The organism is Terriglobales bacterium, from assembly GCA_035561515.1.
Classification (GTDB): Bacteria; Acidobacteriota; Terriglobia; order Terriglobales; family Acidobacteriaceae; genus DATMXP01.
In genome coordinates this window covers 1-57671 of sequence record DATMXP010000019.1, presented here as the reverse complement: position 1 = coordinate 57671, position 57671 = coordinate 1, and the positions used below count along the sequence as shown (strand labels likewise).

Below are 57671 nucleotides of genomic sequence, written 5' to 3'. Positions count from 1 at the left end.
TCAACATGCCGCAGATGTCGGGATTCGAATTTCTCTCGGTGATTCGCCGCAGATTTCCGGAGATATTGGTCGTCGCCATGAGTGGCGCTTACGACAACGGCGAAGCTATCCCCGGGGGGGTGATTGCCGACGCTTTCTATGCTAAAGGGGGAGGAACGGATCCCGGGACGCTCTTACAAGTCGTCGCCGACGTCCTCCAGACGTCTTCATCGCGCCGAATAGCGCATCGGGCGAAGGCAGCTCCGGTTTGGATTCCGCGAAATGGGAAGGATTCAACGGGGAAGCCTTACGTTGTACTGACCTGTGCGCAGTGCTTGCGGTCATTTCCGTTGCATGTGTCGGAAGCCATCAATCCCGAGGTCGCGGAGACGCCTTGTATTTTCTGTCTCAGCACAGTCCGATACATCATCGACTTTTCGCTCTCCGTAGCGTCGCCAGCGCAACGGGGCTGACCTCCTATAAGCTTTACATTAACCTTGTGCTCGGTCAGCAGCATGTGCTGTGAGGTAAGCACGCATCGATGTGTCCTGATCGGACATAGACACCAGCAGCAGAGTTGAGCGATATAGCTCAGACACGAAAATCTACATGTGTCATTGTTTACTCCTGAGTGTGTGGAACAGAGCGGCGACCGCCGACTCATAGATCTCTTTACTTAGGTCGGGGCCGCCGTCAACACGAACGACCAACATCCAGCCAATTGGAATTCTTTATCCGTGTGGATGCCGCGGGACCTCGTGGCGAATCACGATTCGAGCCTTATCTCGAACAGGAAGCCAGCAAAACTTCCAGGCGAGCAGAGGATTGTCCCGGAAGAAATAAAGAAGGTAAAGATCATGCCTTTGATTCTAGTTCTCGAAGTACTAGTTGTAGTAGGAGTCCTGCTGTGGCTGGTAAATCGCTTCATCCCCATGCAGGGATCCATCAAGTCAATCCTGAATGGCGTAGTGGTTATCGCCGTGATCCTGTGGATTCTCAACATTTTTGGACTCTTCCATTCGCTTTCCAGAATTCACGTTGGGAGTTGATGGACCACGGCGAAAGGCCCTGCCATGCGACCACGAAGAGCATTAGAACAACGTAGAACGGCAGACATCTGCCTCAAGGAGATACTTTGAAAAGCAAGTTCTTGTTAGCAGCCGGAATCATCCTGAGTTTGAGCGCATTCGCTCAAACCAATTCTCCAACAACCATGGCCGTCGAGCCCATGAATCCAACGCCCATATTCCGAGTGAATGTCGTTAGCCGCACCGTGCAGGCGGTTAACTATCAACATCGCAGCGGAGCGACGAAAATGGATTTTGCGGGTACGGATTTAATGCCTGCGGCCAACGGTGAAGCCAAAGTAGAAAGTAAGAAGGGTTACATCGAAATCGAAGTGGAATTCGGCAATCTGGAAAAGCCTAATACTTTTGGCAATGAGTATCTCACCTACATCTTGTGGGCAATCTCGCCGGAAGGCCGTGCCGTAAACCTCGGCGAAATATTGGTCGGCGACAACCGTCGCAGCAAGGTAGATGTCACCACCGATTTGCAGGCATTCGCACTGATCGTCACGGCGGAGCCTTACTTCGCAGTGCGGGAACCCAGCAACGTAGTGGTCCTCGAAAATGTGGTCCGTGCCGACACCAAGGGAACAGTCGAGGCGCTCAATACCAAGCACGACTTTTTGGAACGCGGCGGATACATTCCCACCGGTTACAACTTCGACCCGGTGGTCCTGAACAGCAAGTTGCCGTTGGAGTTCTTCGAAGCGCGTAACGCAGTTCGCATTGCGCAATCCGAGGGAGCCGAGCAGTACGCCAGCGATAGCTATCAGCGTGCAATGCAATTAATGGCAAAGGCCGACGGCTATGCGATTGACAAGAACGTACCCAGGAAACAGCTGATCGCAGTCTCTCGCGAAGCCGTGCAGACCGCAGAAGATGCCCGCGCCATTGCAGTAAAGAAAATGGACGAAGTGCGCTTGGCAAGCGAACGCCGGACTTCAGCAGAGGCACAAGCGGAATCCCAAGGTAGGGCGGATGAAGCTACTTGGCAGAAGCAACTTGCTCAGGCTGATACCGCAAGAGCGCAGTCTGATACCGCCAAGGCGCAGGCTGATCTAGCCGCCAACCAGGCAACATCCGCCGCGGCAGTGGCGGCGGCTCAGGCCGATGCCAAGCAATCTCGCTTAGCCGCGCAACAATCGGACAACGACAAAGCAGCCATGCGCGCCAGGCTGTCCACGCAGTTGAATCTGGTACTCCAGACTCGGGACACTGCGCGCGGGCTCATCGTCAGCATGTCCGATGTTTTATTCGACATCGGAAAATACTCATTGAAATCTGGCACGCGCGAAAAACTGGCGAAGGTCGCCGGCATTTTGTTGGCGTATCCAGGACTCAACATTGTGGTCGGTGGCTATACGGATAACGTCGGCAGTGATGCAATGAATCAGGCGCTTTCCGAGAACCGCGCCGCTTCCGTGCGTGACTACCTTGTGCAACAGGGAGTTCCCACGAACTCGATCACATCTAAGGGCTTCGGCGAAACACTGCCAGTAGCCTCCAACGATAACTCCACCGGCCGGCAGCAGAACCGAAGAGTTGAACTGCTGGTATCCGGTGAAGCGATCGGAAGTCCGGCTAATACGACAACGGGAAGCTTGCGCTGAGCGCACGTGGACCCCAGTCGGCAATGAGAAAGGTACTATCCATGAAAGCAATAGGAACCACCAGCACAGCCATTCTGGCTCTGCTCCTCGGAGTCGCCGCTCCTGCCTATGCCAGGCAGGGGCAGCAAGGCGAACATCAGCAACCTCGGCCTGCACAACAGCATGCTCAACCGCAACAATCGCGAACTCAAAAACCCAAACCAGCACAGCAAGCGCAGCGCCCAGCTCAAAATCAGAAACAAGTGCACACTCAGCCTCGGCCAGACCAGAATCAAAAACAAGCGCGTGCTCAACAACGTCCGACGCCAAATCAGCAGCATCAAGCGAAAGAACAACCGCAGTACAGCCAGCGGCAACATGCCCACCAAGCAGCGTGGCAGCAGCATCGCGCGCGAAGCTGGCAATCGGACCACCGTACATGGCAACAGCGCGGTGGCTACAACGGCTATCGCATCCCCGATGACCGGTTCCACGGATACTTCGGGCCCAGCCATGGATTCCGCATCCACGGCCTTCCTTTCCAGGTTGTCGGCGGATATCCACGTTTCCAGTACAACGGCTATTGGTTCAGTCTTGTTGATCCATGGCCCGAGAGTTGGGCGTATGACTGGTATGACACCGACGACGTTTACGTCAACTACGTTGACAACGGCTATTACCTGTACAACCGCAGATATCCCTCGACAGGAATCGCCATCAATATCTCGTTTTAGCGGAGTTGTGTTGAATGTCCAACAGGGACAGAAAGTTAGGAGTGAATCATGCTTGGAACTATATTGGTCGTGATTTTAATCTTGGCCCTCTTGGGAGCATTACCCAGATGGTCGCATAGTAGAAACTGGGGATATTATCCGACTGGAGGAGTGGGACTGGTCCTCGTGATCGTGATCATTCTCCTTGTTCTGGGACGGATCTGATTCGTGAACTTTCGAGATATATTGCACGGCGACATAGCTAGAAGTTGGCGCCTCCACACTCTCCGCGTGGTGGCGCTTCTTCTTGTTCTCCTCATGTGCAGTGGAGGATCTATCGCGTACTCGGTTCTGACACACGAGGAAATCGTTGACTTGGTTTGGAGCAGTGAAATCCAGCCTCTCTTGCTCAAACGATTTCCGGGATTGTCGGAAGATCAGTTAAGAGAGGCGCATTCCTACGCGTACGGCGGCGCTGTCATCCAGGATCTCGGCTATTACCCGTTCGGCAGCAAAGAATTCAGCGACTTGGTGCATTACGTTCGCAGCGGAGATTTTGTTTGCGAGTTGCTGCTTGAGAGCCAGGACGCCGATGAGTACGCCTTCGCGCTGGGCGCTCTGTCGCACTATGCGTCGGATATTGCCGGTCACCCGGCCGTTAACCAGGCGGTTGCGATCGAGTACCCGAAGCTGCAAGCAAAGTTTGGCAAATCCGTTCGATACGCTCAGGACAAGACAGCACACTTGAAAACAGAGTTTGGGTTCGACACGGTGCAGGTCGCGCGGAACCGTTACGCGTCGCAGCAGTATCATGATTTCATCGGGTTCCAAGTGTCGAAATCTCTGTTGGAACGCGTCTTTCCCGTGATATACGGAGTAGAACTCAAAGACGTGCTTACCCATGAGGATATGGCAGTAGGATCGTATCGTTTCGCGGTGAGCCGATTGATTCCGCAAATGACGCAGGTTGCGCTGCAAACCCACAAGAAGGAACTGATACGTGAAACACCAAACTTCGCAAAGAAGAAGTTCCTTTATCGGCTCTCCCGCTCTGACTACGAAAAGCAGTGGGATAAAGACTACGTGAAACCTGGTTGGGGTACGCGTATCTTATCGACTCTTCTGCGGTTCATGCCGAAAATCGGACCACTAAAAGGATTGGCCTTCAACAATCCGACTCCGCAAACGGAAGATCTATATATCAAGAGCATCAACGCGACCGTTGATCAATACCGGGCCTTTCTCGAACAGGTACGCATTGATTCGCTCGTTCTCCCCAATTGTGATTTCGATACTGGCCAGGTGACCAAAGCAGCGGAATATTCGTTGGCCGACGAAAGCTATGCTAAGTTGCTCGGCCGATTGTCAGAACGTAAGTTCGACCGAACGTCGGTAGAGTTGCGCGACAATATCCTGAACTTCTATTCCGACCTCTCGGTTCCGATCGAGACGAAGAAAGCCCCGGTTCTCTGGCAGGACGTTCTAATATCGCTGGATCAGTTGAAGTCGGTGGGGCTGGATACGGCTGCCGAAGGCACTCCGGCACAGTGACAAGAGACGCCACGTTTCTTCGTCGAATCACGTTAGGATCGCAATCTTCCCAACTCCATCGGATCGATGGTCGAAAAAGTTGTACGCGTTCACGATCTAGTCGAGCAGAAATTTGTGTGTTAACAGATTTTTAAGATCGGTTCGGCCCGGTCCGAGCAATAGAGCACAGAGTTTCATCGAGTGATCTGTCATCCTGAATCTGTTAGGCCGGTGAAAACAATCAGGAAGGCATATGCCAGGTACATTTATCAAAACTAATGTTCGCCAGTTCAAAAATCAGCTACGTAAATGCCTTACCTTCCTAACCAACTCACTAAAGAGACCACTAGCGATCTTCGAATCAAATAATAAAGATTTCAGATCGCAACGGATGTGCCCGTTTTGCGGCCTGATCACCTCACGAAAAAAGACGTGCTGCCTGGAATGCGGCAGGTCTCTTCAATCAGTTTAGAAGAAGACTCGCGGGTGGCTACTTGCTCGTTAGCGCGAGGGCGCGAGTTTCTTCTGGTGCGAGTCGAGAAAGATCGCAGTAACCGTAACCGCTTCGGCAGGCTTTCCAATTGCGGGGTGTTCCTTTCCTTCTTGATTCGAGCACAGCGCGAATCTTTTCCTAAAATCGTCTGCTAGAGCCGACCAATACCTTCAACAACTTGCAACTTTGGTTTCCTGCTGGGGCACCCAAAGGGGCACCCATTGGTCGCTGAAGGATTTAGGCTGATCCGGTTTGGCTTCTGCTTTCTCTGCGTTCTCGGTGGCGACGGACACCGCTTCTACCGCTCGCGTGACCGCTTCCACTCGCTCTTCCCACCAGCTCTTGCCGTAAACGTTCTGGGTCACATCGATGTTGGCGTGGCCCATGTTGTCCCGGACGACCTCCGGCCTTGCACCCTCCCTCAGCATGAGGCTGGAATGCATGGTGCGGAAGCTCCGAAAATCAACGGCAGCGGAGAGGCCCAGCTTGGTAGCGGCCGCCTTGATGTGGCGCAACAGATTACGCCTGCCCAAAGGACCGCCTTTACCCTTGCCTTTACGCGTGCAGAACACTAAATCGTTCGGCTGCTGGTGCTTGCTCGCGTTCCATCGTCCAATCAGGGCGCTCTTCATCAACCCGCGCTGGTCGAACGGTACCTGTCGCTCGCCGGCGTCGGTTTTTACGTCGTCGAATTCGCCTTCGTAGACGCGTTCTTCCACAGTAATTCGGTCTGCTTGGATGTGACGCCAGCGCAGGGCCAGCACTTCACCGATGCGAAGAGACCCGAACACGATCAGCACGACGACGCTCTTGGTGGGCTCGGGAAGAAGCTCGATCAGCTTGCCGATTGTCGCCAACGGCAACAGGATCGTAGGCTTGCGCTGCTTCCTCCGAGGCAGCTTCACCCCAATTGCCGCGTTCTTCTCAACCATTCCCCAGACCTTCGCTTGATTCAGGTGAACACGTAAGCAGGCGTGCATCAGCCGGATCGACTTTGGCGAAAGGCGTGGGTAAAAAGCGTTGAAGAAATCCTGAAGTTCGATGATGTTCATTTTGCGGAGCTTCATCGTTCCCCAGGCTGGCAACAGGTATTTGTCGGTCAAGAACTCGTAATGCTGCCGCGTTGAGTTCTTGAGATGGGGCCACGTTTTCTCGCGACACTTCACGATCAGCGAGGCCAGGGTTTCATCATCAGACGGGTAGAGACCCGGTTCGTTGTTCCGCGCGTTCACTCTCTCCATGAACTGGTCGGCCAAGCGCTGCGCGTCCCGCTTGCTCGGCGCAGTGCTCTTTGCCCAGACCTTGGAGCGCTTGCGGCGCGGCCTCGAACTGTAGTCCCAGTACACCATCTTCCACTTCGTACCGAGGTCCTTCACCTCGGGTTTCTGGTATTTCTCACGCACCACGATTCTCCTTCCGTGGTGCTTCAACCGTGATCTACGAGTAGCACGAAGCGGACTCACTGGCAAGCTCCTGAGCGCTCTTCCAGGAAGCGCTCAATCTCGCGGCGGCGAAAGCGCACGTAACGACCGAGCCTAATAGCAGGAAGCTCATGCAGGTGGCTGTAAACCCAACTCTTGGGAACACGCAGAATTTGCGCTACTTCCTCAGCATTCAGAAGCACGTCTCCGGTCGGTGGAAAGCCGAGATTTGGAATTGTCGCTGTATTGTCCATCGCGAACTCCGATTGCGAAATTCAAATGGAATGGGCAAGGGTGGAAAATCCCGAACGGGAATGGATAAGGAGCAAATGGGTTAAGGGAAAGGAGTCCGCCCTGCGGATTAGCGCCGTGCCGGGCCTGCGGCCCGGCACCTTGTCGCATGTTGCTTTTCGGCGCTCCGCAGTTCGTGGTGAATCTCATTCACGCTGTTGCAGGAATTGTCGAAATAATGGGTGGTACAGCTTGTATCGTCCGCGCCCGGTTCGAATAAGCAAGCCTTTATCAGTGAGTCTGCTGAAGTACACGCGCTCATATCGTTGATCGAATTGCTTGAGGTTGACTCCTTCCTCGTCGCTTCGCGCTACTGCGCGTAAAAGCTGCACTTCGCGGTCTGTGACGTTGGCGAGATCGGCACGGAATTTCTCCTTTTCGAGGTGCTCAAAGATTTCGGGCCAGTGGCGTGTGGCTTCTAGCGTTGGAGCACTCTGTGCAAGGCCCGCCAACTGGCGACAGATAAACGCTATGAAGTAGGGATGGCCACCCGTTTTTGAGTGTACCCATTGGGCAAGCTCGGTATGATTTGCTGCCGTGCGGAAGACCGCTTTGACGTATTCACCTGTCTCTACCAAGGAAAATGTGTCGAGATACACCTTGTCGTAGAAGCGAACGGCAGGCTCGGCTAGGCTCCTGATATTTGAGAAGTAGTTCATGGGCGCGGAGAAGCAAACGCTGCAATTGATGTTTTCGATGGCGAAGGACTGAAATTGATCGCGCAGTGCCAGTGCGATTCCATCCTGACTCGGCGTATTGAGGTTGTGGAGATCGTCCAGAAGAAAGACGACGCCATTCAGTTGAGTGGGACGAATAAAACGACGCCAAGCATCCTGAATCGCGTGTTTGAGAATTGCCGTTCCAGAGGAAAGAAAGAATTGTTGTGTGTTCCTATCTAATGCGAACGCGCCAACGTTCACGCGCTTGAGCTTCCAATTTTGCAGTTCCCGTCGGATACGAGCTTCGACGGACGGGGAACGCGCAACACAGTCACTGAAGGTGTCCAACAAGGTTTCCGCAAATTGGCGATAGTCGCCTAGCTCTTTTGAGACTGAAAACGGGACGGCCAGCATCTTGAATTCTGGCTCGTCGCACACGGCTGAACATTTCAAGAGAAGACTGCTTTTCCCGATGCCCCATTCCCCTAAGACGGCGAATGACGGGGTTCTACCGGTTGCAACTCCCTGCCTCAAGGCGTTGCGGAATGCCTCAATCTGAAGCTTTCGGCCCACGAATTCATTAGGCTTTGCGGGAAAGTTCGGTTCCGGGATCACAGCCTTCTCCGAATGGAACAAAAGTTACAAATGGAAATTTCCGTTTGTTTCATTTGTTCCAAAGAAAATCCAGTGGCCAAGAGACACGATGGGGCTTGCCTCATGCACGGCCCATCGGGCTGTGTGGAAAGAGTCGGAGAGTGGGTTGTACTCGCTTTTGGAAGTGCGCCCGATGATTGTTAAGCGTTAACTGGCTGGCAATCCCCGCTGTGGTTACGGGGCAGCCAGCAATTCGGTGTTCTCAGGCAGTTTTGGCCGATGCTCTTGTTCTGCTCATGCCACCAATAACGATTGGCTCTTTCTGCGGCAACATTTGCGCCCGTACCCGCTCTGTATTCGCGCTCGAAGTCAAAACGCCAAGCGCTTTGCCACTGATCCATTGGCATGTTGATCGATGCGAGCGCTGTACGAACGTCGCCGAGCCAAGTTGTGTAATCAGCAATCATTTGATGTTCTCCATTGTAACCTCTAAGGCTTTCGCTATTTCCCGTTTTTGGGTGGAAGGCACGATGGCCGACGTTGATACACGTCGCCCATCGTGCGGAGTGGAAGGAGTTGTGGCTGGATTTACTGCGTGGGTGTGTGGTTTGGGGATTCAGTTCAGGATTTTGGGAACGAGGGCGCGATTCTCGACGAAGGCGTAGTCGTTGAACGGCTTTGGCCCGCCAGTCCCGAGTTTCACGAATGCAAGCGAGATGCACTCGTTGCACTTCTCGATAATGCGGGCTTCGCCGAGGATCGTGTCGTTCAGGACGACATAATGCGTGTAGCTGTTGCCGTCACTGGACATAAGCACCTCCAAGGTTTTGTGGATTTGGTGATTTGTGGGAGAAGGAATCAGGGGTGTTTCCGTTTTGTGGTTTTGAGGTGGCGACTAGCGGCGGAATTCCCGTCTGCTGCGTTCAAGAGCAGGCGGTGGATTAACGCACTGCTTAACATCGGCGCGGCAGGCTTCGCACTCCTCGGCATCGTCCTGCACATGCCGTGAGCGCTGATCAATCGTGAAAGCGGGAAGACCGTCGCGACGTAGCTCAGTGACTTCCGCGGATGCATCTTCGGGCGAGAGATTGTGACTGCAGATGCAGTAAACGTGCTTCCGCCAGTCAAAGAGCATCACCAGTTTCAGGTTGACGGACGTGTTCTCATTCGTCTGGCGCATCGCGCACCTCCGGTCAGTTTTGTGGATTTTGGGGAGTTGGATCAGAAGGCTCAGGTCAGAACTTGCGTTCAGATCTGATTCAGAGGGTGGGTTCTTTTTCGGTGGGTTGATCGTCGCAGCCTTTGAATTGTGGCATGTCTTCAAGGAGAACCAGCCCAGGTGGATTGGATCGGGCTGCTGCCTCAATGAGCGCCTCAGGGATTCCGGATTGGCGGAGTGCATCAGGCCGGAACACTAGCCGAGGCTTCGGGCTGCGGTCGTTTGGATCAAGTATTCGCAAGTCAACCAGCGTTCCGTTTTCTTGTTGGTACGCCGGCCAATGCGTGTTGTTGATGGTGACAACGAAGTCGTGCAATTGCTTCACCTCCATTCTTTGTAGGTCTAGCCGTATCCGCCGAAGATTCCGCAAAACTCGTTCGGCTGGACTGCGGAATACCGGCGATTCAAATTGTGGTTGTGCTTCATAGCTAAGAAGGTGCGAATCACTTTCCAATTCCTTCTCGGCCCATTCACGGTCTGACTCGGCGACAAGGCGGATCGTCGAACCGTAGCAGTTTGTAATGAGGTATTTCCAAAACTTCGGCGTCATGGTTTTGCCTCCGTCCACGCGCCGAATGGGTTGTGTTGTGATTGGTGAGTTGCCGCGATCAGTTCCCGAACACGGCCGCGTCTGGCATCTATGCACTCTATGAGTTGGGCGACTTGTTGTGCTTCAACCCATTCCGGCGGAACGTCAGCCGCGATTTCCCAGAGCTTGATCAGATCGAAGGATTCGATTCGGCTAAGCCAGGGCTCGAACGACTGCCATCCGCGGACCTGCTGATAGACGGCCTTGCGCGCATAAACGCCGCGTAATGGAGCGTCCGTGAAATTCCACTCTCCGGCATTGAAGCAGTAGCCGAAGTCAATGAAATGAGCGCGGAAGCATCGGTTCGGTCTTCTGCGGCAGAATACAGCCTGCCGACCGTCACAGTTGCACAGCCATTTATCCAATGCGAAAACGCCAGCGAACTCCTGCAAGTTCTCGATGTTCGGAAGGATCGACTCATGCAGGTAGTCGAAGAGTTCATCCCCTGAAATGAAACGCGAAGCAAATGCCAGGCCGTGTGAACATTTCAGTGTTGAATTGGAAAGCTGTATCACCAGTGACGGCGAACTCTCGACTAGTCTGATCGGCACGTACAAAATCGCCGGTTCTGGAATCGTGAGTCCGACCGCGCGTCCAATCGAGCAGGCGAGCCACTCGTTGGCAAGCACACGCAGAGATTGTGGATTGTTGGCGAACTTGACCACATAGGCATGACCATCACTGGCAGTGAGCATATGCGACTGCGCTCCTCCTCTCATGGCACGTATGTGGCCGGTTGCGATCAACAGTGGTGGTGAAAGCGTTTGTGGGTTCATGGGGTACTCCGAGCGGCAAATCGCCTCGCTCTTCGCGCGAAGCGAAGTGCCTTTTTGTGGTTTGTGGGTGGAATTACGAACGCAAAGGAGTGGGTCTAAATCACAGAAGCCGTTTGCCTCTGCAACTCAGGTTGGTGTGCTTATTGGGGGCTGGTTAGAGGGTTTGTGGATTTACGCTTTAACGCAGGGACACGTCATATCCGAAGTACCGCAGTCCCGCGTTCGAATTCAAGTTTCGTATTGGATATTTGTCAGGATCGAACCATCCCAACAGCTCCTGAACACTCGATTTTCCAAAACCCTTCAGGACTCGGATGCACTGATGCATCGCGGCTTCGAGGGAACCGTTGGGATATAGAACCCTCTGCCATTGATCTTTGATTGTTTGCAGGTCATTGTTCGCTGACTTGAGAAAATTCGTCTTATGGTGCGGTCGGCTGCCCAAGCAGTGGAAGACATCCACGACCTGTTTAGCCTCAGATCGGCTGAGACGGGCGATTCTTGAGCGATTCAGGAGGGTGCGCACCGTTTGCGAACGCTTCACCCGGTCCGCCATGTAACCGGGCTTTGTTTTCGCGAACGTCGCAAATGCAGCAGCTTGGCTTTTCATGTCCTTGAGGCGCTGTGCGGGTGTAAGTTTGCGGGGCGGGCGTTTCGATTGCTGGTATTTGTTGGAGGGCCTGCCCGGGGCCTCATGGAACAAGTAATTTAGGAACGCATCAACCTCTAAGTAGAGCGGCACTTTAGGCCAGATTCGGCCGACTTTCCGATATATACCCGCCAATTCCTGATATCGTTTTCGGAAGACTTCGTAGTCGCCAACGGTGCCGTGTGCGGGTTGCTGCGGAAGCGGCGGCAGCGTATTGAGGTTCCGAGGCGCGCTGCTATTTGGCTCGTCCTGTTTGTTCTTTTTCTGTGTCTTGCCCTTCGGAACGAGCTTGGCGATCCAACCACGCGGTGGATCGTTTGCGACTTTCCACCATTCCTCGAAAAAGTTGACGACCTTGGTGGATTCTTGTGCATCGAGGAAAACACCGGCTTCATAGCGCTGTGTGAATGCTTTACGGGTGAGATTGGCGGAAGTTATCAATGCGCGGTCATCAACAATGAAAACTTTAGCGTGCAGCCCGCGAAGATCTTTGATCGCTCCGTGATTTGCGAACTGCTGAATCGTGACCGGATCAAGCCAACCTATGTTGCTGGTATCCGTGAGCAAGCGAACATCTATGTTGGAATTCTGCTGCCAAACCACATTGACGATGCATCTGGTAGCACGCCATCCCCCTACAAACGGGGAGCTGATCCAAAGTCGATGACGCACTTTGCAGGCCATGGCATTCAGGCCGTCGATTAACGGCTGTCCGGTTGCGACTTTCATATCTGAGTACCAGGAATTTCGGATTAAGAGCATACCGCACGCATCACGAAATTCAATGTCTTGGTTTCGGACTGCGGGAAGGATGGAAGAATCCGAGTCAGAGAGCGCCTTTCGTCTCTCTGACCCGGAAAAGGTGGGTATGGCCTCAGTCAAGCGGCAGCTTCGGGCAAGAACTCTTCGATGATCTTGTATCCGCTGTTGCCCTGGCCGAGTTTTACCAGGCAAGGAAGATGGAGTTCCATTCCGGCTTCGATTTCGCTTGCCGGAATGTCGTAACCGCTCGCTTCCAGACGTTCCGCCAGTTCTTCCGGGCGGCCGAACACGCGCACCGTCTCGCCACCAACATCGACCTTGAGAAAGAGAGATTCGCCCTGACGGGTCTTCATGCGATCAATCTTGGTGACGACCGCAGGAACAGGACTCCCTTTTGTGGTGGAGATGGTGCGAGACCTCATCGGCGGTTTCTTCGCCGCGCTCGGGGAAATTGCCTCCCGAACGAAGTTGCTTTCTGAGGGTGCGGTGTTCTTGGCCGCAAGTGAAGCCAGACGGTCCAACAAATCGTATGCGTAAGACGCGGTTTCCCGGTCCTGAGCCTCATCATTTGTTACACGCGCTTGAACCTCAACTTGCACGCCGTTCTTGCCGTCCGTCTGGACGTTGCGCCGGATGCGAAAGACGAGCGGGGACGCCTCCGTAGTCGGTACTCCATTCGCTTTCATAACGGACCCGTTCCCGTTTCCTGGCGATGGAGGCTGGACCTGCGGAGCCAAGGCGATGATCGCCGCCGCAGCAATGTGCTTGCAAATCCGCCCTTCCTGCGCAATGCGCACTTGGAAATCGGGACAGGTGCAAGAGCCACTGCCGTGCGGATCGAGTCTCACCTCGTATCCAGTTCCGCTCTTGTTAGTCACGACGAACTCCGGGAAGTCGCCTTCAACGCGCAGGCGCTTCGTTTTCATTTCTTCCACTGCCCGGCCCCAGCGATTGCCCGCCTTCGACTGAAGGATGGACAGTGCCAGGGATGCGGATTGTGGAGTTGGTGCTTGGATCGCTAAAGACATTGTGGAATTCTCCTTTTGTGGATTGGTGACCGGAATCGCTGGTCCCGCAAGCGGGTTCAGCCCTCTCACGATTCAGGCCGATTGGGTCGGCATGAGAGAAACGCCGGACATGCATGGATTCTGAGGAGTGGGTAAAGCGGTTTGTGGGTTACGCTTGAGAAGCCAGCATCAATCGCGCAGCGGCATCAGCAGGTGCTGATAGCGGAAGCTGTCAAACACAATCACTTCGGAGATCGCTTGTGGGAAGAGCCTCATTGAGACCGTATCGGTCTCCAGACTCTTCACGTATTGAACCAGGTAGTGGTGATTCAGACCGATGTCCCTGGCTCTTCCTGAGACACGAGCGTGCTCCAGAGCGACACGATTTGCTGTGCCGTCGTTTTCGGCCTTGATGCAGGCTGGCGATTTCGACAATTCGAGTTTCACCGCTGCGTTCTGCGATTTGCGTGCGGTGGCTGACAGTTTCGTCAGTCCGTCCAGCAGTTCGTCGCGCTGAAACACGACTTTGGCTTCGAGCGGCGCTTTGGGAATGACGTTCTCGTAACTCGGGAACTGTCCTTGTCCCCGGCGAGCGATCAGGCCGGATCCGTCCGGCAGCACGAACAAATTGAACTCTTGTTCTGAGCCGCAGGTTGAAAACTGTGCCCAACCAGATTCGCCATCCGCCTGAAGCTTGCTGAGGATGGAGGCTGTCGAGCGGAGCAGAAGAGTCGAGAAGGCAGCGGAATTACTTCCGGTCTTCGCGGCTCCTTCCACCACTGACAGTCGATGTCCGTCTGTGCCCACGACACGAAAAGTCGAATCTCGCATTTCAAGTTTGACAACATCGGTACTGTAACGCGTCGATTCCGTGGAAAGACAAAACAGCGCCTTGGTCAGAGCTGTTTCGAGTGCCGAAGCGAGAATCCGACCTTTTAGACTCAACTCCCCATCAGGAATCTGTGGGAAGTTCTTCGGCTCGCTTGCGGGCAGCACCAGGGTACGGTTGTTGGCGCGCACTTCAAACTTGCCATCGTGAATTCGGATTTCCAGGGTCAGGGCAGATTCTGTTTTCACGGCTTGGTATAACTCCTTCGCTGGAACCAGCACATCAACCGAGTTGGCGATCACGGACGCAGCGAAGGGCATTGAAATATGGATGCTGTTGTCCAAGTCGGTAGCAGTCAACTCTAGATGACCTTTGACAACGCGCCATCGAAAGTTTTCCAGCACCGGCAAGGTTCCTTTCTTCGGCACCACCAGACAGAGTCGCTCCAGTGCGGCCTTCAGTTTTTTGGTTTCTAGGTTCATGGGTTGAGACTCCTTTTGTGGATTGGGGCATCTCCGCGCGTTTGTTCCGCACGGGTATGGGTTGTGGTCTTTGCAGGGTTTGTGGGATCTGGACAGGGTTTGTGGAAGAAAAAACTTGAGGAATGACTTAGCGAACCCGAGGACTACTGACGGCCAAACTCAGTCGCTTTTCTGTGTTCTCGAATTTTGTCGTAGCTGATTGCGAGCCGCGACCCAAGCTCAAGCTTGTCGCCGTAATCCATCACCGGGGCGTTATCGAGGGTTCCAAACAATAGTCGTCGTGCGTCGTCACAGCTCTCTACGCGAACCCACATCCACTCTCCAATGGGATCGGACTCGTCCTTGAACTCGACTTTGACGTAATCCCCCGGCTCGTAAATGGACATGGACTGAATTTTATGGCACCGTGTCTGGTTCATTGGCGGATTCTCCTTTTTTGTGATTTCGAAGGTTTGTGGATTGAGAAAGTTGGAAATGCAATCTAGGCAATTTGGGCAGCAGTTGCCGACGGCGGCGGAACCTGACTTCGAAGGCTCACATCTGACGGCTCGAACGCACGATGAAGCGCGTAGTGAGCAAGGATTTCGAGTTCATAGAGTTGCAGTGTCGAAAGCGGAACTCGCTCGACTGACTCCTGGTGCTGGAACTCGGCCAAGACCTGCCCATCGGAGCGTTTCCTCAGGCTGAATTGATTTGCCTCATCCCCGAACCGAATCGGCACGACTTTTTCGTGATGGATGGCGCGCTGTGTGAACACTGCAAGTGTGGCGAGTTCGTTGCCTTTGGTGACACCGAATTCAGACCGCCAGAGAGGCGTCTGCACTTCGAGTCGCAATCCGTTGCCGGAGACCTGGAGAGCAACCGTCAGCGAAAGGTCGTCGCGAAGGAGTAAATCAATCTGCTCGCAACCGAATAATGCACGTCTCACCAGAGCGCAAAGTGCCTGCACTTCTCCGGGATGCAGGTCGAATCGAGCCACACGCTTCGCCTCATCTCGAACAGCAAAGAAGACCCGTAGTCGGCCCTGATCGACTTGCTCGTAAATCAAGAAGTTGGCAAAGCGGCCGTAAATCTTGTTCTTCGAGGCGCCATTTGCGTTAAACAGGTCACCCTCAGTACAGACCGCTCCCTCGAAAGGACTCTCGGGCTCCCGCGTTTGCGGCTCTGCGACGCCTGAGTCCCGCAACTGAAACTGCTCGATCCGGCGTTCCACAGCTCTCAAGATGGCGAGGAGATAGAGTTGTTGTTCAACCGAGTCAAGACTGGTTTGGAGTTCGACCGAGTCGCGTCGCGGCGTCTGCGCAGCCACAGCCAAAACCGGTCCGCTGCCGCCCACCTCTCCCTGAACTCGACCGTATTGATTGGCAATCAAAGTATTCATGGCAGTTCTCCGTCAGACTTACGCCCCGTCCACGGCTACAATCTCGGCCTCGGGCGCAGTCTCAATTTCGAATTGGATTACAGGTAGGGTGGGCAGAATCTGCTTGGGTATGACCTTCTCTGTGGGAAAAATCAGGGCGCTTAGTGACACAGTGCCGTGCTTGCCGGGGACCTTGATTTGGCGAACACAGTGCCCGATCTTGTCGGCTTCCACGAGGTTTGCGTTCCGCAGGGTGTTATAGAAATGAATGTTCGGAGGAAGAACAACTTTTCGTTCCATGAGACGATCACGGGCCAGATCCAGAGAAAGAGGCACGACTACAGCCGTTCTTTCTCCAGACACCCAGACCTGTGCACCCGGAGCGTTTACGTTCAGTTGTCCTCCCACGATCAACTCTTCCAATGCTTCCAGGAACTGGCCGACCTTACTGTCAGGCCGCGCTGAGAGCGCAACATGGGCGCGTTCTACACTCTTCTGATCCGCCTTCTTTACGCTTTGACCAATCTGGCTCCCCTTGGTTCGGCTATGACTTCCCACCAACGTTTCGGCAATGTGGACGAGGCGCGGAAGCCCAAGGTAGTCCGTATCTTCGGATGACAGAAGGTGATGAACCAGCAAGCAGGAAAGCAGCGCATGAGCGCCATGCTGTCGCTCCGCATTCCATGTGACTGTCAGAGGCTTTCGATCAACTCGGACGAAATCTGCATATGTCTGCTTCAGCGGGTACCAGCGCCGTCCATCCGCTTTCAACGTAAGATCGAACAACTTTCCCAGGTCATGGCACAGGGCGGCGATGAAGGTGGCGTATTGCCAGCGCGGACGATTACGGGAGCTTTGGAAACTGTCTACGCTGCCGTCGGGCTTGCGCTCCATAATAATGTTGCCCTCAAAGGCTTCAAGCGTGCCGAGCGCTACTTCCACGGAGTGGGAGTAAAGCCCACCTGGTTCCGAGTGGTGGTGGTCGGCGCTGGCTGGCAAGTTGCCGACTAAACAGCGGAATCGTCCGAGCAACTTCTCAGCCAGCGAGCGCGCCTTCGGGTCTAGCGAGAGGCGATACAGAATCCGCTCCGTCATGTCTTGAACTTCTGCCAATTCTTTTCCTCTTCGCGGGGGTGCCTCACCTACCCCCAACAGGCACCCCCGGCGGGTACCCCCGGGGGTGGCCGGTAAGGGAATGGTTAAAGGCGTCGCGGCGCGACGCCTTTAACCGTGAATCGCGCCGAAGATTCACCGGGTTCAGGCTACGGCTCCGGTAACCACCTACGCCGCAGCCGGGACCTCTGCCTCAGGCCGAGGACCGATGACGGCGCGGAATGCCGGAACGCCAGTGTTCTTGTTGACGACCCCGACGACCGTCAAAGAAACGTCGGACATCAGCCGCAGATCATGGGGATTGTCGCCCCAAACCTCGACCGCATAATTGGTTCCCGTGCTGTTGTCAGGGTCCAAAATCAGCAGGTTGGTGACGTAAGTTTCTTTGCCTCCGGAGCTGACTTTCCGAGCCAAGCACCTCAGGATTGTGCCGGTCAGTTTCATGGCCTTTCGTGGCCTCCTCGAATTAAGTTGTCGGTGTGGGTGTCGGACTCGTGGGTCGTTGCGTGAATAGATTGAACCGGCAGGATCACGCGGTAGATGCTCAGTGGTTCGGAGAAACCTTGCGTGTACTCTCGCACCTTCGCGTGGCTCACTGCTTTGGAATAGAGCCGACGGCGAGCATCGGAGTTAACTGCTACCACCAGAGAAAGTCGCTCGCCCATCGACCGCCGACACGCGGCAAATCGCCTCACAAAGCCCAATGCTTGTAGTAAGGCGCTGCAGTCCGGACGATCAACAACAGAGATGCACAGACCGCCATCATGCAGGTCCAGGATGAAGGCTTGCCACAGATAGGGCTGACCCCTGCGCTGCGGGAGAGCGTCTGCGGGGCATCCGATCCGCTGCAGGGCGGAGACCCTCCCGTCATGATCCAAGATGAACTCGGCCGGCCAAGTCCTTGCCTCCAGGTAGAAGTTCACTGCCAGCAACCTCCAGCGCACGGTCTCCACCGGATGAACCCGTCTCGCCATCAAATCGGTCCCCAACATCCGAGTCACCGACTTTGTGACTTGGTACACAAGCGGATATGTGACGACCCGACGTAGGAATCTATGGTCCTCCAACCTCTTCAGCCGTTCGAGTACCCGCGTAGGCGAGTTAGCGAGATCGAGCCTCCGCGCTTGATCGACCGTGCAATATCCGCCCATGTATCCCAGAGTTCTCAGGAACTCGCCTGTTTTTTCGTCAAGCGACGCCAGGCGCTCAGAAAACCGAATACTCATCAGCATCCACACTCCCATAGTGAATTCGCCGTGGATTGCTACGAGGGTGATATTTTGTGAACGGTCAGACATGTGATGTGAACCTTCAATCGCGATCAAATTGTGTTAGACGACTTCGTGGATTCCTCCCGGCTAGAACTGCGTTGGTGAGTGGACAACTAGGTTGCGAACACTGAAGACTGCCAACGTGGACACAAACAAACCCAGGATGATTACCGGCACCATGAGGGGCACAGTCGCCCACAGTAAAATCACCGCAGGACACAAGCCCACCCCGGTCAAGGCAAGGCTGAACCGCATCGGTGAGTGAATCTTCACTAAGCTCTTCTGATTCGATCGTGCCCAAGAGCCTTCGAGAAAACCAATCCCAGCAGCGATAATGAATGTTGGCGCAAGATACAAAGCCAGTAGCAGCCGCAGCGTTATCAGTTCGACGGCAGTCCACGTCTTGGTGGCAACCTTCTCACGAAGCCTCGGCGGGAACACTTCGAAAACGCGCGCTGTGTAGGCTGGAATCACGACTTCCAATTCGTTGATCTCCCGTTCGGGCAACACATCCGCAGCACGCCGCCAAGTATGCTGGAGAAGACCTGTGGCCTGTCCGCCAGAGACGAGCGAAGCGGCACATGCCACAAACAGAACAAATGCACCAATCGAAAGCAGTTTCATGACTTCTCCAAGGGAAAGTGGTGCTTCGGGTCGGGCAGTAGTGGAAAACGTGTTTTATACGTGTAGCCGCTCGCGTACAGGAAAGCCTGCCCACGCGGAAGTTTCATGACCCAGTCTTCGCGAACAAGGTTGTCGATCATCTCTGTGGACTGTTGGGAAAAGGTGGCATCGAACGCCAGGCCACGTGGTGCGTGCTTACCGTCCAAGACAGGGCGATAGCTCGCGGACTCGCGCTTCGTGAGAACAGGACCCTGGCCGGCGACATCAGCAAAAGCCTTGGCCGTCGCGTAGTCCGTGGCTCTGAACCATAGTTTTGTGTTCGTGTTATCGAGAATTTGCTGTGCCCCTGCTGGCCCTAGGACGCTCAACAAATCTGCAACGCTTTGGAATGCCAGCACGGCCATGACGCCTTGCCCCCCGGCCTGCGCCAACAAATCGACAAAGCCCGGAAAGACCAGCCTGCCAACCTCATCTACCACGAGCCTCACAGGAGTTTTCGCTTGTTCATAGGCATATGCTCGCCCGATAAAGTTCAGCAGGTCCTGTAAGGCCAGCATTCCAATTGCGTACGCTGTTTCTTTGACGATCATCGAACCCATGAACATGTACACGATGCGCTTGTTTCGGATGGCGCAATCCCAGTCCAGTTCAGGGTTCGGGACCGACATCAGGCTGCGAAAGTCCGGCGTGTCGAGCTTCGAAAGCAGCGGTTTCAACGAGGAAACCATCTTGTCGTAGTGGTCGGGTGGATGCTTGATGAGTCCCAGCAAATACTCATATTCGGGAGTCTGCTCGGGGATCTTGGGTAACAGTTCTTCCAGCGTACCGTTGACCTTCGCGTAACGCGCGATCTTTGAGAGCAGTGGGCGCTCTCCCGCCAGCAGCATCGCCTGCGCGATCACATTGATTACTTCCCACGCGAATGCCTTGAAGGGTTCTGACTGGCCGCCACCTGGAAGTAAGCCAGCGAGCCGGTCGGGAATCTCCATGCCGAGCACAAAATTGTGGAGCGGGTTATAGGTGCAGGAGATATGAGGAAACGCGAGCGAGAAGAATAGAAAATCTTTTTCGCGACCCATCCGCACGGCCGCATCATAGGCTCGATGCAGGACTTTCAAATCGCCCTTCGGGTCAATGAAGATGACGGCTTCATCACCCCGTTCAATGGCTTGCACAACGTCGAGTTGGAGATAGTGGGTCTTGCCAGTGCGAGTCGCTCCGGCCACGAGCATGTGTCCTTCCAGATCACTGAGGGGAAGGAAAGTCGGCTGTTCTCGCTTTCGACCGACCGCGTGAAGCACCGTCACACCGCCAAGATCCCCCGGGCCGCGAGTACGCGAGATGGTTTCGCTCATCCGTTCAACTGCAAGCACTTGATTGGCGCGTTCGGAATTCCACAGGAAGCCGTGTCCCACGTATTGCATCTGGTCTTTGCGGGGCAATTGCGAGAGAGTGAGAGAATCAAGCTCGACTGGCAGACTCTGACTAACCTGTCGCGATCCACGCAGGAGCGCGACCCCTAACAAGGCGATTCCGAACCAACGGCCCTGGGCTCTGCTCAAGAACATTCGATCAGGCATTGAGAAAGACACGACAGCTATCAACGCCCACCCGAATATCAGGTACGGTAATCGTCGAATCTGCGCGACAGCGAAGGACAAATCAGGCTCCTTGCAGTTCATTGTGGATGGGCGATGCGGTGCCGATTGTGGATGATCGTGTTGAACTAAGCGCAAGCGCGTTGAAGAAGCAACGCAACATTTCCTGCGGCCCGGTCGATATCCTCTCGGGTTTTTAGTAGCACGGGGAGGGTGGCAGAAACCACGTCAGCAGTGAGTTCCGTTGCTCCCAAAAGAGTCAGCGCGTCAATCCAATCGAGAGATTCCCGGATCGCGGGCGGCTTCGCCATTCCCAGGTGACGGACAGCGGCGGTGAACCGGGCTGCCTGCGTTGCAAGCTGAGATTCAAACGCGGGCGAATGCGTCGTGATGATTTCGGCCTCTTGATCTGGTGCGGGATAATTCATCCACAACAGGAAGCAACGTCCACGCAGAGCATCCGTCAATTTCCTCTGGGCATTCGACGTTAGCACCACAATTGGCCGATGCGTCGCGACAACCGTACCGAGTTGAGGAATCGAAACTTGGAAGTCCGAAAGAATCTCCAAGAGAAACGCCTCGAACGACGGGCCAGTCTTATCGACTTCGTCGATCAACAACACCGCCTTGCTATCGGACTGCAAAGCTCGCAGGATCGGGCCAGGAATTAGAAAGTCCGGGCTATAAAGCAGTCGCTTCAGATCGGTCCACGTGGTTTGCGATCCGCCTTGACTCTGGCGCATGTATTCGAGTGCAATGCGCTGCAGAGACTCGTTCCACTGGTAAAGCGCCTTCGCCTCGTCAATTCCCTCATAGCATTGCAACCGAATCAAAGGCATATCGAGCGCCTCCGACAAAACCTTCGCTACCTGAGTTTTTCCCGCGCCCGGAGGTCCCTCCAGCAGCAACGGCTTTTGTAAACGAAGAGCGAGATACATCACGTTCGTGGTCTCCGGCTTCGCAATGTAACCGTGCTCCGCCAAGATCATCCCCAGATCGCTGGCTGAAACCAAAGTGCGGCAGTCCTTAATGCTGTCCATTGGTCTGCTTTCCGTTGAGGGCAGCGCGCATGTCTGCCAACTGTGCTTCTAGCGCCTGAATATAGGCTGTCTGTGCCGCGACCAACGATTGTTCCGAGGGTGCGTTCTGATCTTGCATCGCGCTGGCGAAGGCGGAGGAGGCCGCTGACTGCGAGCCTTGATTGCGTCCACCACCGAGATCAATTGCGTTCAGCAAAAATATGCGCAATGGCTGGTTAGTGCTCACGTTCACGATCGGGACGCTCATCGGTTGTTGAAGACGGTTCGACAAGCGATTCCCCTGCACCGCCACTTCTGCAGCCATCTGATTTCTAAGATAGTCGGCCTGGGAAAAAGCCTGATTGAGAGATCCCTGCCCGACAAACTCAGTCGCCACAACCGCTGCACCAGTTCCGATACGAGCGGCTGTGGATAGGACGGGATGACCGCTGCCCTGAGCCTTGCCAACCAAACCGGCGCTTCCGTCTTTCATGAGCGCCAGACCGGAGATCGTCATCTCCCGGTTATTGGGCAACAGTATGGACGTAAATCGCACATTGATCCGGTCCTTCACGGCTCCTGATGTGTAGCCGACCACGCGCGCACCTTGCGGGATAACGACTGAATCGTTCAGTTCGACATTTCTGTCAACAACAGCGATGACCGGCGATTCCAATCCACTACTTATCGCATTGGTCGTATGCGCTACGATCTCTGTACCCGCTGGAAGCTGTGACTGCCGCCCTGGCTGTGGAGATGCATTTGGAGAGGTTGCAGCGGGTGCAGCGGAAATTCTTGCGACGAACACTGTGGCCGGGGTCTGCAATTCATTCGTCATCGTTTGCGGTGAAACGATATTCTGAGTGCCCGCACTTCCTTGATCGCCAGCAACGCCAAGATGCCGCATTGCAGCCATATCTCGACTGCCATTCCCGTTCTGCAAACCGGCCTTCTTCTGCTCCGTACTTGCAGACTTATCGCTGGAGATAAGTTGATTCTCGGTTACGGGAGCCTGGGCATCAGCAGCACCAGCGGCACGCTTTTGAGTGTCTGCCTCGCTGAGTCCCGTGGGCTGACGAAAATGGCTTGGGACGGTACTCTCAGGTTTCGAAAAGAGATATAGCAAGCCCGTTGCAATGAGTAACAGCACCCCGGCGGACATCATGATTGGAGCTACGCGTAAGTGACCTGTCGAGTTCGACGCCTGCGCCTGCTGGCCTTGGAAGATGCTCTGCATCTTGTTCGCGAAGCGTCCAAAGCCGCTGAGCCTTTCAGCTCCACGAATCTCATCGAGGGCTTGCGTAGCAAGTTCTTGGTCGCGTTCGATCTCCGAGGCTAATGCGGCCTCGTCTCGCTCAATGACTGCTGTCTTCGAGGGCTTGTCCATATCAGTTGCTCCGAGGCTATTCAATACGGAACGTGACCGGGTGATCTGCCACTGCACGATTCGACACCGAGAGCACGACCTGCTGGTCGCTGTCATGAACCGGAGGCTTAAACGCAACCAAACAGATGGCGCGTCCGCCAGGAGGTAGCTGCCTGACTGAAACTATGGAATCGGCAAGCTGAACAGGCTCGACCTTCGCAGGAACGCCTTTCTTGCGATCTTTTCCTTTATCTGCTGTTGTCACTAAATTGATCTGAGGATCTTCGAGGTCAACAACCGCTGCAGATGTGTTCTCGATGTCGAATGAGACAAGAGCAAGTTCGTCCAGTCGCTCGGTTCTGTAGGGATGCAGGGTCAGGCCACCTGCTACGATGCTGGCCCGCTTCCGAGAGCCCTTTCGCACGTCATCGAGCATCTTCTCGGTGAGTTCTTTTCTGGCGTGGTCGCGCTTCGCCCTTTCAGTAACTTCGGGGTCCAATTGTGCTGGCGCAGGATTGTGACGCACCGGAGGCTCTGCAACCGGGTAATTGATCGAGTACGCTGTCTCCGCCAGCTTTCCGGACTTCAGCATGATGTTGACCACGCGCCCGGACGCCATATAGACGAGCATGTTGGTCTCGATTGGCGACTTTGCCTTTTCTGCCGACGCCCGTATTTGTTTCACAATGGCATAGTGCGGATCGTCCTTATCGGCCTCTGCAAGGAAATAGTTGCTGTCTCCTAGCGCAATGCGGCGAATTGAGTCAGCCTTCGGAAACTGCACTAACACAGCGAAATGTGGAGCGGTTGAAATGGCGTATGGCCGGACCAGTGGCACAACGCCAGTATCGTTTCCATCAGGATTCGTCTTTGGTTGCTGCACAGCACCACCAGCTTGGGACTGAGCCAGACAGCCAACGGCAATGGATAGCAACAGCGTGAGTTGGACAATCGATTTCATTGCTGTAGCACCTCTTCCTTGTAATCGGCCACTTCCAACCCGCTCCAGCCGTTGCCACCGGCGCGAGGCACAGGTGCGAGCCGTATCATGTATTTCACGAGCAGCTCCTTCTTGTTTTCCTGGCCGTTGACCAATGTCGTGATGCGCTTCTGTCCAAATACAACTGCTGTGTATGGGTCTCCTGAGACCAGTTCTGCTGACTTGACCGCAAGCGTCGCGGTGACGTTGTTGTCACGCACGGTATCGACAAAATGCTGTTCGTTGAGCTGCGCAAGGATGTGTTGCCGCAACGTGTTCGTCATCTGGTTTAACGCCATTGTCGTATTACGCTTCACTGTGACAGGGTCGATGTTCACGAACCGATCCAAGAAACTCCCGACGAACGACAGTTTTTCGGCTTCGTCCGGTTGTTGTTGCGCCGCAGTCTCTGCCACCCCTACGCCCGAACCGTTCAAGGAGGAAACTTTGCCATCCTGCACACGGAGCAAAATCGGCGGTTTTAATTGCGCCAGGATTGCCGAGATCATCGCGACCATCGCGACACTACACGCAAGCAAAGCGACCCTCGATGCACGGCGTGCCTGGACAGCCAAGTGGGTGTAGAAGTCGCAATAATCACCAAGCTCCAGCTTCTTCTGTTGCATGTCATCACTTGAAACCGATGTGACAGTGCTCATACAGTTCTCCACGTCTACGCAGTCTTTGGCGGTGGTAACGGTGCGAATTTCGTCGGCGGAGGCACGACAACGGCCTCGCTGCTCCGGCTTCGGGCGACATAACCGATTGCCTGGGGAACCGTGACTGCCGCACCTCCGGTTGCATACGCAAGTACAGCGGATGCGCCAGTCTCGGCAACTTTGTAGGTGGCATAGGCTAGGCCAGCCGTTACAAGTGTCGAAATTGTCGCGCCTACTGCATTCAGTGCCCCGCTGGTCAGATATCCAGTGAGGCGGGGGATCTGCGTCAACAGGATTGCCAAAAGGACCAGGAATATCGCAGGAACCAGATCAACGAACGGCCCGGCGGTTAATACTCCCAACAACGCTCCGGTCAACAATGCCAAAACAAGGCTCCACATCGCCGGCCAGAGCAGTACCTGCAATAGGGCTTTCAAATACGTATAAGCAACCGTGCTGAGTTGACGGCTGGGCAGTAGTGCGAGCAGTAACGGACCAAAGATGTACAGCAGAATGACGGCCAAAGCTTGCGCGGCGACAAGCCCGATGTAGGCTAGGACGAGGATTACACCTGAAATCAAAATTAGAAGCGTAACGATGCTCGTCGATAGTCGCGCGGTGAAGACAATCGCCCCGCTGACACTATCGAATTGCGATTGGACCTGCTGAAAAAAGCTCTGAAAGCTGTTCGGATCTCCGAAATGGTGAGCCAAGTCGGAGCTCAAGACATTGAATTTCATAAAGAGGCTGCGATAGTCAGCAAGGACCGCCAGCGTAATGCCAAAACGGCACATGATGCGGAAGTAGTCTTCCTCCGCGCCGTCCTGGAAGAACGCCTGCAACATGCTGAACGTGAACACCAACCCTGCGAGAGGCAATGCGATGCCCAAGATCAGGGGCAGGTACTGCTCGGCACGGTCCCAAAGTCCGCCCAAAGCCGCGAGAAATCTGCTGATTGTTCCTAAGTCCGGCATTAGTGTCCCACCCTATCTCCAATGCCATACGACAGTTGCATACTGCCGACCATGGTCGAGACTGTGGTCAGTTGTGCTTGACGAACTTGTTCGAGTTCTTTTTCCTGTGAGTTGTCGCGGGCGATCGAGAGGGCTTGCAATCTCATCAGCCGAGCCAATAGGCGATGGTCGTAGGCTTGCGAGCGCAGCAAGGCCCCATTCGCGGCGGCGGCTAACTTGGCCGCACCCCCTGGACTCGCGTTTGCCGCGCGTGCCTCAATATCATCAGCATCGGTTTCTTCCTGTACTGACACGAGTTCCATCCGCGAAGCATCGAATAGCCCGAGCGTTGCCGTGGCATCCGTCGCATCAATTCTTCTTTTGCGAATCAACGGGAAGTCAGCAGACGGTATGACCCCGTAGGTCAGTTCGAGGTCTCCGCGGACCGTGGCGGGGTCAACGAGGACGTTGCGAAAGTCGCGCTGCAGTTGTTGAAATTCTGGGAATTGGCTCCCGACAGCCTCATTCAGAAGTCCCTGAAGCTGTCTTCCGCGAACAAGCGCGACCCCTTCCTGGACCCCCGCATTGATGCGGTTATATTGCTGCACGTAGAGACCAAGCGTGTTCAATGTCTCCTGCGAAAGTCCGATTTGTTGGCCGATGCGTGCGACGGCAGTCCAGTCGATCACCGGCATAGTTCCGAAGAACGCGTGAGCCGCAAGTGGCACAAGAAGAACAGACGTAATCGTCAGGCCAATGAGTGATTTCCTACGAAGCAGCCGCATAGGTCTCCTTTTGATTCTTTGCTTGCGGTGACGCAAGGCCCTGTGGGTGGGCCAAGCCGAGCCTGTAAATGGCTTCGAGCGCGGACAGTTCCTGGTGCTCTTTTGCGAATTTTTCCCTGAATTCCATTTCCACCGGATTGCTGGTGGTTGCCCAATAGTCAAACGGAGTCGCCGTTAGCTGTATTACCGTGCTTGATTCCGGCTGATTAGCGACGAGGAGATAACTTTCGGCGAAATGTCCCGGCACATTGCGCAGTTCCTTCACTGCCTCTAATGCCGGTTCTGAGAGGTGCAGAACTTCGCGAAGACGGGACAGTTCTCCCAGTTGCGCGCAAACAAATTTCGCCTCCGTGTTTTGCAGGATCGCCAAACCTACGGTGTGCGGAGATTCGGCCGTGCCCACGAAATCTTCAATGCCCTGACTGGCCGCGATGATCGAACCATACCGTTTGCGTGCCGTCCGAAATGCATTGAGAACCTGCGTCCCTAATACTGGATCGGCCAGCATTGCCCAGACTTCGTCGAACACAGCGACTGTTGGCCGAAGGCTTCCGCTCGTGTCTTTCCGGCCAATCTGTTGGTCTATGGCTCTCGCGATGGTGAAGGCCACGGCTGCTTGCAGTTCGGGAGATTCCTTAAGTCCGTCGATGTCGTAGCAGATGATGTCTTCCGTCTTTCGCAGTTCCGGGCTCGTGTCCTGGTCGAACAGTTGCGCGTAAACGCCTTCTCCCGTCCAGCGGTTCAATTTCAATGCAAGCACGTGGGCGAGCTGCTCAATAACTGCGTTCTCAAATGGATAGTGCTCCAATGTCCATTTCAGGTCGGAGAAACGGGGAGTCTTGCCGATGGCGAGTAGCCGCTCATAGGTCATGCGAACGGCCTTCTCCAGAAAGTTCAGTATGACCGCATCGTCGGAGCCGGTCTTACCAGCCATGTGGAAGGCGAGAGACGCCACACCTGCAACCTGAGCGGAATCCAACTCGTGGGTTGTCCCATCGAGATCCCATGGGTTCTTCACCAACTTTGTGCGTAGGCTGATCTCCCGATACTGACCTCCGAGAAGTTCGATCAAAGCGCGATAATCTGCGCCTTTGGTGACAATAGCGATACGTGGATTGAGCACTTGCAACTGCAGCAGAAGCTGCTTCACTAGGAACGATTTGCCAGAACCGGTCTTGCCGGTCACGAGAATGTTGGCATTCGTGAGTTCATTGCTGAACGGATTGAAGCGAAGCAATGTTCCTTCGCGTGTCCGTGCCAAGAAGGCAGGAGCGTCATGATGAGTTCCGGTCCATGGCAGCTCTGTTGGAACAAAATCTGCCGCCTGCCCGGAGAGCAGAGTGAATTCCCGGTTGGACTTCCGAACTCCTTGAACACCGGGCAGGAACGAAATAAACGTGGGGAGTAACGAGGTGTCTTCACGGTATCCGCGGGCGCCGTTCATCTGTCCAATTGCCTGTAACACGGACTCAACCCGCTGCGCCAACTCCAGCTCTGCATTCTCGCGTTCTGCGGCAGTGTGCGCGACTTTCGAGATCGACACAATCACTGCCAACTCGATCTCAACGAGCCGCTGAGAAGAAGTTACAGCGGAAGTCAGCGTATCGACCGAGTCCTTTTCGAGAGCGGCTGCTTGAAAATCGCGCCGGCGGCTGCCGTCCTTCCGCAGTTGAAAAGCGAGGCTCTTCTTCAGCAGACGACGAAGTTTGCGCACTTTTGCTGCTTGATCAGGCACTCGGACACTCACAACGATTTCGCAAGGAAAATCCAGCGCGAGCAGAGGGCGCGGAAGAGAAGCGAATGTTGCCTCCGGCAGTTCCGAAAGCGTGACAACGCCCTTCAGAACGCCACCGAGATCAAGAAAGCGGACGCCTTCCGACCAATCCGTGTTAAGCAAGGATTCGAGATCGCGGCTCCGACTTGCCGGATGCCGATCCGCTGGGTTGAATGACTGGTACACCAGACCAGCGAGTTCGGGCTCTCTGAGCCGCCGCACCGGAGTAATCGCTTCGAGGCCGAGGCCATACGTTCCAAGAAGTTGATTGAATTCGGCGACCAGGCGATTGTGTGCTATGCGATTGCGCTGCACCAATGCTTTGGTTTGGGCTTCGGTCAGTGCGAGGCGGATGACATTCGGGAATTTCGAGAAACCCTCCCGCGTAAGGCCAGCCCAAAACGCTGCGGCGAATCGTGAGATTGCCGAACGAGTGTCCCACGTGCGGATGGGTTTCCAGGACAAGAGTGCAATGAGCTTGATAGAACGTACTTGACCCGCATCGATTGCCGATCTCCAGAATGAGAGACGATTTTCTTCGAGCCATGCTGCAGGTGAATTAACGCAATTGGAGGAAGTCTTCCTGTCCTGCAGAACTTGCGGTGTTTCGTGATCTACAACGTAACGAAACTGAAGCTCAATCTCTGGGTGCCGGAATCCCTTTATGAAGGCATCCAGAGCACTGCTGACTGCTTCGAGACGCTCAGCGGAAGCGAATTGGCTTGCGATTCCAACGCACTCCCATCCTGCGCAGAACGAGCCATCTCTGCGCACGATGAGGTCATCCCGGATTTCCGACACGGGAATTCTGCCGGCGAGCGAAGATACTTCCTTATCACCGCTTCCGTCGCATTCGGATCGCCTCTTGGCGCTGCCGTATGGTAGGAATACCGCGAGCGCGAGTGTCAGCAGCGCGAGGACTCCGATGAGTGCGGCAACCAGATGAATTGTCGAGGGCTGGATCATTGTTCATCCTCGATGAGATATGACAACTGCAAATCATTCGATCGTGCGCTGTGGGCATTCGGGCGAAATTGGTGCTGAAGCCAATCGACCAGGTAGCCACGCGGTTTACCGTGTTTCGCCCATCGGATCAGCAGAACCAGGACAGCGGATGTGCCATAGGCCAAGATTGTTGAGACCGGCAAGAAACCGAGGAACACGCGGTGAATGTGGTCTCCGATCAATCGCATGAGGATTGCCCAGGCGATCACCAGACCCCAGTCCTCCAGTTCCAAGCCGAAAAACTCTGCTCGCACTGAAAGCGAACGCGCGACGGGTTTGAGTCGGAGCGGCACGACTCACCCTGCGAAAGTGCGGAGGAGTTGCAGAACTGACGACAGCAGCAACGCGCCGCCTGCTCCAGCCCACTGCTTGCTGCTCGGACGCTCCCGAGCGACGTTCGCCACAGCCCACATCACGAGAAAACCGGCACCGAAAATGCCGAGCCCTTGGGCGTAGCTGAGAGAATTTGAAAGGAACGACGTAACGCGATCCCCGCCGACTTGAGCAAAGGCGGGCAAACCGAAAAACGTCATGAGCACAAGCTGGCTGAATGCCTGGCGCAAGCCGCGCGCACAACCACTTCCTCGCCTACTCGAAAGTCGAGCCATAAGTCTTCTCCCTTTATGGTTGGTCTTTCTACCGAAGCAGCAAAACGGGAGCAGGATCAGCACGAGATGCTGAAGGAAGGTTCCTGCTCCCGTTGCATTCAAGTCAGAGGGTGACTTCGGTGCCTCACTTCGTTTCCTACGTCACGCAGCAATGTGCGTGACATCGGTTTCGACTTGAGGCATCGGGCGGGAAAGCTCCGGTGAGAATCCCTTCTCACTATTACTAAATGGGCATACCCCCGGCGAAATTCCGCCCCCTGATTGAGATTTATTTTGTTTAGCTGAGATTGGTGATGTGGGAACAGTCGCATGATCCAGTTGAAGCGAGTCAGGATCTGCTGCTATCCGCCGCAACCGGTTCAGGATTTTTTCCAAGCGGTGATGGACTGCCTTGGCCGACCGCCATCTACTGCTTCGCAACTCCATCGCTTCGAATTCTTCGCAATGGAATTTGAGCAACAGTTCGTAATCGGCGTCAGACAGCACACCTCTGGACCGACAGCGTTGGAGGAAGTCATCGAGCGCGTAGTCTCGCTCCAAGGTGTCTTCCGACACCTGTTCGGGACATTCGGTCTCGCTGTTTTCCTCTTCGGCCGTAGTGATCCTGGCCTCCTTGATCGCCCAGCGGAATGTGTTCTTGCGGAACTCCCTGACCAGGGCGAGCAACAGATGTCCATTTTGGCGTGCGATGAAAGTGGATCTTGCTGCTTCCAAAAGACACAGCACTGCCTGTTGCGCGATGTCCTCAGGAGTCAATGATGGGAACCTTTGGGAAATCTCGCGACAGAGCTTGTGAATTGCGGGTGTGAATGCAAGGAGAAGCAATTGCTGCCCGAACTCGCGAGTGGCCCTCTCCGCGATTGCGTGGATCACCGCGTGGAGTATCTCGCTTCCGGCATTGTGGTTCGCCGCGTTGTCTTGCTGGTGCAAATATTCGACCAGATCAATCGGCGAGCTGAAGTGGTTCAAAACAGGGTAGATGCTGGCAAGCGCTTGGAATTGGGTTCGGGCTATTTGTGTGCTAAACGAATCGAGCAGTGCCGCCTCGACATTGCAGACAACGCATTGGCAGTTGTTCTCCTTGTTCATCGGCTGGTACTCCTGAGGGATAGATGGGGGCTTCGGAATCGCCTAGCCATCGCAGAACGAGCCTCTCGAAAGAGCGCAGTTCGTCGAATCGGCGACTCGAAGACCAATCCAAGATTTTCTCCCCCACTTATACAAAGGCCGATAAACTCGAAAACCTCAAAAGCAGATAACAGATTTTTTTTCGCAGGCCGACCTATCGTTACAAATTTTGAGTTGACGACTAACTTCTGCGGCTTCGGCGTGCGCAATAATGAAAGCGTGACAAAGTGCCTTTATTGCAGTTCCGACGGCGATACGCGTGAACACGTGATTCCAGCCGCATTTGGCGAATTCAGGGATGCCCCCGAACTACAGGCTCCTATTTGTTCGATCTGTAATAACCAACGCTTAGGCTTACTCGACCAACAGGTCGCTAGATGTGGCCCAGAAGGGTTTATGCGCGAGTTCTATGGTGTGAGGGGGCGCGCCCATCACGTTACGGTGAATCCATTCGCTCGCGGGAGTGCCGGAGCGAGCAGACTAGAGTTCTCGACATTCGACCGCGAAGTGGGAGTCGAGGTCAACTTGGAGATCCGAGGCGGCATTGTGACCCAGATGTGCGAGTTGATTCTCGTTGAGACGGAGACGGGAAAGACCCATCACTTTCCGCTTGCGGAAACCACCACTGCAGATCAGCTCCGAACTACAATCGAGCGGAGTGCCGTTCGCAAACCATATGAAGCCAGGCTGTCGTGCTATCCGCACGAGCGGGCATGGGTTGAGAAACTGCTCCGACAACATTCACCGGGGATTACATTCTCCGAATCGAGGCAGATGAGCCATGTCATTGAGGAACCCTCAGTAAAGTTCCAACTCGGAGAGCGCTATTTCCGAGGAATCGCCAAGATCGGCTTCCACTACTTTCTGACGCAATCGCCGATCTATTCTGGCAGTGAGCAGTTCTTTTCTCCCATTCGATCATTCATCTACCAGGAAACGAAGGGGCCTGTTCGACGTGTGAACCAATTTGTCCAGATGAGGCATCATCCGCTGCTTCTGCCAATGCTGAATTCTAACGCCCGGCCTGATGGATGGCGGGCACACGTCCTCGCGGCGGAAACGCGCCCGGGTAGATGCTTGGCGCACGTCCAAATGTTCCTTACTGAGGAGAATCCTGGCCTTATCTATACGGTCAATCTGGCACAGGATCCCGTGATCTGTGACCAGACCGCCCATGCCCATCTCTATCGTTACTTTTCAGAGGGGAAACAGGGAAGATTTTCTGGGGAGGCGACGCCGCTGCCGCCCGTCCGAGTTGCCATGGAATTTTCCCCGACGACACCAGCCGTGACGAGCAGCTAGTGGACAGAGGCATTCATTCCGGGTGCGAGTGGCACGCTCGTCCATTCATTTGTTGAAGGCATGGAGGCTAGAGATGTCCTCGGAAGACGATCTCGCGAAGGTGCGCTTCGGGATGACGGAAGTTCCCAAATCCGGGGGCCAGCCTGGGGACTACGAGGAACGCCTCAGTCAATGGTTTCTAGAGCGTTCTTTTTTTCGTGATTTCACATACCGAAATCCGCAAAAGAAAAAGGGAGAGGAGCTTGCCGACGCTGTCGTTCTGTTCGATGACGTTGCCCTTCTCGTTCAAGTGAAGGCCAAATGTGGGAACCACGAAGCGAAAGCATGGGCTACCGAAGCAATTCTCAAAGCCCTAAAACAGGTGCAGACCACGCACGCCAGTCTTGCATCGGGCACGATCAATACCTTGGCGAACGAAGTTTACGGCAAGCTCGATTTCGATCCCGCGCAGTATCCCAACATGTACGGGATCATTATCCTCGCCCAAGAGGCTGAACCCTTCGATCCTTATGACTTGGTTCCAGAAATCAAGGAATCGGTCTTACCGGTGTTTGTTTTCTCCCTCCAAGACATCAAGCTGCTAACCGACCGTTTCGATACAGCTGCCGACTTCATCCACTTCATCGAGTTGCGCACCGATATAGGCACGGCGGGAACAACTTTTCGCGTGAACAACGAAGAGCAAAACCTGGCATGCATGATCGACTTCGCTCCGCAAATTTACAGGCTACGGATGCAGCCCATCACGCCCGAGGTTCTTGCGCGGACCGTCGAGGCTTTCCGGCGAAAAGCTTCGGGCGAGTTGGTACGATCAGCCGAGTGGCGTTATGGACTAGCCATCGATGACATGATCGCGCGGGCACACAACATTGATCCTGATCTTCCATGGAATAAGGGACCAGCCGCTACCGCTGCCGATGTAGCGCGGTTTCTGGGGTGGCTCTCGCGTGATCGGCGCATCAGGTTAGGAAAACGAGTGCTAGACGCCTGCATCAAGAGCGAAGCGACGGGGAATCCCGAGTACTTTACACATTTCCAAAAATCACGAGGAACGGTTGCCGTTTATCTTATCTCCGGTGAAGCTCGAAAGGACCGCTTAGCTCATCTACAGTTTCTCGTGACATACGCCCACTTCAAATACCAGGTCAAGCAATCCTTCGGAGTGGCCACCGATAGCGGCGTGAGTGGGCGGTCTTACGATTTCATCCTGACTCGGAAGCAACTCCAACCCGAAAACATCGAATATCTGAAAACGCTTCCGAACCCATTCGCTGATGACCACAGCGAGCTCTAACAGTTTCGATAGGATAATCACAAATTGAGATCCTTCTTTCAGTGCGGATGTTCGGATTCTGTCCCTGCTCTTCTGCGCTTCAGATCGGCCAAACTCTCCATGTAACGGTTGAAGCAAGGGGAGCAGCAAGTGAGGTGCCTAAAATTAAATAGATCGGCTTCCTTGGGATGCTCGGCCAATCGTGTCAATTCGAAATCGGAAGGGCAGTCGATCCGCTGCGGATTGGGAATGCTTCGGAGAGATGCCTCTTGGCGAAGGCGAAGAATTCCGCCTCGTTAAGTTCTCTTCGCTCACCTCTCTGCATGGCGCCGGCCTCCGCAGCATCAGTAGACATGCCGCATCACTGAAGTGGCACAGAGCAGAGCAGTCGCAGTCTTTCCTCAGCCTTCTGCTTCGCCGTTGGGAAATCCGGTGCATGTCCTTCGGAAAGGCGAACACCATCACGGGTCACAAAATACAAGAAATCAACTCCGGAATCCGCGACCTCGACATAGGCGACGTAGCCACCCAGGGCGATGCCCAACCTCAACACCCCCGCCGTGATGCCACTTTTCAAATCGAATGGATTGCCCATCGCGCTAGGTACCCTTTAACAATAATTGTGAGAACTGAACGCCTGTGAGTTCAGGCGTCCAGCTTCTTTCCTTCGTACAGCCGAATTACTTCGAAATCGTCGGTCGTACTGTCGCACAGTTCGACTCTTCTGTCCGTAATGATTCGAGGATAGAAGTACAACGAGAAATCTGTTTTGTCCTTGAAACGGATGCTGACGTACAGAGTGCGGTCCTCAACGACGTAGTTAACCCAATCCACCACCTTGCCGTGAATTTTGCGAAATCTTTTCCGCAGTTGTTCCTCCCGTTTCTTGATTCTCGCAGCAAGTCGCCTCCGCTCGTTTGGAGTAATCGGCTTCCCTATATCAGCCCTCTTCATCGGTGTTTTCATAAGCGATTTTCCTTAGCCGACGAATGTGTTCGCCGGTGACGCGCGCAGGTCGGACAGCGATGGATGATGCAGGTGCGGCAGGCTTTCACCTTGAAGCGTTTCAGCACGGGGTTGATTTTGCCGCAGTCTTTGAGCCAATGCCGAGTGGCCAGAATCTCAGCGCGTAGGAAATCTATGGCGGCGTCCTTCGCCTCTTCATTGTGTGCCAGGTCAGCGGGACCGATGAGGTCAATGTGTACACCGCCGAAGCGTATTTCCTTGCGGTCACGGTTGATCCCTGACTCCTTCTTCGAAGTGCGGCTCATCTGTGCCCCCTCCGTAGCCCCCCGAGCGCGACCTTGCGAACGATCTTCAACATTTGGATAACGGAGCGCCGAGACCTTTCATGCAGACGCGACCAGTAGGCCCAGTTTATGAATGCGTCACATTCGTAGATCACGCTACGGAGTACTTCGCGCTCTGCACTTGGCACTTTCGTTTTCGGATGTGGCTGGCCAACATGTCATTTCCTTGGGACTCGCCTCATCACCGGACGAGATCTCAGTTCCTTCCAACTCACAATGTCCCCGCCCTTGAGGGCAGAAAGTTCGGGGGCAGCCGACAAAGCAATGCTTGCCTTGAAGCGAAAACTCACAAGTGTGTCGTCATCGAACTCAATCGTCAGCGCAGTGTAGTCCTCATTGTTCACAAATCGCACCTGCTGAACGACCTTGCCGCCCAAGGCAGGGTATTCGACACCTTCTCCCCGCCAGCGCACGAGCTTGTCTTTCACGGTTTTCGCCTTCCTTCGAATTGGAGTTCGAATCTCTTGAGGTCCGGAAACAATGTTGCTCGCTCGCGGAGTAACTTTCGGAGTTCGTACTCGGCAGCCCGGAGAAGGTCTGCTGCGCACACATTTGCGAGGGGATTATTGCCGAGGTTGCGCGGTCCTAGCACTTCGATTTGCAGGCTGCTAAACGTGATCAACTTCTCTGAATTTGGTTCCGGGTCCATTCCATCACTCCTTCGGTCGCCAGAGAGGCGTGTCGTTGGGAACCAGTCCGACCTTTCGGATGAGTTCCTGGTCCCCGGTCTTGAAGTCGAACAGTTCCAGCTTTCCCGAGAGGTGGGTATCTAGCGAAATTGTCAGTTCTGTTTTGTCTGCAAATTCCAGCGAAATGTACCGGCATTCCAACTCGTTCGAGATGCTGACAGATTGCAACACTTTGCCCTTGATCCCGGCGCTGAACGTGCCTTGGTTAAGCTTGCGGCGATATCGTCTCTGTCTTTGCTTCGCCACTCCCATCCCCCACCGAAAAAAATTCAGTGCTCATGCTCATAAATGACGGCGTACTCTTTCAGGACTTCACCATCCCCGGTTTTCCAGTCAAAGAGTTCTGGCTCGATGTCAATCCGATGGTGGAGGTTGAAGTGAATCGCTGTTCGGTCAGCAAATCGCACAGTGATCATTCGAAAATCCCATTCGTTAGTAACCGTGATCTTCTGGACCGTTTTGCCAGCGACTCCTTCGATTTCGACAACATTGTGGGACATCAAAACCTCCTCAGTTCCCCGGTCCGGCAACCACGCTTGCCTAGCTGTTATCAGAATTTGGGTTCCAGTTGGCCTGCTTGTAGGCTTTCTCATAAACCGCCATCAATTCGTGCGGCGTCAGCTTCAAGGCGTGGGCTATCCGGCAAACTTCTGCTAGCGAAGCATGGCCTCCATGACCTCGCTCGACCTGAATCAAGAGCCGCACTGGAATGCCCGCTGACACAGCCAGCGTCTTTCGGCTCATATGTTGTTCTTCGCGCAACTTCTTAACAGCCCGTCCCAAGGCCCGTTCGTGTGATCCGTCATCGTGTTGCCCCTGAGCCGCCACAAGACGTTCTAACTCCTCTAAAGTCAGACCTCTCTCTTGTGCAAGTTCTGTGACCCCCGCAAGGAATGCCATCCGTATGGCTTCGTCTCCTGGATATCTCCACTCCGTCATGACAGCCTCTACTGCTACGCTCTACGTACTAAATATAACACGTACTAAAAAGGACGTGTTCTTTTTAGTACGTAACGCTTAGAAAAAAGATCATGCCCGATGAATCCCACTTTTTCAAAGGCTTGGGAGCGAGGATTAAGCAGCTACGTGAACACGCTGGCTACAGCCAGGAGGACATGCTGTCGCACGGCTACTCCGTGCGTTATTGGCAAAAGATTGAAGCCGGAAAACCGATAACATTACGTACACTTCTTCGCATCTGCCGCCTGTTTTCAACACCGATGTGCGATGTGGTGAGGACGTTAGACGGTATTCCGCCAAAGCGTCCCCGGCGTTCTAGGTAAGCCCATCCCGGAAACCGTTCTTTTGACCTCGCCGCAACTACCCTAACGCCCGGCTGCACATTTGCGCGAGCACGAGCGGAGACTACCGTGAATTTCGCGTCAAGCGGTGAAATTTCTATTGTCTGGTCGGATTTCCGACCATGCTCCCGAGTAATGGTTTGCAAGTGCATGATGGGCTGAGACAAGTGCTCAAATGGACGAGGGAGCAAAAACGCAAAAGTCGGTTTCGCGCTGCCCGAAATTCCGACCAGACGCCGCACAATGGGCGGCTATCCCGCTTTCCTGCGTTTCAGGTCTGCCAGGATTTCCATGTATCGATTGAAGCAGGGGGAACAACAGGTGAGGTGCTGGGGGACAAACGGATCGGCAACTTTGGGATGTTCGGCCAAGCCGATCAATTCGGAATCCGGAGGACAATCGATTCGCTCTGGGTTAGGGAAGGCTTCGGAAAGATACTTCTTAGCGAAGCCGAAGAATTCTTCCTCGTTGATTTCCTTCCGCTTTTTCTTCCGCATTGGTCGCGTAGCGGACCTCACCCGAGAAGCATCCGTTGATCTCAGTCTGGCATAGAGTGGCCCGCCCTCCTATTTCAAATCTTGAGTCGCTCCCGCGCCTGCCGTAGCGCATGACTGAACCTTGCCTCGGCCGCGTGTCCCGACACGCCATAAGCCTGGCCAATCTCGTCCCAGGAGAATCCCTGCAGTCGTCGCAGCGCCATATCTTGCATCCAAGGCTCGCAGAGCCTCAGAAATTCTTCGAGCAACATCTTGTCTTCTAATTCCCGTAACGGATCAGCCCACGACGGATTTGAAACCGTCATCACCTCGCTCAGGCCGAGCAACGTGGGCTGTTTACGCTTTAGACGATTGAGTTCGTTCAAAAACGCGCGAAAAAGGTATAACCGCAGGTCGCGACCCTGCATTGGATTGCCAGTGGGATTTTTAACCCTTGCTGTCAGCGAAACCGATGCCGCGACTTCCTCAAGCACATTCGTGACCACCGCAGGATCGCCAAGCAATTTCCGACCGTATTCAAGCGCTTCGGAATAAATTCTTTCAGCCGCCTCCAGCACTGCTGGGTCGATTTTCCTGCCACGCCGGTCAACAGCGTTGAGGCGGAAGAGACTGCGAGAACCTTCAGCCGCCATTGTGGGTACACCGGGACCTATCGAACAGGCCGGGAGCCTCCGACTTCTTGTGGATGATTCAGGCGAATAGCGGCGCACCGGCCCCGAGTTGCTGCCGATTCGAGGTATTATGCTCCTGTTCGGAAGGCGTCTCAACTGGCAGTCTTCCACCACGCGCGTGCCACAATACTTCGTCTATGCTGCGCGGCGCCCAAAGAGTCGGCGCGGGAGGATGAAACATGCGCAAAAAATGCCCTGTGCTCATATTCGCTTTGTGCTTTGCCATTATGGCGAGTGTCGGCTGCGAACGGCTGTCACGACCAAACGTATCCGGAGTGTGGAAAGGATCAATGGAAGGCACCGACAAGCGCGGGCACAAGTGGCAGGGACCCGCTGAATTGACGTTGAATCAGAATGGAGACGCCATCACTGGAACATTCGTCTTCACTCCGCCGCAGGCGGGGCGCGTTCAGGTGCCGATATCTTCGGGCGTCGTATCCAAGGATTCGCTGACCTTTTCGGGTCAAAATCAGTTCCAAATGGCATCCATCGAACTGACTTTTCACGGTACAGTGAACGGTTCGACGCTCAATGGCACAGCCAACATGACATCCCGCAGTATGATTCTCGGAGCAGCGACGGAGACGATTTCACTAAGCGTCACAAAGCAATGACGTTCTTTCAGATTCAGAAATCGTGACGATACGGTTTGGGCTGCATGCGCAGTCGCCTTCTTCGTCCTTGACGCCGAGGATTCGCTTTGTCGGCATCCCGATTGCACGTGCCCTTAACAAGTGCTACGTTCAGAAGTCCTCAATCGGACGCGCTTTCAGCCCGTTGGTTCTGAGCCGTGTTGTACACTCCTGAAAGTTTAACCATTTTGTGATCGCGCGTCCGTAACGGGGGTATTTTCCCGAAAATGGATATGTGTGCCAAAAACAAGCAATGAGCACTCAGGCTTACGACAAATTCAAGAAGCTCTTAGGCGAACTATTCATGTTCGACCAAGCCGATCTCGATTTCGGCATTTATCGAATTATGAATGCCAAACGGGAGGAGATCAGCCGATTCCTGGACAACGACTTGCTTCCGCAAGTCAGACTTGCGCTCGGTACGTTGGATCAGGGGAGGCGAACGGAGATCCAAACCGAGTTGGACAAAGCTATGAAGGCGGCAGGGGAGTTGGGTGTCTCTCCCGACACAATCCCCAGAGTCCAGGAGCTTCGCCGACATCTTCGGGAAGACCACGACGTAGCCGCTAGTGAAGAGGAGATCTTCTCCAGCCTCTACAACTTCTTTCGTCGTTATTACGACGCCGGCGATTTCATATCACAGCGTCGTTACAAACCGGGTGTGTATGCGATTCCCTACGAAGGGGAAGAGGTCAAGCTGCACTGGGCCAATGCGGACCAGTACTACATAAAAAGTGCACAGTACTTCCGGGACTACGCTTTTCGCCTTCCGGACGGTCGCCGTGTCCACTTCAAGGTTGTCTCCGCTGAAATTGACGTGAGCAACAACCAGACCTCCAAAACTCAAGATCGGCGATTCGTCTTGGCAGAATCCGATCCGATCATCGTTGTAGGTGGAGAGCTTGTAATTCGCTTTGAGTACAAGTCGGAGAACAACAAAGCCACTGAGTCAGCAGAACCTTCAGACCGGGAGGTGGAGGACAAATCAAAGAAACGAGTTACGGCAGAGCAGCGAAACGCACAGACAATTCAGGCCGTTATGTCCAATGCGGAGACTCTGCCCTGGATTACTGGATTAGCGACTGCATCGCGAAACCCTGAGAAGACAATTCTCGAGTGGCATCTTGGTCAATTCACTGCACGAAATAAATTCGACTATTTCATTCATAAGGATCTAGGCGGGTTCCTGCGGAGAGAGCTCGACTTCTTCGTCAAGAACGAGATCGTTCATTTGGACGATCTCGACTCTGCAACGGCACCCCAGGCAAACCAGTATCTCGCGAAGGTCAAGGCGATTCGCGGGATTGCTCACAAGCTCATTGATTTCCTAGCTCAGCTCGAAGATTTCCAGAAGAAGCTTTGGCTCAAGAAGAAGTTCGTAACGGAGGTCAATTACTGCATCACGGTGGATCGCATCGCACCTGAGCTTTATCCCGCGATCGTTGAGAATAACGCTCAGGTGCAGGAGTGGGGTGAATTGCTGAGAATTGGAAACCTGCCGAAAGATGTTTTTGATGTGGAGATTAATCCGCAAAACATTCGCGTTGAGGATTTGAAGAGGCTGCCGAGCCTAGTAGTCGATACTTGTCATTTCGATCAGAACTTTCGCGATGCACTTTTGTCGAATGTTCAGGACTTCGATGAATCGATCAGCGGATTACTAATCCAAGGCGATAACGCCCATTCACTGCGGTTGATTCAAGAAGCGTTCAAGGACCGAATCCGCTGCACCTATATCGACCCGCCATACAACCGGGGAGGGGATGATTTCAATTACAAAGACAATTACCAGCACTCCAGTTGGCTGACGATGATCCGTGAACGGCTTGCGATGTCCCATCCACTCCTCGCGAAAAATGGAGTCATATTTGCCAGCATTGATGAGAACGAGCGCGCGAATTTGGAGCATGCTCTGTCAGAGGTATTCGGGGGCAATAATCGGGTTGAAGAGTTGATCTGGGTGCAGAACACGACTCACAGTCAATCGCCGACATACTCGACAAATCACGAATACGTTGAGGTTTTTGCTAAGAACAAACCAGCCACTATGCAGGAACCCAGTATGTATCGTGAGCCGAAACCCGGGTTTGTTGAATTGCAGGACTTAGTGACGCGGCTCAACCCTGAATACCCATCAATTGAAAAAGTCCAAGAAGAGATTCAAAAGGTAATGATGCAGCACCTGGAAGAATACAAGCAAGAACTCGCCAGTATGGGTCTGCAATACAACTCCGAAACCAAGAAGCAGGACCCTTGGCGTGGAATCTACAGTTACAGCTTCGCAGAATATCGAGATCCTGATGGGCGGCTCGTACCTGAATCGGAAGCAAAAGCAAAGAACGCAACTCTCGTCATTTGGACCGAGTCCGACGCTTCAATGCCAGCAGCAAAACAATCTCCGACGACTAGAGATCCAAACGACGATAACTTTCGCTTTTACAAGCCACCGCACCCCATCACCGGACAGCCATGTCCTCATCCAAAGACGGGGTGGCGCATGCCATATCGATGGCCGGATGAAAGCCGCGAGAGTTTTGAGCGCTTTGCGCAACGAGATCGCATAGTGTGGGGGAAAGACGAAACCAAGGTTCCGAGGTACAAACGCTTTCTGCACGAGGTTGAAACAAATGTGGCGAAGTCCGTGATACACGACTACACCGATGGCGAAAAACAAGTAGCTGACCTCTTCGGAAGAGCAAACGCCTTCCCCAATCCAAAGCCTTCCACACTGATCCAAAGATTCATCCTTCAGACTTGTAGTGGTGGTGATTACGTAATGGACTTTTTCGCCGGTTCGGGCACCACGTTTCAGGCGACATGGGAGGCGGCGGAAGAGCTGCGTAAACCATTGCGGTTTGTGGCAAGTGACATGGGAGCTCACTTTGATGACATCATGCTTCCGCGATTGAAGAAACTGATGTTTTCAAAAAGATGGGTCGATGGCATTCCGAATCACAAAGAGGGACGCAGCGCAATGGTGAAATATCTACGCCTGGAGTCCTATGAAGATGCTCTTAACAATCTTCGGCTTAGACCGCGGACGTTCGCACAGCAAAGCCTACTCGACAGCTATGAGTCAATGCGCGAGGATTATCTGCTCCGCTACATGTTGAATGTAGAGGCAGAAGCATCTGCCTCTCTATTAAGCGTCGATCACTTCGGAGAACCATTCAATTGCTCAATGCAGATCGCAACAGGCACCGTAGGAGAAACACGATCTGTCACCATTGATCTGGTGGAGACATTCAACTATCTCATCGGTTTGCGAGTGACTCGGGTTGATCATCATAATGGCTTCAGAATCGTAGAGGGGCACACCTCGGAAAGAAAAGCCGCCCTAGTCATTTGGCGGAATACAAAAGAAAAGTCAATCGCAGACCTCGATGCTTTCTTCTTGGAGTCCTACAACACCAGAAAGGCCAAGATCGACATCATCTATGTAAATGGTGACAACCACTTGGAAAACCTTCGCAGCGCTCAAGACCGCTGGGAGGTGAGGCTGATCGAGAAGGAATTCCAAGAGAGGATGTTCGACGGAAGAGACGTTTAGAAGGGGATGAGGGACGGCTCTTGAAAAGCACCGCGCGAAAACCAAAACGTGTGAGTAGTTCCAAGCTCGATAGTAATGAGGACCGATTTGATCAGCGGTTGGCATTGTGCCGATGGTTATTTGGACTCTTCGGCGCAAAGGATCTGCGAGATTTGACGGCCGATGGGCACTGGGATGAGTACGAGGGCTTTACGGAGGAAGGTCAGACAGTTTTTCTCCCACTGATCAGCAACCGAAAGGGCAATCATCCGTCAATCACAAGGGAGCTCGTGACAGAATATGACGCCAACATTGTTAGGCACTGGAACGAGATCACAGCTCGCCGGCAGGAAAACGGCAAACGTCCGCTGCCAAAATACTTCCAGTATTTGGCTTTGTTATTTACTGAGATCTACCTTGATCGCTATTTTTATGACATCGAAACGCTGCGGCTGAATTTGAACGAACATCTGGTAGCTTTCAACAACGGGTTGAAGAAGCAACTCTCCCCGTATGAGACTGACGAGCTTCGAAAGCTCGCTCTGTGGTCTGCAACTGGATCGGGCAAAACGCTGCTGATGCACGTCAATGTCAAACAATACCTGCATTATTCGAAAAAGTATGGCCAAGAGCGCAACCTAAACAAAATCATTCTGCTGACGCCGAACGAACGACTTTCAGAACAGCACGAAACCGAGTTCGAGAAGTCTGGCCTTCACGGTGAGATTTTCCAAAAGGACGCCGCGACGCTTTTTCAGGAGAATCGTGTAGAGATCATCGACATCTACAAGCTCAGGGAAGAGTCAAGGCAGAAAACAGTCGATGTCGAAGCATTTGAAGGCAATAATTTGGTACTGGTCGATGAAGGCCACCGCGGGTCCTCAGGAGAGGAGAGCGCGTGGATGGAATACCGCGCCAAGCTGTGTGCTCAAGGGTTTTCGTTTGAGTACTCCGCCACCTTTGGTCAGGCTATGCGGGCCACAAACAATCGCGACCTTCCCGATCAATATGCGAAATCAATCCTTTTCGACTATTCCTACAAGTACTTCTACCGCGACGGATACGGCAAGCAATACCAAATCCTCAACCTAAACGACTGGATATCAGAAAACCGCGAGATATATCTAACCGCGTGTCTCCTGGCTTTTTATCAGCAACTTCGGATCTTCCAAGACTTCGGCCCTGAAGTGATGCCGTACAACATAGAAAAACCACTGTGGGTGTTCGTTGCTGCACGCGTTGCGGCGATGCCGTCGGCAAAGGAAGTCTCCGATGTTATGGACGTTCTGCTTTTTCTAGGCCGCTTTTTAAGCGCAGAAGATCACCCAGCAGTGCTGCAACGATTAGAGGCCCTCGTCAGCGGAACTGCTGCGATAGTAGATCGCGAGCAGAAAGCTCTCTTTCGCAGGAGCTTCGGTTATCTTGCGACGCTGGGAATGTCCGCGGAACAGGTCTTCGAGGACATCCTGCACACTGTTTTCAATACGCACAGCCCCGGCACGCTAAGGCTCAATTGGCTAAAACGTAGTGACGGAGAACTCGCTCTGCAAATCGGCGAGAACGCCCCTTTCGGTGTGGTGAACATTGGGGATTCGAAGAACTTGTTCGATCAGTCTCGCGCGCAAAAATCCATAAACGCGACGGAACAGGAATTATCGACGTCGTTATTCGAAACCATCAATGCTCGGGAAAGTTCAGTTAATCTCTTGATTGGGGCCAAGAAGTTCAGTGAGGGCTGGAATAGTTTTCGAGTCACGACCCTTGGTCTGATGAACGTCGGAAAGTCTGAAGGCTCACAGATTATTCAATTGTTTGGTCGTGGTGTCCGACTGTGGGGACGGGACTTTTCGTTGAAGCGAAGCAAAACGCTACCCGGAAAACACCCAACACACCTTCCGGAATTGGAGAAGCTGTATGTCTTCGGCCTGAAGGCCGACTACATGGATCGTTTTCGAGAGTTTCTCGACGCCGAAGGCGTCCCAGCAGAGGTAATTGAGCTATCGTTACCGATTGTTAAGAATTCTTGGCCCTCGCGCTTGCGTGTACTCCGATCAGTTGGATTTGATTTTAAGAAAGACGGTGAAAACCCGGCTCTGGATAGGTGGCCAGGAGGCAAAGCTCCTCGAATTGTGCTGGATTGGTATCCGAGGGTCTTTTCTCTGAGAGCTGCGGATGATCGCGCAGATGACCGCAAAGCAACAAAGAGCGAAGGAAAATTGACTTCGGCTCATCTGGCTTTCGTAAATTTGGATTCGATTTATTTCGAACTTCAGCAGTTCAAGAGCGATAAGGGTTGGCATAATCTCAGCTTGCCGAAACCGAAGATCGCGGAACTTTTGAACGATCAAACTTGGTACACGCTATTCATTCCCCCGGAGATTCTTCAATTTCGGGATTTCGGGCAAGTTCGGATTTGGGAGCAGATCGCTGTCGGCTTGCTCAAGAAGTACTGCGAGAGGTTTTACAACCTCAAAAAGTCTGCCGCCGAGGCGCCGCATCTTAAATACGTGGAATTGACGCCCGAAGATGAAAACTTTATCGAGGCCGATCAATATGTTGTGCGTTTAGACGAGGGCGATGTCGGTCTGCAACACCAATTGGAAGACTTGCGAGCAACGATCTTTCGTTTGAGAGAAGCAATTAAGAGCGGCGACTTCAGCGGTGTGGTGTTAGCCGGGTTCGGGCCAGAGTTGAAGCCGTTGTTCGTCCGCCAGCACCTCTACCATCCGCTGATCTACGCAGATGGCGTCGAAGTGACACCGGTAGCGTTAAACGACGGCGAACGTCAATTCGTAGAAGAACTGCGCGATTTTTATCAGGCTGAAAAGGCCCGCCTTTTTGCGGGAAAGGAGTTGTATCTTCTCCGAAACCGTTCTCGTGGCCGGGGAATCGGCTTTTTTGAGGCTGGCAATTTCTATCCTGATTTCATAGTTTGGGTACTCAGCGACGAAAACCAGTACATCACGTTCGTCGATCCCAAAGGGATTATTCACGAGTTCGGACTAGACTCCCCAAAATTGCAGCTCTACCGGCTAATCAAGGAAAAGCAAAAGGCATTGAACGATCCCAAAATCGTCTTGAATTCCTTCATCTTATCGCGTACCCCTTTCAACCAGATCACGTGGATCAACGGTGGCGTCACAAAGCAAAATGTGCAAGATCGAAATGTGTTGTTTCTGGAGGACGGCGGAGCAGTCTACTTGCAGCAGCTCTTTTCACGAATTCTTAATGACAACGCTTCCGATATCATCTAAGTTTGCGGCTCGTTGCACTGCTTAGAATCTCTCTTCATTTCTCATTGAGAATTCTTTTGGCGCACTGATCGAGATCGTGTTTGATTTGATGTTGCCAGAGGCGCACGACGCGCCATCCCATTCGCCGCAGCCTCGCATGACTCCGGCGATCTCTCGTTCGATTTTTCTGAATTTTCTCTTTCCAAAAAGGCGACAGTGAATTCGCCCAGCACGGAAACCTGTACCCATGCCAAAAATCACCATCGACAAACACAGCCGTTTTCAAGTTTGCAATAACAAAATCCGGACTGCCCGGTAGTTCTCGATGATTTCGGTCAAACTTGATCCCTTTGTCCCGTAAAACCTTTTCAATGAGCCGCTCAAGTCCGGTCTGCTTGTTCCGGACTCGCGACATGCAGTAACTGCGCTGCGCTATTGTGAGATTGTCCGTCAAGGTTGCTGTACTCCCACGGCGTTTGCGGCTGCCACAAAGTCGCTAATGGCTGGTGCAAATTTCAGGCCACCGGGCACGTGAATCTCGGGTGGCGCTGCGGTTTGGAAATTCTGCGGAGTTTTGGGACAAAGCGACCTGAAGTCACAGGTGGCGCATTTGTCTGGATGAGGTCGCATCGGAAACTCACCTAGGAGTATCCGATCAACCGCCCATTCAACATTGGCAATCGCGGCCGCAATCGACTGATCGGTAATCGGGACTTCGAGGCGCTGATTGTCCTTCAAGAGGTGCACTGATCCAGTTCTCGCCGCCTGAGTCAGCACCTCGCGGGCGGCGTGGGCATATAACTGGACTTGTAGCGCCAACATCGTCCAGTCAAGATCAGGGTTGTTTGTCGGATCAGGTCCGCCTTCTATCGCTTTGAAGTCGATGACGGTCGCGTCCAGAATCTGATTGTTTTCGTCCACTTTCAGGAGCAGATCGATAGCACCCATTAAGACCGCATGTGTCAGGGGTATCTCGAAGCGCACCTCTACGGCTCTCTCCTGGATAAAGTCTTCCGCAAATTGGTTTGTGTATTCCCTCAGGATTGAAACGGCTTTGGCCTTGGCTCGCTCGTAGCCGCCTGGTCGGTTTATCGGATCTTGACTGGGTGCGACGTGCTTAAGGTGGAATGTCTGCTCAGCAATCTGGCCTGCTTGATCGCTTGTAGGAACGGTTGTGGGAAATAGCTCATGCAATTTTTCGACGGCCGTGTGAACCGTCTTCCCAAAACCGAACATTTCACTAATTGCTGGGCTAAAACCGAAGCTCTTTCTGAATTGAAAATCCTTCGGGCATCGCAAGAAATAGCGGGCCTCCGAAAAACTGGTCGGCATCACCGTTTCATCAATTCGACGGCGCTGCGCATGCGGTTGCAGTCCGGCCGGTAACCCGTTCGGGATTTCCAAAAGTTGTTGGTGAGCCAGTCTCAGGAAGTACGATGATCGACTCTTTACCCTTCGTGCGCCGGGCAGATTAGCGCTGCCCGTTACATAGAGGAAGCGTTCCGCTCTCGTGATTGCCGTGTAGAAAAGACGTGCTTCCTCTTGTGGTGTCGATTGGTATGCGCCACGATTCAGCGACGAACCGATTACAGCCTGGGGTAACCAGCCGTCGTATGCACTGCGATTCTTCGGGAAACGCTGGGACTCCACATCAACGACGAAAACTACAGGGAATTCGAGTCCTTTTACCTTATGAACCGTGGAAACCGTGACGGCATCGGGTCGCAGAAGCACATCATGCGTTGATGTGTCGTAACCTGTCTCTGCCACATGCTCCAGAAAATTGAGTATCTCTCCAAATCGCCTTGGAGAATCAATACTGAGATATACCGTCTCGACGTCTTGAAGCATTCGGCTGAAAACCCCAAGATCTTGCATCGTGCCAGAATCGAAGTTCGAGCTCTGAATTCCAAGTGCTTCGAGAAGATCGTGAACGAGCTGTTGAGGGAAGAGCCGTTGCCGAACACCGGCTGGCGGATGAATTCTTCGGCCCCAGTCTGCCATCACATTCGCGAATCGCGAAAAATTTGCATCGGGATAGACTGGCTCGATTGCAGACTCAAAAAGGTTCTGAAGTATATCGCGCGCGGGATTGTCGTTGCGCAGCAGTCCAAAGATATCCCGCAGAACTCTGACCTGGGGACGGTCGAAGATTCCGCCTCCAGCTTCGAGACTGTAGTCAATCTTGCGCGCTGAAAGTGCTTGCGTAAACGCGAGATGCCGGGGAGAGCCATCCCCCTCCGGTTGACGCGTCGAGCGCATCAGAATTGCGAAATCGGCTGGAGTCAGGCCGCGGATGGTGCCGTCTTTCTCTTGGTACCGAGTACCCAGTAACGCCAAAATTCGATCCGCGACCCAACTTGCTTCGTCAGCCCGACTCTGAAACCACAGCTTCCGGAAGTCCTCGGGACCGTTAGGTACATCAGCTTGGGGATTCTTCGTAAGTCGTCGTGCGCCAAGCTCGGCTGCAATGAACGCGTCTGCTGCGCCGACAATCGCGGGTGTGCTTCTGAAGTTCTTTGGAAGATTGTGGCGGGCGGCATTCGGAAATCGCTGTTGGAAATCGAGAATGTTTGAAACATCCGCACCTCGCCAAGAATAGATGGCTTGGTCATCGTCTCCCACAACGAATAGCGTCGCACCAAGCGAATGCAACTGGGATATCAGCACTTCCTGTGCAGGGTTTACATCCTGGTACTCATCGACGATGAGATGCCGAAGTTCTCCTACCGCGTGTCTAGCTTGCGGGGTTCCGGCCAGTAGCGCCTCGACTGCGAGGCGAATCATCATCGAAAAGTCGATGTACTGATCTTGGTTAAGACGTGTACGGAGACATTGCAATACGTCTCCGAGTGCAGCATCATGCTGACCGACACTGGCAATATCAAGCATTTCATCGTTCAGCACCTTCCAAGCATCAGAGACTTGCCGAATTACCTCAAAATACCCGACCTGCCGGCCATTGCGGTTTCGCAAGTGATGAAGCCCAAGCTGGGGATAACGTGAGATCAAGTAGAGTTTGAGCCGGTTTTCGTCCAGTACATCGAACTGACGATAACGTGCGTCCATTGCGCCAAGCAGATTCTGGCAGTAACTGTGAATTGTTCCGATATACATCGCACCGAGCATTGTGTCGGGAATGCCGACGGCCTTTAATGCCGACGCAACTCGCAGCTTGATCGACTCGGCAGCCTTTTCAGTGAACGTAAATGCGACGATCCCCTTTGGGTCGATGCCCTGCGCGATTAGCCTTGCAATCCGATAGGCGAGAGTCCGGGATTTGCCTGAGCCAGCACACGCTAGGGCCAATATTTCAGGGGTGTCGTCCAGTGCCGCGTCATACTGATTTGGGCGCGTGAGATTTTGCGCGAGGACTTCTTCTATGTTGGGCATCCGACTTCTCTAAGAATCTGTAAATTTTTCTTGCATGGCGGCGAATAAACTCAGGTGGAAGTGCGTTCCCGATGAGAGCAGCCACTGCAAACTTACCTTTTTCAAGCGAGAAAAAGTAGCTCCTGGGAAATGATTGAAGGACCGCAGCCTCTCGTAGCGTGATCGCACGATTAGCTACAGGATGCAAAAACCGACCTTTTGACGGATTCACACAACCGGTCGTGATCGTCGGGGCTACCTTCTTCCAAGCCATTCGACCGTAAACATCCTTAAATCCCGTGGACCGACGATGACAGCGCAACTTCATGCGTCTCGGAAGGCTGGAACGACTACCCCCGTTTTTCGGAATAAGCGCAATGAGCTCAGTTATTCGATCTGATCGCTTTGAAGGTCTGACATCATGTAACGGGTCCGTTCGCTTTCTGCTACTCAGCCCGCGCAGAGCCTGCCAGACCGTCTTGGGTTTGATGGTGCGCCTGCCGAACCCCACTTTACCGTAAAGGCTCCCAACCAAGATCAATCGCCGACGACGCTGCGGAACTCCAAATTCTTGAGCATCCAAGACCTCGAATTGGCACTCGTACCCAAGCTCCTCAAGGGCTTTACTGAGCTTTTCCATGCGCTTGTCGGAAGCAAGCCCCGGAACATTTTCAAGCATAATGGCCTTGGGACGGATCTCCCGCACGAAGCGCAGGTATTCAAAAACGAGATCATTCCGCTTGTCTTCAACTTGAGCAGAGCCGTTGAGCGTTTTCAGAGTCGAGAACCCCTGGCACGGCGGGCATCCCGCTAACAGATCGATCTCGCCTTTTTTCTTCCGAACCTTCCGCATCATAGTCCGGCACTTTAGCTTGCGGATGTCCGTCTCGAAGACAACGACTTCTGGATGGTTCTTGGAATATGTTTTTACGGCAAGAGGATCAATCTCGACAGCAGCGATAACCGTAAAGCCAGCCGTCTTCAGCCCCTCGGTCAGCCCACCGCTGCCAGCGAAGAGATCTATCGCGGTGCGACTGCGCGGTCGTGAGATCGTCCCTATTGAGTTTCCGCGATGTAGCTGTCCCACAGATACCTCGATGCACTCTTATTCGTCAATTCGAATCTCCAAGCCCAGCTTCTGCAGGACTCGATATGCATCTTGAGAGGTAATCTCAATTGCTGGCACCCCCGTGAGAGCTGCAACAAGCTGTCGGATTGGGAACTGAACTCCATTGACCATGGTCGAATATTTCTGAATTCGTCCCGGTGTGAGACCTTTTGCCGCCTTCACCACGTCGGTTTTGTCCTTTTCGTAGGTGTGTCCTCGAAGCGTGAACTTTGCAGACATATGCGGAAGTTATAACATTTTACTATTCATATTTCTTCTACTACTACACAAAAAGTGCTCTGTTGATGAAACGCAAACCCTTTCAGAATCAACGACTTTCGGCTATCGTGAGCCGAGCTCTCGTATTTGGGCTGAGCTGAAGGAAGTAAAATGCTCGGAGGCACTCGAAGATCCACAATGAAATGACCAAGCGACTGATCGATGACTTTCTTGAGAACCCGAACCCGACGACGATGGATGCGCTGATTTCTTGTTTTAGGGCAGACACGGTATCGGATGAGGACATTGCTTATCTTGCAAATGGTATTGGAACAAACGGCGAGGTAATGGAACACACGCCGCAAGCAGTTGTTGCGGATGTCCCATCGACTGGTGGCCCATCAAGTTTATCGACACTGCTATCACCGCTCGAACTGGCTGCGGGCGGTGCGATGGTTCCCAAATTGGGGGTGCCAGGTAGACCGGCGGGCGGTGTCGATGTTTTGGCCTGCATTCCCGGCTTTAGAGTAAGTCTCAACGCGACGGAGGTACGCCGCTGTCTGAATAAATGCGGTTATGCGCATTTCTTGGCTGGTGCGCGTTTTGCCCCATTGGATGCCATGCTGTTCTCATACCGGCAAAAGGTCGGGGCTCAAGACGTGCCGAGCCTCGCCGTAGCAAGCCTGCTCTCGAAAAAGATCGCAGTCGGAGTTAATCGTGTGTGTTTGGACGTCAGAGTCGCCTCATTCACGAATTTCGGCGGGTGGGAGCAGGCACGTGAAAATGCACGACGGTTTGTACGAGTGGCTGCTCGACTTGGAATTCGCGCGACCGCGTTCTTGACTGATGGCAGTATGCCGTATCAGGGTTTTATTGGGCGTGGAGAAGCCCTTGTCGCGTTGAATAGCGTCTTCAGCGGGAATGCTCCTGATGATCTGAAGCACCATGCCGAGCTTTGCAGGCAGATGGCGCGGTCTTGCCTTGATTCTCCACTGGGGGCTCCGCCAGCAGTTTTGGCCGCGAAATTTCAGAATCATCTGGAGCAGCAGGGGGCTTCCTGGGAGGATTTCCAGCGCAAACTGTTGCAACTTGGTTCGGAACCGCGAGCTGTGATCAGAGCAGAATCTGACGGTTTCGTCGGCGTCGATCTCAATTCAATCAGGCGAATACTGTCATCGAGGCAACAGCTCGGGCAACCGACGAAGGAAGCATTCTCAGATCCATGTGGAATCACGCTGCTCATTCCTTATGGCCAGAAGATGAGGGCGGGAGATGCAATCGCGGAGATTCGCGCAACGGAAGCACTTGGGTCTCTCGCCGACGAGCTAAGGAACGTCTTCTTCCACTCGAAAGAACCGATCAGAAGGCGCAGCACAGAACTGATCCAATAGGAGGTCTTCTTTGCCGAGCTTGTGTTGTTTTTGGTGTCCTGCTTCCGACTTTACAAATAGAGAACCTGGCGAGAAGTGCGCAACGTGCGGGCGAGCTTTTGAGGTCCCTTTGCAGCAGCCTCCTAGCCGCGTGGCATCTTTCGTTATTGAGGAAGCGATTTCACGTGGCTTCTACAGCGCCGTCTATCGAGCACGACAGGAGTCTTTGGGGCGAACAGTCGTGTTGAAAATCGTTCCCGTTTCCATTTATGAGTACTTCAAGAAAGACTGGTCAAAAGAATGCCAGGAACACGCCAAAATTGCGGAGGGTACTCCTTTTGTCGCTAATATTACGGATCAATTCAGGGCAACTGTCACAATCAGCAGTTCGCCGATCGAATGTTTTGTCGCGGTTTTAGAAAACATTCCAGGGCCGACTCTGGAGCAAGTGCTCACGGACCCCGATCGAAACCAGCTGACCCCACGAACAGCAGCACAGATCGCTGCCGACCTGTTCGAAATATTTCACTTATTTGCCCATCGCGAGCGCTTTCACAATGATCTTCACGGCGGCAATATCATCGTGCAGCGCGTACCGCCCACGAGCTTCAGGTCAGGTGTTATTGATCCCGGCGTTCGGGCGGTTGCTATCGACCTGGGGTCCGTCCTAGATGCGGATCGAAGTGGCGATCACGGAGGTCGCGTTCTGGGAGATCAACACCAGATAGCTCGACACATCTCTCATCTCGCCACTTCTGTTCAGAATCGTAGAAGCTCGGATCTCGACTACAGAATTGCAGGAACGCTCAGGGGACTGGCTGAACATCTCGCGCCCGAAACCGGGGCACAACGAGTAATGACGGTTGATGATGCCTCTGCAGCGCTTCGCAGCGCTCTCAGTTCTATCGACGAACCTTGGCGTCAGCCACTTTCACTACACCGCTTTGGTGATGCGTATAACGCTCAAGCGCTTGAATCGTGGCATGTGCCCGAGCTGTGGTTCGATCCTCAAGACAAGTGGTTGACCCGCACTAGCGCGCGAGGACCCCAAGTAATCACTGGAATGCGGGGCTGCGGAAAGACCATGCTGCTGAGGGCCTTACATTTTCACGCACGGGCGGCAGAAGCACAAAAGCGTGGTGGCGCGATATCGAGTCAGCTAGACCGCGATCAATTCTTAGGACTTTACGCGTCTTGTCAAAAACTTCTTGATCCTTACCGTCGGCCAGAGGGCAATGAAACGGGTATTGCATTGCCGTTCGAGCGGCTCTACGTTGCTTACATTCGGGATGCGATCCGTGTGTTGCGCCACTTAAGATCGATGGATTCCTCTGCTGTGGTTGCTTCGATTGATGTCCTGCTTCGCGATTCACTCAAGCCGCTTGAGATTTCCTCTGGCGCGAGTTTCGACACCGGCGAACGGTCATTTGAGCAATTCTTGACGGACTTGCAGTTTCAGCTCGCTGAAGGAGAAGCAGGCTGCAAGTTGAAAATGGCTCCTGCTGAGGCATTTGGGCATTTAGCAATGATCCTCCAAGGCGCCGCACCTGTCTTCGCCGGGAAATATGTGCTTTTTCTTCTTGATGACGTTTCCACGAGGTACTTGCACTACGACATGGTCAGGGAGGTGATTTCGAAGCTATTGTTTCAGCATCCTAAGTGCGCGTTTCGTATTACAACGGAAGCCCAAGCGCTACAGCGAATGCTTTTATCGCCTGGCGGCACCGCGCCCGCGGACCCAAACCGCGACTTTGATGAATTCGACCTGGGCAATGAGGTATATCGGTTGTTGCAAGAGGGATCTACAAAGGAAAAGATGGAATTTGTTTCCGAAATCCTCCGCAGACGCGGGAAACAATTTCAAGACGAACTATATCGTCGCGAGCCTGTTGAGTTGCTGGGAGATATCAGTTTGGAGCAAATCGCCGACGAGATTGCTACCTCATCAGCATCTTCGCCTGCCCGAAAACGCGTATATCGTGGTTTGCGGGCCTTGCAAGCGGTTTGTGTCGGTGACCTCGGCGATGTAGTCAAGTTGTACGAGAAAATCTTGATGCGGGCCAATCCGAGTGAACCGACGGTATCGCCGGAAAAGCAATGTGATTGTTTTCTAGAGCACTCTGCCAGCCTAATGCATTTTCTGAATCGGAGAGATCAGCATAAGAAAAGCTTGGCGTTGTCCTTTGCTCAAGCTTCAGGAGAACTACTGACTCGCTCAGCCAAGAACGGCACCACGGGTAAGCGTCGGCTTCGACAATACACGAAACTCTATGTACGAGTGGATGCAGGACCAGATTTCGATTCCGTCGTCGCAACGCTGCTCGATTTACTAGACGCCGGAGTATTTGTTTACGACGGGGGAGCGCCCCGGGCCAAGACGCGTGACAACGATCCAGTTCTGCAGTTCAAACTGTCATATCGAAAGATGCTTGGGCTGGCGAGTTACATGGGACTTTCTGATCGTGACAGGTTTGAATTGTCAGGGGAGAATCTGAAGCAATGGCTTTCCAATCCCGCAGATGCAAAGGACATTCTGGTTGAGAGCGAATCCAAGAGCATCGCAGCAGATACTGAAAGGCAGGAGGATGCAGACGTGCAAACACGGCACCTCGATAGCCAGCCTTCAGTCGAACCACATGCGGGAGAATCGTCCCAGCCGAAACCAGTTCAACTCACGTTTTCCGAATCTAGTACAGAGCGCACAAGTACTCCCATTTATCCATCCCTGGGTTTATATGCCGAAGCGCTTGATATAGAACAACTTGCTGATCGTAATGTGGAAGCTGCAGTCATTGCTCTGGGGTTCGAGGATCGCACCGTAGAATCTGCAAAACGATTGTTAAGTGTTGTTCGTCCGCGACGTCTCATTCTTGTCCAATACGACGACCATCAGGGGCGTGAGATTGCCGATGAGGTCAATCGACTACGTATTCCCGCTAAACGGGTTGGCACATATCAAGACCTGTGCCGTGAGCTGAGCGATATCCCAGGTGAAGTGGTTCTTGACGCTTCGGGATTTTCCAAGCCCTTCCTGTTCGTAGCTGCCCGCGACCGTGTTCGACAGATTGGACGACTACTTGTGGTGCATACGCTTGCGGAAGAATACTTCCCGCGCGACGAAGATCTTGAGGGACGGGGCATTTCAATCGATTCCCAAGATAACGACATTTTGAGCCGCTTGGGGGATGTCTTCATGGGAGAGCAGGCTCCATATAACCTTACCGAAGTTCATCAGGAGATGGCCGAGCCTGAGCGCTGGAGGGCGCTGATGGCATCCGCATCACCCAAGAATGATCGCTTGTTGCACCTTTTGGACGCGCGAACTTATGACGCGGCACGAATTTTTGCTCCTCCGCCGACATCCATACGCAGGCGAGTCGCCCGAGTCGCCGCTCAGTTGTCAGCTAGTGCAGCCGATTCCAACGTGGCATTGATTGATGTCGATACCAATGATCTACCGGGTGCGCTTCGAAAGGCTGAGGAAGTCTATAACGAACTGTACTTCGGCAGTGGTGCCAATATCGAGATTGGACTTACAGGCTCAAAAATGCACTCTATCGCTTTTGGAGCTTTGGCCGGAGTCGCACGAGTGGCCGCGGCGTGGTACGTATCACCAAAAGCGTATGACATGGATCGCTTCACAAGAGGAACCTGCGAGACACGCTGTTTTGAATTGTTGGGGAGCCGCTCCTCGGAAGACAACACGGAGCCGCGTAGGAGGAAGGATTGATGATCCCCCCAGAGTCGCACTGGAGAACACGAGCAGAACAGCGGCTTTACGTAGCGTTCTGTGAACTAGCGTCTTCACTCCTAGACTACGCCGCTGGAGCGGACACGTTGGAGGGTGTAAAAGCTAGCCCTGCCCGCTTGAACTGGGCGGCGACAAGTCTGTACTACTCCATCGTACATACAGCGCGACTATTAGTATTCGTCCCCTATGGCGATTTCCCGACGAGTCACGCACAACTGCCACACTGCCTTGAAAGGAACGAATCACGTTTCGACGACTTGGCTTGCGAAGTTTCTTCGACAGAATGCAGTGCCTCAGGCCCAAAGAACTGGAGCCGAAGTCGATTCAGCAGCCCTTCAGCATTTCTGGGAGCGAGTAGGTGTCCCGGATGTACGTTTGAAACTTGACAAGCTTTCGTCGGTACTCCGCAGTGCGAAGGAACTCAGGAACGAAAACAACTACGAGTCACTTCTTATCGCACATGAGTTTAGGCACACAGGACTTACGGAACTATTTTCACGGCTCGCCTGCACAATGAGACGCCTCGCAAATGTATGCGCAAGAGTCGGTGTGTGCTGTTTCGTCACCTACATGAAGACGAGACCGCCTCGCGAGCAGGCGTTCATAGTTCGGTATGGCCGGAAGAGAATACTTGAACCTATTCGCGAGTGGCATTCGGAGCCGGTAAGGCGTGAAGTGGAAAGCCTAATTGAGGAGATGCTACGCCTTGATGCAAATGACCAAGCTGGGGCAGACGACATCGACTTGCTTACTTCTCGGACCTATTTCAACGAGAAGGATGGATTGCTGAACGATTTCCGGGCGAAAATCACTGCTTTGGAGGCAGCAGTCACGTAGTATCCATAAGCACGTCTCCGCCGGATGCAATCTTCACCGGACGACCGAGGGAGCGTTCGATTCAACAACTTGCAGCAAATAACAGGATACGCGCGTCTATATGGTGTTACGTACTGCCCACAATCCGATGAAGCCGGAAGCGAGAGATTTGGTGTTGGCCGTCCTGACGCGCATTCAGGAGATGGACGGAACCGCGAACAAAACCAAGCTGCTGAAGCTCGTTTATCTTGCGGACATTGAATTCTTCAGAACTACGGGCGAAACGTTCACGGGTTTTGATTGGATTTACTTTCTCTACGGTCCTTGGACAGCCGAGTACGACGAATTGCTGAAGCAGTTGGAAGCCGAGGGCGTACTTACACTGGAGCCTTGGGCGGGGAGTGGCGTCGAAGGCGAGAGGATAATCGCCAAGGAAAAAGTCCCTCTGGAAAGCGTAATCAAGTCGACGGACGTTTTCTTCCGAACTCGACGGCATGTCGATACTTGGGCGGACAGAGGAGTCCCACGCCTACTGGATTACGTCTATTTCGAAACAGAGCCAATGCAGGATGCTGTCAAGATGCAGCGGCTGGATTTCACTAAGGTTTCCAAAGAACCTCCTCGACTGTACCGCCGCACGAAAAGCGGTGCGGATAGTTCGCAATTGAAAGCAGTGCGCCGAAGATTCTCTCAGACATTTGAAGAAGCATCTGGGCAGGAGAGCTGGCGGTCGATTGAACATCAGTCTGCACCTTTCGACGAAAAATACTTCCGCGCATTAGCCGAATTCGACAAAGAGGAATGAACGATTGGCGGCGTTCTTAGATGAGATTTTCGAGCAGTTCTACACCTCCGCAACAGTCGACCTCGCCAGTCGGGCTTTCGGCCAGTTTTTCCGCGCGCCTGCGTACTATCCGCACCAAAAGCTTGACATTTGGCGTCCGAGCAGCGTTGATGTGAAACTTGGAATTGCCACTAACTTCAATATTACAGGCGCAGGCCAGGACGCCTTCCGTCGTGCTCTTCCTTACTCAAATCCTCCGCTGAAGACAAATGAGGAGTTTATCGCTTTGAAAGCGAAACCGCGGCCTGTCATCCTCATCCAGCCGCCCGACCCGGAACTCACCAAAGTCAAAAAGGCTGGATATGCTGGAAAAGTCGTACGACACCTCTGCCCTGTTGTGCTTGTATACAGCGCTGAGGATGATGCGGGAAACAGCAAATTCGACCTTGAATTCATAGACCGCGTTCGGAGGCTGGAGTACCGACAATTTCTGTTTCTCCCGAAAGGTGGCCCTCTGACCGTTGACAGTATCGCGCGTCTGGACGAAGTGCAGTCAATCGCCGAGAACCAGCTTGAGCCTACGAAGTTTGCTTTGACGACGGAAATCTGTAACATCCTCCGGTCGCAGGTCAGCTATTTCTTCACCGGTCTCTCAGGGAAAGATTTCGGAGACTGGGCAGCACTTCTGCGGGAATAAGTGGAAGCCGTGCGGAGCTATCTGCATGTTTCTTGGAAGACCTTTTACTGCCCGCGAATTGACGATAGGTTGTATCGTTTTCATTTTTGTTTCGGGACCAGGGGGTCGGAGGTTCAAATCCTCTCTCCCCGACCATTCTTCAAAATCCCGCGTAACTCGCTGAAAACCAAGTTCGAGAATTTTCGGCAAACATCAGGGTTCTAAAATCGTCCTCTAAGGCCGACCA

54 protein-coding genes (1 of these 54 running past the window's edge) are annotated in these 57671 nt (G+C 53.6%); 14 read left to right on the top strand and 40 right to left on the bottom strand.

Annotated elements, in window-relative coordinates; translation table 11 throughout:
* From VN577_08115 to VN577_08095, 5 genes are all read left to right on the top strand, one after another.
* A protein-coding gene (locus tag VN577_08115) for a response regulator (GenBank protein HWR14780.1) crosses the window boundary here: on the top strand, window positions 1-452 show its 3' portion. 172 nt of this gene lie to the left of the window's left edge; only the last 452 of its 624 coding nucleotides appear in the window; the start codon falls outside the window, past its left edge; its stop codon occupies window positions 450-452.
* A 384-nt stretch (window positions 453-836) separates the two neighbouring features.
* Window positions 837-1028 carry a Thivi_2564 family membrane protein gene (locus tag VN577_08110; GenBank protein ID HWR14779.1) on the top strand — a complete coding sequence of 64 codons (192 nt, stop codon included), beginning with the start codon at window positions 837-839 and terminating at the stop codon, window positions 1026-1028.
* 86 nt (window positions 1029-1114) lie between these two features.
* Entirely contained in the window at window positions 1115-2656 is a 1542-nt protein-coding gene (locus VN577_08105) for an OmpA family protein (GenBank protein HWR14778.1), read from the top strand.
* Window positions 2657-2697: 41 nt separating this feature from the next.
* Complete coding sequence (locus VN577_08100; GenBank protein HWR14777.1) at window positions 2698-3369, top strand: hypothetical protein; 672 nt, start codon at window positions 2698-2700, stop codon at window positions 3367-3369.
* Between the two features lie 297 nt (window positions 3370-3666).
* A complete protein-coding gene (locus tag VN577_08095; protein HWR14776.1) occupies window positions 3667-4899 on the top strand; it encodes a zinc dependent phospholipase C family protein in 1233 nt (410 codons plus the stop codon).
* Window positions 4900-5541: 642 nt separating this feature from the next.
* Here the strand turns inward: VN577_08095 and VN577_08090 are convergent.
* From VN577_08090 to VN577_07955, 28 genes are all read right to left on the bottom strand, one after another.
* Entirely contained in the window at window positions 5542-6774 is a 1233-nt protein-coding gene (locus VN577_08090; GenBank protein HWR14775.1) for a tyrosine-type recombinase/integrase, read from the bottom strand.
* A 56-nt stretch (window positions 6775-6830) separates the two neighbouring features.
* On the bottom strand, window positions 6831-7046 hold the full coding sequence (locus tag VN577_08085; GenBank protein HWR14774.1) for a helix-turn-helix domain-containing protein: 216 nt from the start codon (window positions 7044-7046) through the stop codon (window positions 6831-6833).
* 183 nt (window positions 7047-7229) lie between these two features.
* Window positions 7230-8315 (bottom strand): ATP-binding protein, encoded by a 1086-nt coding sequence (locus VN577_08080; GenBank protein HWR14773.1) that lies wholly within the window; start codon window positions 8313-8315, stop codon window positions 7230-7232.
* 221 nt (window positions 8316-8536) lie between these two features.
* Window positions 8537-8803 (bottom strand): hypothetical protein, encoded by a 267-nt coding sequence (locus tag VN577_08075; protein HWR14772.1) that lies wholly within the window; start codon window positions 8801-8803, stop codon window positions 8537-8539.
* A gap of 149 nt (window positions 8804-8952) precedes the next feature.
* Window positions 8953-9147, bottom strand: coding sequence for a hypothetical protein (locus VN577_08070; protein HWR14771.1), 195 nt, complete (start codon window positions 9145-9147; stop codon window positions 8953-8955).
* Between the two features lie 84 nt (window positions 9148-9231).
* A complete protein-coding gene (locus VN577_08065) occupies window positions 9232-9516 on the bottom strand; it encodes a hypothetical protein (GenBank protein ID HWR14770.1) in 285 nt (94 codons plus the stop codon).
* A 79-nt stretch (window positions 9517-9595) separates the two neighbouring features.
* Complete coding sequence (locus tag VN577_08060; protein ID HWR14769.1) at window positions 9596-10105, bottom strand: hypothetical protein; 510 nt, start codon at window positions 10103-10105, stop codon at window positions 9596-9598.
* A complete protein-coding gene (locus VN577_08055) occupies window positions 10102-10920 on the bottom strand; it encodes a HipA family kinase (GenBank protein ID HWR14768.1) in 819 nt (272 codons plus the stop codon). The genes VN577_08060 and VN577_08055 overlap by 4 nt, the downstream gene beginning before the upstream one ends.
* A gap of 178 nt (window positions 10921-11098) precedes the next feature.
* On the bottom strand, window positions 11099-12298 hold the full coding sequence (locus VN577_08050) for a phospholipase D family protein (protein ID HWR14767.1): 1200 nt from the start codon (window positions 12296-12298) through the stop codon (window positions 11099-11101).
* 149 nt (window positions 12299-12447) lie between these two features.
* Window positions 12448-13359: an SWIM zinc finger family protein gene (locus tag VN577_08045; GenBank protein ID HWR14766.1), complete on the bottom strand. Its 912-nt coding sequence runs from the start codon at window positions 13357-13359 to the stop codon at window positions 12448-12450.
* A 168-nt stretch (window positions 13360-13527) separates the two neighbouring features.
* Entirely contained in the window at window positions 13528-14649 is a 1122-nt protein-coding gene (gene dnaN / locus VN577_08040; protein HWR14765.1) for a DNA polymerase III subunit beta, read from the bottom strand.
* A 143-nt stretch (window positions 14650-14792) separates the two neighbouring features.
* The gene (locus VN577_08035) at window positions 14793-15068 is read right to left on the bottom strand and encodes a hypothetical protein (protein ID HWR14764.1); all 276 of its coding nucleotides are present in this window, start codon (window positions 15066-15068) and stop codon (window positions 14793-14795) included.
* Window positions 15069-15130: 62 nt separating this feature from the next.
* Window positions 15131-16030: a hypothetical protein gene (locus tag VN577_08030; GenBank protein HWR14763.1), complete on the bottom strand. Its 900-nt coding sequence runs from the start codon at window positions 16028-16030 to the stop codon at window positions 15131-15133.
* A gap of 18 nt (window positions 16031-16048) precedes the next feature.
* Window positions 16049-17122 carry a TraI domain-containing protein gene (locus VN577_08025; protein HWR14762.1) on the bottom strand — a complete coding sequence of 358 codons (1074 nt, stop codon included), beginning with the start codon at window positions 17120-17122 and terminating at the stop codon, window positions 16049-16051.
* Window positions 17123-17290: 168 nt separating this feature from the next.
* On the bottom strand, window positions 17291-17566 hold the full coding sequence (locus VN577_08020) for a hypothetical protein (protein HWR14761.1): 276 nt from the start codon (window positions 17564-17566) through the stop codon (window positions 17291-17293).
* A complete protein-coding gene (locus VN577_08015; protein HWR14760.1) occupies window positions 17563-18420 on the bottom strand; it encodes a hypothetical protein in 858 nt (285 codons plus the stop codon). The genes VN577_08020 and VN577_08015 overlap by 4 nt, the downstream gene beginning before the upstream one ends.
* A 60-nt stretch (window positions 18421-18480) precedes the next feature.
* On the bottom strand, window positions 18481-19017 hold the full coding sequence (locus tag VN577_08010; GenBank protein HWR14759.1) for a hypothetical protein: 537 nt from the start codon (window positions 19015-19017) through the stop codon (window positions 18481-18483).
* Window positions 19014-20579: a type IV secretion system DNA-binding domain-containing protein gene (locus VN577_08005; GenBank protein HWR14758.1), complete on the bottom strand. Its 1566-nt coding sequence runs from the start codon at window positions 20577-20579 to the stop codon at window positions 19014-19016. Before VN577_08005 ends, VN577_08010 begins: the two co-directional genes overlap by 4 nt.
* Window positions 20580-20743: 164 nt before the next feature.
* A complete protein-coding gene (locus VN577_08000; protein HWR14757.1) occupies window positions 20744-21655 on the bottom strand; it encodes a MoxR family ATPase in 912 nt (303 codons plus the stop codon).
* A complete protein-coding gene (locus VN577_07995) occupies window positions 21642-23021 on the bottom strand; it encodes a TrbI/VirB10 family protein (protein HWR14756.1) in 1380 nt (459 codons plus the stop codon). The genes VN577_08000 and VN577_07995 overlap by 14 nt, the downstream gene beginning before the upstream one ends.
* Before the next feature lie 16 nt (window positions 23022-23037).
* A complete protein-coding gene (locus VN577_07990) occupies window positions 23038-23961 on the bottom strand; it encodes a hypothetical protein (GenBank protein HWR14755.1) in 924 nt (307 codons plus the stop codon).
* Window positions 23958-24638 (bottom strand): hypothetical protein, encoded by a 681-nt coding sequence (locus tag VN577_07985; GenBank protein ID HWR14754.1) that lies wholly within the window; start codon window positions 24636-24638, stop codon window positions 23958-23960. The genes VN577_07990 and VN577_07985 overlap by 4 nt, the downstream gene beginning before the upstream one ends.
* A gap of 14 nt (window positions 24639-24652) precedes the next feature.
* Window positions 24653-25612 (bottom strand): hypothetical protein, encoded by a 960-nt coding sequence (locus VN577_07980; GenBank protein HWR14753.1) that lies wholly within the window; start codon window positions 25610-25612, stop codon window positions 24653-24655.
* Complete coding sequence (locus tag VN577_07975; GenBank protein HWR14752.1) at window positions 25612-26376, bottom strand: hypothetical protein; 765 nt, start codon at window positions 26374-26376, stop codon at window positions 25612-25614. Before VN577_07975 ends, VN577_07980 begins: the two co-directional genes overlap by 1 nt.
* Window positions 26360-29116, bottom strand: coding sequence for a hypothetical protein (locus VN577_07970; GenBank protein HWR14751.1), 2757 nt, complete (start codon window positions 29114-29116; stop codon window positions 26360-26362). The genes VN577_07975 and VN577_07970 overlap by 17 nt, the downstream gene beginning before the upstream one ends.
* Complete coding sequence (locus tag VN577_07965; protein HWR14750.1) at window positions 29113-29448, bottom strand: hypothetical protein; 336 nt, start codon at window positions 29446-29448, stop codon at window positions 29113-29115. The genes VN577_07970 and VN577_07965 overlap by 4 nt, the downstream gene beginning before the upstream one ends.
* A 3-nt stretch (window positions 29449-29451) precedes the next feature.
* Window positions 29452-29763 carry a hypothetical protein gene (locus VN577_07960; protein HWR14749.1) on the bottom strand — a complete coding sequence of 104 codons (312 nt, stop codon included), beginning with the start codon at window positions 29761-29763 and terminating at the stop codon, window positions 29452-29454.
* Window positions 29764-29904: 141 nt separating this feature from the next.
* Entirely contained in the window at window positions 29905-30852 is a 948-nt protein-coding gene (locus VN577_07955) for a hypothetical protein (protein ID HWR14748.1), read from the bottom strand.
* Window positions 30853-31287: 435 nt separating this feature from the next.
* Between VN577_07955 and VN577_07950 the strand changes: the two genes are divergently transcribed.
* Both VN577_07950 and VN577_07945 read left to right on the top strand, forming a co-directional pair.
* Entirely contained in the window at window positions 31288-32193 is a 906-nt protein-coding gene (locus VN577_07950; protein ID HWR14747.1) for a hypothetical protein, read from the top strand.
* A gap of 73 nt (window positions 32194-32266) precedes the next feature.
* Window positions 32267-33487, top strand: coding sequence for a hypothetical protein (locus VN577_07945; GenBank protein HWR14746.1), 1221 nt, complete (start codon window positions 32267-32269; stop codon window positions 33485-33487).
* A gap of 340 nt (window positions 33488-33827) precedes the next feature.
* Here the strand turns inward: VN577_07945 and VN577_07940 are convergent, their stop codons facing one another.
* The 9 genes from VN577_07940 to VN577_07900 all read right to left on the bottom strand — a co-directional run bounded on the left by VN577_07940 (window position 33828) and on the right by VN577_07900 (window position 37895).
* Window positions 33828-34061, bottom strand: a complete 234-nt coding sequence (locus tag VN577_07940; GenBank protein ID HWR14745.1) for a hypothetical protein — start codon at window positions 34059-34061, stop codon at window positions 33828-33830.
* 50 nt (window positions 34062-34111) lie between these two features.
* Window positions 34112-34432 (bottom strand): hypothetical protein, encoded by a 321-nt coding sequence (locus tag VN577_07935; GenBank protein ID HWR14744.1) that lies wholly within the window; start codon window positions 34430-34432, stop codon window positions 34112-34114.
* Complete coding sequence (locus VN577_07930; protein ID HWR14743.1) at window positions 34429-34737, bottom strand: hypothetical protein; 309 nt, start codon at window positions 34735-34737, stop codon at window positions 34429-34431. Before VN577_07930 ends, VN577_07935 begins: the two co-directional genes overlap by 4 nt.
* A 197-nt stretch (window positions 34738-34934) precedes the next feature.
* Window positions 34935-35204 (bottom strand): hypothetical protein, encoded by a 270-nt coding sequence (locus VN577_07925; GenBank protein ID HWR14742.1) that lies wholly within the window; start codon window positions 35202-35204, stop codon window positions 34935-34937.
* Between the two features lie 225 nt (window positions 35205-35429).
* Window positions 35430-35711: a hypothetical protein gene (locus VN577_07920; GenBank protein ID HWR14741.1), complete on the bottom strand. Its 282-nt coding sequence runs from the start codon at window positions 35709-35711 to the stop codon at window positions 35430-35432.
* Window positions 35712-35734: 23 nt separating this feature from the next.
* Complete coding sequence (locus VN577_07915; GenBank protein ID HWR14740.1) at window positions 35735-35965, bottom strand: hypothetical protein; 231 nt, start codon at window positions 35963-35965, stop codon at window positions 35735-35737.
* Window positions 35966-36005: 40 nt separating this feature from the next.
* A complete protein-coding gene (locus tag VN577_07910) occupies window positions 36006-36365 on the bottom strand; it encodes a helix-turn-helix transcriptional regulator (GenBank protein HWR14739.1) in 360 nt (119 codons plus the stop codon).
* A 652-nt stretch (window positions 36366-37017) separates the two neighbouring features.
* Complete coding sequence (locus VN577_07905) at window positions 37018-37263, bottom strand: hypothetical protein (GenBank protein HWR14738.1); 246 nt, start codon at window positions 37261-37263, stop codon at window positions 37018-37020.
* 74 nt (window positions 37264-37337) lie between these two features.
* Window positions 37338-37895, bottom strand: a complete 558-nt coding sequence (locus VN577_07900) for a hypothetical protein (protein ID HWR14737.1) — start codon at window positions 37893-37895, stop codon at window positions 37338-37340.
* 329 nt (window positions 37896-38224) lie between these two features.
* On the opposite strand from VN577_07900, the gene VN577_07895 reads away from it, so the two are divergent.
* The 3 genes from VN577_07895 (at window position 38225) to VN577_07885 (ending at window position 45349) form a co-directional block, all read left to right on the top strand.
* Window positions 38225-38548: a hypothetical protein gene (locus tag VN577_07895; GenBank protein HWR14736.1), complete on the top strand. Its 324-nt coding sequence runs from the start codon at window positions 38225-38227 to the stop codon at window positions 38546-38548.
* Between the two features lie 1249 nt (window positions 38549-39797).
* A complete protein-coding gene (locus tag VN577_07890) occupies window positions 39798-42116 on the top strand; it encodes a site-specific DNA-methyltransferase (protein HWR14735.1) in 2319 nt (772 codons plus the stop codon).
* A gap of 20 nt (window positions 42117-42136) precedes the next feature.
* Window positions 42137-45349: a DEAD/DEAH box helicase family protein gene (locus VN577_07885; protein ID HWR14734.1), complete on the top strand. Its 3213-nt coding sequence runs from the start codon at window positions 42137-42139 to the stop codon at window positions 45347-45349.
* Window positions 45350-45778: 429 nt separating this feature from the next.
* Here VN577_07885 and VN577_07880 read toward each other — a convergent pair whose 3' ends face one another.
* The 3 genes from VN577_07880 to VN577_07870 are packed head-to-tail and all read right to left on the bottom strand — an operon-like array spanning window position 45779 to window position 50048.
* On the bottom strand, window positions 45779-48721 hold the full coding sequence (locus VN577_07880; GenBank protein HWR14733.1) for an ATP-dependent DNA helicase: 2943 nt from the start codon (window positions 48719-48721) through the stop codon (window positions 45779-45781).
* The gene (locus VN577_07875; protein ID HWR14732.1) at window positions 48666-49787 is read right to left on the bottom strand and encodes a DNA cytosine methyltransferase; all 1122 of its coding nucleotides are present in this window, start codon (window positions 49785-49787) and stop codon (window positions 48666-48668) included. Before VN577_07875 ends, VN577_07880 begins: the two co-directional genes overlap by 56 nt.
* 18 nt (window positions 49788-49805) lie before the next feature.
* On the bottom strand, window positions 49806-50048 hold the full coding sequence (locus VN577_07870; protein ID HWR14731.1) for a hypothetical protein: 243 nt from the start codon (window positions 50046-50048) through the stop codon (window positions 49806-49808).
* A gap of 233 nt (window positions 50049-50281) precedes the next feature.
* Between VN577_07870 and VN577_07865 the strand changes: the two genes are divergently transcribed.
* The 4 genes from VN577_07865 to VN577_07850 all read left to right on the top strand — a co-directional run bounded on the left by VN577_07865 (window position 50282) and on the right by VN577_07850 (window position 57445).
* Window positions 50282-51418 carry a hypothetical protein gene (locus VN577_07865; protein ID HWR14730.1) on the top strand — a complete coding sequence of 379 codons (1137 nt, stop codon included), beginning with the start codon at window positions 50282-50284 and terminating at the stop codon, window positions 51416-51418.
* A gap of 130 nt (window positions 51419-51548) precedes the next feature.
* The gene (locus VN577_07860; GenBank protein ID HWR14729.1) at window positions 51549-55127 is read left to right on the top strand and encodes a hypothetical protein; all 3579 of its coding nucleotides are present in this window, start codon (window positions 51549-51551) and stop codon (window positions 55125-55127) included.
* Between the two features lie 958 nt (window positions 55128-56085).
* Window positions 56086-56769 (top strand): hypothetical protein, encoded by a 684-nt coding sequence (locus tag VN577_07855; protein HWR14728.1) that lies wholly within the window; start codon window positions 56086-56088, stop codon window positions 56767-56769.
* 4 nt (window positions 56770-56773) lie between these two features.
* Complete coding sequence (locus VN577_07850; GenBank protein HWR14727.1) at window positions 56774-57445, top strand: hypothetical protein; 672 nt, start codon at window positions 56774-56776, stop codon at window positions 57443-57445.
* Window positions 57446-57671: the final 226 nt, after the last annotated feature.

Bases quoted from the DNA above. Each gene is read 5' to 3' on its own strand.
- VN577_08110 (HWR14779.1), top strand. From the start codon at position 837: ATGCCTTTGATTCTAGTTCTCGAAGTACTAGTTGTAGTAGGAGTCCTG.
- VN577_08100 (HWR14777.1), top strand. From the start codon at position 2,698: ATGAAAGCAATAGGAACCACCAGCACAGCCATTCTGGCTCTGCTCCTC.
- VN577_08095 (HWR14776.1), top strand. From the start codon at position 3,667: ATGTGCAGTGGAGGATCTATCGCGTACTCGGTTCTGACACACGAGGAA.
- VN577_08085 (HWR14774.1), bottom strand. From the start codon at position 7,046: ATGGACAATACAGCGACAATTCCAAATCTCGGCTTTCCACCGACCGGA.
- VN577_08075 (HWR14772.1), bottom strand. From the start codon at position 8,803: ATGATTGCTGATTACACAACTTGGCTCGGCGACGTTCGTACAGCGCTC.
- VN577_08070 (HWR14771.1), bottom strand. From the start codon at position 9,147: ATGTCCAGTGACGGCAACAGCTACACGCATTATGTCGTCCTGAACGAC.
- VN577_08065 (HWR14770.1), bottom strand. From the start codon at position 9,516: ATGCGCCAGACGAATGAGAACACGTCCGTCAACCTGAAACTGGTGATG.
- VN577_08060 (HWR14769.1), bottom strand. From the start codon at position 10,105: ATGACGCCGAAGTTTTGGAAATACCTCATTACAAACTGCTACGGTTCG.
- VN577_08055 (HWR14768.1), bottom strand. From the start codon at position 10,920: ATGAACCCACAAACGCTTTCACCACCACTGTTGATCGCAACCGGCCAC.
- VN577_08050 (HWR14767.1), bottom strand. From the start codon at position 12,298: ATGAAAGTCGCAACCGGACAGCCGTTAATCGACGGCCTGAATGCCATG.
- VN577_08045 (HWR14766.1), bottom strand. From the start codon at position 13,359: ATGTCTTTAGCGATCCAAGCACCAACTCCACAATCCGCATCCCTGGCA.
- dnaN (HWR14765.1), bottom strand. From the start codon at position 14,649: ATGAACCTAGAAACCAAAAAACTGAAGGCCGCACTGGAGCGACTCTGT.
- VN577_08035 (HWR14764.1), bottom strand. From the start codon at position 15,068: ATGAACCAGACACGGTGCCATAAAATTCAGTCCATGTCCATTTACGAG.
- VN577_08030 (HWR14763.1), bottom strand. From the start codon at position 16,030: ATGAATACTTTGATTGCCAATCAATACGGTCGAGTTCAGGGAGAGGTG.
- VN577_08020 (HWR14761.1), bottom strand. From the start codon at position 17,566: ATGAAACTGACCGGCACAATCCTGAGGTGCTTGGCTCGGAAAGTCAGC.
- VN577_08015 (HWR14760.1), bottom strand. From the start codon at position 18,420: ATGTCTGACCGTTCACAAAATATCACCCTCGTAGCAATCCACGGCGAA.
- VN577_08010 (HWR14759.1), bottom strand. From the start codon at position 19,017: ATGAAACTGCTTTCGATTGGTGCATTTGTTCTGTTTGTGGCATGTGCC.
- VN577_08000 (HWR14757.1), bottom strand. From the start codon at position 21,655: ATGGACAGCATTAAGGACTGCCGCACTTTGGTTTCAGCCAGCGATCTG.
- VN577_07995 (HWR14756.1), bottom strand. From the start codon at position 23,021: ATGGACAAGCCCTCGAAGACAGCAGTCATTGAGCGAGACGAGGCCGCA.
- VN577_07990 (HWR14755.1), bottom strand. From the start codon at position 23,961: ATGAAATCGATTGTCCAACTCACGCTGTTGCTATCCATTGCCGTTGGC.
- VN577_07985 (HWR14754.1), bottom strand. From the start codon at position 24,638: ATGAGCACTGTCACATCGGTTTCAAGTGATGACATGCAACAGAAGAAG.
- VN577_07980 (HWR14753.1), bottom strand. From the start codon at position 25,612: ATGCCGGACTTAGGAACAATCAGCAGATTTCTCGCGGCTTTGGGCGGA.
- VN577_07975 (HWR14752.1), bottom strand. From the start codon at position 26,376: ATGCGGCTGCTTCGTAGGAAATCACTCATTGGCCTGACGATTACGTCT.
- VN577_07970 (HWR14751.1), bottom strand. From the start codon at position 29,116: ATGATCCAGCCCTCGACAATTCATCTGGTTGCCGCACTCATCGGAGTC.
- VN577_07960 (HWR14749.1), bottom strand. From the start codon at position 29,763: ATGGCTCGACTTTCGAGTAGGCGAGGAAGTGGTTGTGCGCGCGGCTTG.
- VN577_07955 (HWR14748.1), bottom strand. From the start codon at position 30,852: ATGAACAAGGAGAACAACTGCCAATGCGTTGTCTGCAATGTCGAGGCG.
- VN577_07950 (HWR14747.1), top strand. From the start codon at position 31,288: ATGCGCGAGTTCTATGGTGTGAGGGGGCGCGCCCATCACGTTACGGTG.
- VN577_07945 (HWR14746.1), top strand. From the start codon at position 32,267: ATGTCCTCGGAAGACGATCTCGCGAAGGTGCGCTTCGGGATGACGGAA.
- VN577_07940 (HWR14745.1), bottom strand. From the start codon at position 34,061: ATGGGCAATCCATTCGATTTGAAAAGTGGCATCACGGCGGGGGTGTTG.
- VN577_07935 (HWR14744.1), bottom strand. From the start codon at position 34,432: ATGAAAACACCGATGAAGAGGGCTGATATAGGGAAGCCGATTACTCCA.
- VN577_07930 (HWR14743.1), bottom strand. From the start codon at position 34,737: ATGAGCCGCACTTCGAAGAAGGAGTCAGGGATCAACCGTGACCGCAAG.
- VN577_07915 (HWR14740.1), bottom strand. From the start codon at position 35,965: ATGTCCCACAATGTTGTCGAAATCGAAGGAGTCGCTGGCAAAACGGTC.
- VN577_07910 (HWR14739.1), bottom strand. From the start codon at position 36,365: ATGGCATTCCTTGCGGGGGTCACAGAACTTGCACAAGAGAGAGGTCTG.
- VN577_07905 (HWR14738.1), bottom strand. From the start codon at position 37,263: ATGCGGAAGAAAAAGCGGAAGGAAATCAACGAGGAAGAATTCTTCGGC.
- VN577_07900 (HWR14737.1), bottom strand. From the start codon at position 37,895: ATGGCGGCTGAAGGTTCTCGCAGTCTCTTCCGCCTCAACGCTGTTGAC.
- VN577_07895 (HWR14736.1), top strand. From the start codon at position 38,225: ATGGAAGGCACCGACAAGCGCGGGCACAAGTGGCAGGGACCCGCTGAA.
- VN577_07880 (HWR14733.1), bottom strand. From the start codon at position 48,721: ATGCCCAACATAGAAGAAGTCCTCGCGCAAAATCTCACGCGCCCAAAT.
- VN577_07870 (HWR14731.1), bottom strand. From the start codon at position 50,048: ATGTCTGCAAAGTTCACGCTTCGAGGACACACCTACGAAAAGGACAAA.
- VN577_07865 (HWR14730.1), top strand. From the start codon at position 50,282: ATGGATGCGCTGATTTCTTGTTTTAGGGCAGACACGGTATCGGATGAG.
- VN577_07855 (HWR14728.1), top strand. From the start codon at position 56,086: ATGGTGTTACGTACTGCCCACAATCCGATGAAGCCGGAAGCGAGAGAT.